Origin of the sequence: Clostridium ragsdalei P11, assembly GCF_001675165.1 — a bacterium.
Lineage (GTDB): Bacteria > Bacillota > Clostridia > Clostridiales > Clostridiaceae > Clostridium_B > Clostridium_B ragsdalei.
In genome coordinates this window covers 115,343-165,992 of record NZ_LROS01000075.1, presented here as the reverse complement: position 1 = coordinate 165,992, position 50,650 = coordinate 115,343, and the positions used below count along the sequence as shown (strand labels likewise).

The following is a 50,650-nucleotide window of genomic DNA, read 5'->3' as shown; positions in this document are numbered from 1 at the left end:
CCCTATAAAAAATTAGCAGGAGAATTACCCGAGATAATAGGAACTTTGCTACACGTGCTATCCACTTCTTAGTGGTGCAACAATCTGCTGTGCTCATGGGTAATACGTCTACGTTGAAAATCGGGGTGCAAATCCTCCAAAGAACATTCAGACTTAGCCCTGCCAATATGAAATTATGTCCACATATGTACATTGCAAACATTTGAATTGTAGGATGTTTCTATTTTCATTGGCGGCTGTGAAGTAAGTCATGATTCGTTGAAAATTTAATAATACGGTGTTGAATAATAGTATCTCTCTTAATATGCGATAGTGAAATCACTTGAATCATGTGGTATAATTACCATTATATCGGTAAAAGTATGCTATATTCCCATGAAATATTCAGGGATAGAACTTTAAGCTTAAATATGAGAAAAAACAATGAACGGAGGGATATAAAATGTTCTACTATCGTTTTAGACCATCCAGCGAACTTGCTATTAAGGAACTGATGTATAATGAGATTTACTTTGCCTCTAATAAGGAATGCAATGACCCATTTGATGGAAAGACATTCCTTGCTTTTGAAGCAGATAAGGGTAAATGGAGAAGGTTACTAGAGCTTGCATGGAAGAATTATAATAATCCAAACAAAACAAGATATGAAGAACAGCTCTCGGCATATCTTACTAAAATTTCACCATTAACCTATGATGAAGTTCTTCAACTTGATTATATCAAAGTATTATGTTCTCTTCAGTTTCCTCCTGATTTAATAACAGCTTTTATACTTGATAAACAAATTAAGCATTTTCTGGATTTGTATAAACCAAGAAACACGTATTTTGTTTCATTCTCAAGGGTATGCGATGAAATGCTAATGTGGGCTCATTATGCCTCAATGCATCAAGGATACTGCCTAATTTTTAAGGCTATTGATAATAGCCTTTATCAATGCCATAAACACAAGAGAAATTCAGTAGGAAGGAATACTCAAAATGGAATAGCCCCAAAGATGAGTCAGGCTATTCCAGATAGTTTCCCATTTGAAGATATATCATATAGCGTAGATTCTACAAGCAATAATGCATTCTATTGTTTTCCACAGTATGTTATCGGACCAGAAATTGATAAAAGGAAGCAGAAAGATTTTCTTACATGGAAAAGACAACAGCACTTGATAAAACACAACTGCTGGGATTATGAACAAGAGTCACGGTTAACACTCTCTTCTCCTATTCCATGGCTCTTTGGAGAGGTTGTCGAGTGTAGCCAGCAAGAACGACTGTTTCACTATCAGCCCAATCAGCTAGTGGGAATTATTTTGGGAGCTAGGATGGATGCGAAACAAAAAATGCGAATTCGTGAAATAATCAAGGAACATATGGATCTTATTGCTCTCAATCCAGGTAACAATTCTGCTGTTTTTAATTTTCTTCTATGTCAAGCTACACTTCCTCACAATCAGCGTAAGGTTGTTATTAAGGAAGAAGAAATTTTTACCCTTACAAGTACTATTAGTAGGGATGATAGCGACTTTGAAAGGTACTTACAGGAGTGGAAAGAAGGATGGGCAATTGTGTTTAATGGATCCAGTGGATCACGAAAAAAATTTTTATAGACTGTAGACTGACACAGTAGAATCTAAAGGTTGACGAAGTTCTTCTGCAGAAATATAAGGTATACGTCATATGTAATATTTTTATCTAATATCACAATTAAAAACGAACAATTTGGAAAACATCGTATTATTCAAAAATGAACTGCACCCTGTCAAGTAGACAGTGGAAATAATAAAAGTTATTTAAACGGATAAAGCCCTAAATTCCATTGGGGTTAGGCCGTTTAATCTTTTTTGTAGTCTCTTAGTATTATAGAAATTGATATATTCATTGATTGCATTGGTTAGTTCTTCATATGTATGATATTTATGGAGATAGTACTTTTCACATTTAAGAGTTCCCCAAAAGGCCTCCATTGGGCCATTATCAATGCATTTGCCCACTCGTGACATGCTTTGTGTCATTTGAGCTTCATCAAGCTTTCGCTTAAAACCATAAGATGTATATTGAAAACCACGATCGCTATGAAGCATAGGGCTTGCACCTGGATTGGATGATAAGGCTAAGTCTAAGTTATTAAAAACAAGATCATTATTGTTAGAATGACCAAGAATATATGCGACAATAGAGTTGTCATATAGATCAAAAATGGCACTTAAATAAGCCTTTTGAGAGTTACCATATTTGAACTCAGTAACATCAGTAAGCCACTTCTGATTCAGCCTATCGGCTGAAAACGTACGATTTAGTAAATTTTCTGCTACCTGCTGCGGAGCAGATTTGACATAACGTTTTTTCTTTCTGCGAATTACAGACTGTAACGATGCCAGTTTCATAAGTCGATAGATGCGTTTATGGTTAAAATTTTTACCCAGCCTATGATTTAAGTTCAAAGTCATTCTTCGATAACCATAGATACCATCTACTTCATCATAGATTTTAACAATCTCTGCAATCAACATACTATTTTCAGTCTCTTGCATACTTTTTTCACGTTTTGTCCACTTATAGTACGAAGAACGTGGAATCATTGCTATTTTACATAATAGAGATATAGAGAAATTCTCTTTTTCATGAAGTATTGAAATTGCAATATATTTATTTTCTTGTTTTATACGGCTTAATACCGCCTCCTTTCTAGTTCCTCCAATTTTTTTAAGAATGCATTTTCCGCCCTTAATCTTTCATTTTCAGTTTCAAGTTTCTTCATTTCAAGTTTCATTTTCTCTTCAGGTGTAAGCTCCGATTCAATCTTATTTTTGCCACGTGTATCCTGAAGTGCATTTTCTCCACCGAATTTATATTTTTTAACCCATTGATATACTTGCTGATAGGAGACTTGATAAGCCTCAGCAACCTGCTGATAGTTATTATTATGCTCAATGCAATATTTTGCAATTTCAATTCTTTCTTCTAAAGACGTACTTCTTCCCTTTGTCATAGAGTTTCTCCTTCCTTTCGGTTTTGCCGTTACTTCTCTATGACTATTATAATTGTTTAACCACCTTTTCAACACTGTTTTATCTGTTATCTCATATTTTTTCACGAGTTCTCCCTGTGAGTATTTGCCTGAAAGGTATTCTAGAACAACTTGTTCCTTTAATTCTTTTGAGTATTTCTTGCAAGTTTTTGACTCTCTTAGTCCATCTACTCCATACTTTTCATAGTTGTATCTCCATTTATAAAAAGCATAAACACTAACCATATACTTAGTGTGGATTTCTTGTATTGATTTACTCCCATTTTTATATTCCATTAGAATCTTGTATTTTTCCTCTACCGTATATTTAGTTCTTCTAGACACAAAAATGCCCCCTTTCTAGTAACAGATTTTTTATTTTTTAATCTGTCTACTTTAAAGGGAGCATATCAAAAAAGAATTTTATGGTGTTTTTTCGTCGTAATTCAAAAATTTTATGAAAATATGGTCAAGTTTTTTATCTGAGTATGGAGTTATTCTCTAAGGTGTGAGAAATGATTACATTATAAAAAATATAGGTAAGTTAAAAAAATATTTCAGAGATGAAGCAGAAAAACTTATCCAATTATCTTATATGTAAGCCCATATAGTGGAATAAGTTATGTAACTATATTCCAGAAAATTATAGAGATTTATGCTCAAATCTGTAACACAACCGTAACACAACCGGGAGAAAAAAGTAATGTATTCAGATATATTTGAAGGACAAGCTATGTCTGAAGAGCGTTGATATATAAAGGCTTATAAACTTGTATAATTTTAACATAATGACCATTCTATTACACCGTAGGTTGTAGGTTCGAGACCTACTACCCCTGCCAGATATCAATGCTTTCACGATTTCGTGAAAGCATTTTTTATGCTTCTTCAACTCTTCCATTATATTTAGAGGTACAGGTATAGTCCTCTTACTGCTTTTAGTTTTAGCCCCTTGTTCTATTATTGCAGTTTTATTTTCCACTGAATTTCCTATATTAATTTTAGATACTCTTTTAAAATCTATGTCAGACCACTTAGGGGCTACTACTTCGCTTATCCTCAAACCTGTTCCGAGTACTAATATAAATAATGCCCATTTTTATGATTTTGTATATAAGAATGTTCATACAAATTATAATTTGGCGTTAAGGAGGTTAAAAGAAATGGCAAGAGGAATTTAGAATTTCCCGAATTAATAAGAGAGAATATGAAGCATATGGGGAGAGAATCATGGAAGGCGGCGATATGTATGAAGAACATTGCCGTTTTCTTGATAATTCAGCAAGATATGATACCGACGGTTCTCCATGTATGCGCACACATACACAATGGGCTAATTCGTTACCCTGTAAAGTACTTCGACTAAATGGAGATGAAGATTTAAATAAGAATACTGAAATAATAGTTTATGAATATTTGAAGCAGGATTTTCAAGGATAAGTTTATTGGGAATTTTGATGTGAAAATTCCAATTTAAGATTGAATATTGTAAATAGTACTTTAGAAAGGATAATCTATGATAAAGCAGGCAAAAGAACATGATACTTTAGTGATTGAGGAGATATTATTAGATGCAGTGATGTGGATGGAAAAAAATAAATTGCAGAATCAATGGAATGCCTGTGGGATGTATGGCTATAACTGATTTAGACACAAAGTATTGGCCTGAAATTTCAAAAGAAAAGTCACTTTATATACATAAGTTGGCTGTTAAGAGAGTGATTGCAGGTAAAGGTGTCTCAAAAGAACTTATCAATTTTGCCCAAAATTTATCATTAAAAAATGGTATTAATTCACTAAGATTAGATTGTAATTTACAAAGAAATAAATTGAGGATGTTATATGAAAATGAAGGTTTTATATATGCAGGTAAGAAGAAGTCAAAAAATAATTATGATATGGCACTATATGTATGGCATATATAAAATTTTGCTTAACTATAAATTCCAATTTAATGAGGTGAAATAAATGAGCATAGAAGCAATTTATAATAGGAGGAGTATACGAAAGTATAAATCTAAAGAAATATCAATAGATAAGAAATTATACCTTGGAAGATATAAATAAAGAATCATATGAAAGATATAGAAAAAGTTTTCAGAGAGACAGCGGGCTTGCAGTTGATGGCATTTTGTTGGAGTTAATACATGGAATAGGTTGTTTGGATAAGTAAAGAAGGTTGGTGATGCCAGCTTTTTTTATGATATCACATCAAAAAAGTAAGCTTTATTTATATTTTCCTATTTTTATCATATATAAGAAGATACAGAAGCATATATATCCCCTGCACTTCCAAGTAAGCTTAATAATAGCTCCCTTCGGATTAACCAGATTTTTTATTTTATCTGTCTACTCTAAAAGGAGCATGTCAAAGTGTATATCCTCCTAAAATGTATTTTTTATAATCTTTACCTACTTTATTGTATTATTTGGGTTTAATTGAAAATATCTATATTCTTCATAAGATTGGCCACAATTATCTTGTTCAATAAGATTTATAGCTTTACTATCTGTATTATAACTCCATGAGTAACCAGTTAAAATATTTTCCTCTAAAGAAATATTAAATTTTTGACCTTTAGTTACTTTATTAATAGCACCAGGCTTTAAGTTAACAATCGTATCGTTCTTATTCCCATCTGATACTTGTATTGTATATTCTACAGTTTTTGCAGGAGAAACATTTTTTCCCCAAGGCTGCGCATAGGAAAACCTCAGTTTATACGTGTCATTTTGATTTGCTTCAAATATCCAAGTCTTTTGGGAAGGTGCTCCAAGTATAGGCCCGTTACTTGTATTATTTATACTTTTTTCTTGGATAGAAATAGGTATAGGATTTACACCTATTTTTTCATTGTTTAATCCTGCAGCAAAAACAGAACTGCTTAAAAATAAAGAACCTGCTAAACAACATATACATGTAATGTGAGTAGTTTTCATAGTAATTCCTCCAATTATTAAATAAATTTATTTGAATTAAGTTTTAATTGAAATGTATCTTTCATATGTTAGACGAGTACTATTAAAAAATTGCTTCATAAATATCTTTATTTCATTCTATTCATATATTGTGAAATAAAAATTATACAGACAAATAAAAATTGTATTGATGATTTGAATGAAAGTGAATCAGAATTTGTGTTGCTTTTTTGTCTGAATATGGTATAATGAATTATCCTTATCAGAGGACTTGTAATCAAAAGATTATTTAAGTGGGATAAGATCCGAAAAGATCTTGTTCCACTTTTTTTCTAGTCCAATATACTATCTTAACAACATCGTTGATTGTATTTTGCCGTGCTTATTACGAAATTAGAATTAAAAAAACAGAATATAACTCAAGTAAAAATTAGAAGTTAAAGGAGATAATTATTAAATGCATTTGAAAACAGATAGATTGATAATTCGTGATTTTGATAAAAAAGATGCTGCGGGATTGTATGAAATCCTTGAGCACCCACCTGTACATTGTTTTCTGAGTGAAAAATTAGATTCACTTGATGAAGCAGAAAAAGAAGTGGAGCGAAGATGCAAAGAAGGTGAAGACTTCGCTGTTTGTTTGTCTGATACAGATTCAATTATCGGGGATCTTTTTGCCATAAAAGAGGAGCCTGATACATATAGTGTCGGATGGAATTTCAACTTAAAATATGGCAAGAGAGGTTATGCAACTGAAGCGGCAAAAGCGTTAATCGACTACTTCTTCAATAACGGTGCAAGGAGAATATATGCTTATGCTGAAGACGATAATATTCCGTCCCAAAAGCTTTGTGAGCGACTTGGAATGAGAAAAGAAGGACTCTTTATGGAATTTATATCTTTCGTGAACAACCCGGATGGGACTCCGCATTATGAAAACACCTACCAATATGCTATTCTGAAAAGAGAGTGGATAGAGCCATAAATTCCAATTTAAGGTTTGAAATAGTAAATTAGTAATTTGTAATACAGATTATAAAAAAATTACGATCTAATTTTTTTAATTGAAAATTGAGAGTTGAGAATGTATGACTTAATAAAAGTTTGGGATGATGGAACAAAAACTTCTAAAGAAATAACAGGAACTGTTTCTGGTGAAAGTTCGGTTTCAATTCTAGGGGAAGATCCAACGTATGATGGTGTACCTGCTAATGTAGGTAACCAAATACCACCTGTAAATATTAAAAGTTTTGTGGTAAAACCAGTAGTTGATTGTGATTGGAATTGGTCAGATTATAAATATAATTTGAGTTTTACTCTTATTAAGAATCTAAGTAATGGTCAAATTGAAGAAAATCAAGAATCTATATCAATAGATCCTTCAACAACCTATACTTATACTGCAAAGGATGGTAGGTCACCAGACTATTCACAAGACTTTACATTTACTGCACCAGCAGCACCAACTCCGGTTGTAACTAATGCTTTAGTAGAACCTAGCAGTATTAGTTCTAAATGGACTGGGAATAATGCTAACGGAGGAAATGTTCAGGAAAATTATACTTTAACTTATAAAATTAATGGTCAATCCTTCTCTAAATCTTTAAGCACCAACTTTATAAATGGTACAGGATACAGTGACCAAAATTTACTCTATACAGTAACATTTAATGGTGAAGATGTGAATGTAAGTTATACATTGCCATATATTCAGCCAGCTTCAACAGATATTAATACCTCTAATTCTGGTTCTGGTAGTAATGATAATAATGGCAAAGGATCACACTAATAAACAGTTTCAATTTAGAAATACATAAAGGATTTATTGATTTGCAGCAAATAATTTTATAAAACACTGTATTATTCAAATTTGAATTTTACAGTGTTTTTTATGTTTATATTCTCCAAAAAATAAAACAAATTGGAACAGGATAGAATAAAATAACAAAAATCTGTATGTAGTTATTTATGGTTAAAATTCATAAAAAAGTAGACTTACTAATGCATTACAATTTATTCCAAGCCTATATCAAAAGAAGAAAAATGCAAAGTATATCTAAAGACTCCATGTTTGGGAAAATTCTGAATAGATATATATTGACATTAGATACAAAAGCGGTATACTTATAGATAATATTAGATATAGTCTAATAAGAGATTTAATCTAATTAATAATTAAAAAATGTCCGTGTAAAGATAGCAATCTGGAATGGAACTAATTTCTGTCCAGCAAAGCGAATTTTTAAAATTAATGAAGACGATTGTAATTACTCAAAGTATGAGATATTAAATATCTAAAAAAATTGGAAGGATGGATAAAATGAAAAAAAATAAATTTATGGTTGTCAGTGGATTTTTGGGAGCTGGAAAAACAACAAGCATGATTGCATTTACCGAATATATAAATAAAAATATTGGAAAGGCTGCTATTATAGCTAATGATTTAGGTGCTAAAAATCTTGTTGATGCTGGTTATACATCAACAACAGGGTGTTCAGTAACAGAAATTGCTGGAGGTTGTATTTGCTACCAGACAGAAAACCTGGTAGATAAAATTAGAAGACTGCGAGATGTGGAAAATGCAGATATTGTGATGTCTGATATTCCAGGTTGTGGTGTAGGTGCATTAGACCATGTTTATCATAAATTAAATAGTGATTATGGTGAAGAATTTGAGTTAGCACCATTTATGGTTATTGTAGATCCTGAAAGACTGCGAATGATTATGCCGGAGAAAGCAGATATAAATTTACCTGAAGAAATGATATATTTACTAAGTTCTCAACTTGAAGAAGCAGATTGTATTGTATTAAATAAGATTGATCTTTTGACAGATGATGAAATTGAAAAATATTTGAGCTTTCTTAGAAAAGCTTGTCCTAATATCCCCGTATTTGCTATTTCAGCAAGAGAAAATAAAAATATTAAGGAAGTTGTGGAATACTTTATGTCACATGAATCAAAGCTTAAAGTTGTTGATATAGGTTATGGTGGGGATGAGTTTTTAGCAGCAGAAAGTAAACTTAGTTGGTATAACCGCCGATTTTTTCTCAAAGCAAAGGATGGTAAGGAATTTGACTGTAATGCGTTTATTGATGATTTTATTGAATCGATACGTATGAAACTTGTCAAAAACAAACGTAATGTTCCTCATCTTAAAATATTTGCTGTTGGCGGCGAAAATGATTTTGGAAAGGCATCCTTGCTTGGAATTGATTATAAAACAGAATATGATAAAAAAATACAGAAAAAATATAATAAACTGCGTGTTGTTATAAATATAAGAGCAGCTTGTGAGTCACAATTGTTAGCTGCATTAATTGATGAAGCTCTTAAAGAAGTGTCAGAAATGTATAAAGTTGATTATCAAGTATTTTTTACAGAATGTTTTGGGATGATGGATGAAGGAAAAGAATAAACAAAAATATTTATGTATTATGATTTGGAGGAACTATCATGAATGAAGCTGCGAATGTAATTCATATAACCGAAAGTTTATGTCCAGTATGTTTAAAAAAAATACCTGCAAGACATGTTTCAATAAATGGAGATATCTATATGCAGAAAAATTGTGATGAGCATGGAGATTTTTCTACGATTATCTGGAGAGGGCAAGATGAACCTTGTTATACTTCATGGAAAAAGGATAAATGGCCCATATACCCTCAAAAATGTTTGACTGAGGTAGAAAAGGGATGTCCCTATGATTGCGGTTTATGTGCTGAACATAGACAGCAAACCTGCTGCGCTTTGTTGGAGGTAACTCAGCGTTGTAATTTGAATTGTAATGTATGCTTTGCCAGCAGTGGAGGAAAAGCTCAAGATCCATCTTTTGATAAGATAAAGGAGTGGCTTAAAGTCCTTGTAGAAGCTGGAAGACCTTTTGTCCATATTTCAGGAGGAGAACCTACAGTGAGAAATGATTTACCTGAAATAATTAGAATGATAAAGGAGATGGGCTTTCCGTATATACAATTAAATACAAATGGACTTCGTTTATCACAAGAACCTGAATATGTAAAAATACTAAAAGAAGCTGGATTATCTTCAGTCTTTATGCAGTTTGATGGAACGAAAGATGATATATACAGGCAGCTTAGGGGACGAAACCTTCTTGCTGAAAAAGAAAATGCTATTAAAAACTGCGGCGATAATAATCTTGGAATTGTGCTGGTACCTACAATAGTTCCAGGAGTTAACGTGGACAATATTGGAGATATAGTAAGATTTGGACTGTCAAGAGCTCCTGATGTTAGAGGAATTCATTTTCAACCTGTAAGTTATTTTGGTAGATATCCAGCTTCTCCTTCCGACAATCAACGTATAACTTTGCCAGAGGTATTAAGGGAAATTGAAGGGCAGACAGGAGGTAATTTTAAGGTTGAATATTTTGCACCATCAGGTTGTGATCATGCACGCTGTGGTTTTCATGGAGATTTTGTAGTAATGCCTGATGGCAGTGTAAAACACTTAACAATTAGAAAAGAGGGATGCTGCTGTAATAGCAAAACCGATTCTTCTGGGGTTGAAAAAAACAGAAACTTTGTAATGCGAAGATGGGTAAGGCAGAGTTCTCAAAGCAATCAAAGTTTGAATAAATCTAATGTTAAAATGGATGAAATGGATATTTTTATTGCTCGGCTCAAATCTCATGGTTTTACTATTACTGGAATGGCTTTTCAGGATTGCTGGAATATTGATCTTGAAAGGCTGCATGAGTGCAGTTTACATGTAGTAAGTCCTGAGGGCAAGATTATTCCGTTTTGTGCATATAATGTCACGAGCATAGAGGGTAAATCACTTTATAGGGGAAATGTTCAATGGTTAAAAAGAAGTTAAATTGATGAATCTTCTTATTTAATGCAGCAATTAAAAAATGATATGCTCCCCTTAAAGCACACAGGTTAAAAATAAAAGTCTGTTAATGGAAATGGGGGATCATATCAAAAAACTGTACGGCTTTTTTATTTGAAATGACATATTAAAAAAATAAAATTATTTGCATTTTTGGAGAAACTGATTAAGGGTATGTTTCTCTTTTTCTCTATCGCTATTTAATCTTCCAATTCTATCGCATAAGCCTAGTAAAGCCACTTCATGGATATCTGTGTGCTCTTTCATACCCTGTATATCTGCAAAGGGCAAATTATTTACTACAAAGAGTATTTGCATGTGGTACCTGATAAGTTCGCAAACTCCTTCAATGAAGTCTTTATCTTCTGTAAAAAATAGCAAGAATTCTTTTGATAGAGTTGCTCCAACCTTATCATGGTCATAGGAGGTTATTTTACCCTTTCTGTCCTTGGTTGTAGAAGGTTTTCCAATATCATGAAGCAGTGCTGCCCACATAAATATTTTTTGATTTTTACTTTTTGATTTTACATTTGCTGCTTCGTCTACTACAAGTAGAGTATGATTCCAAACAGTACCTTCTGGGTGGTATTTTGGGGATTGTTTTGTAATATTCAATTTGTAGAGCATATCAAAGGGATACTGCTGAAATAATGGATCATTATAGAGTCCTTTCAAATAATCTGATGGTTTCGAATCATTCAGCAAGTGATACTCAATATTCAGGTACAATCTATTCAAGTTCATCATCTCTTAGTGTTTGAGCCTAATGCTTCTTTTTTTGTGTTATGATTTTGATTTTGGTTATCACTATGAGTAGAATTAACGGCATTGCTTAGTTTTTCTTGTACGTTTTTGGATTTTATGTTTTGATTTTTTTTACTTTTAGACATATCTTTCACCTCTCTAATCAGTATTCCAATATGAAAAATATTTATTCTACTAAAGCTTGTTTAAGATGTGGAAGGTGCTGGAACAATTCCTCTAAATAAATTAGTTGACTATCTTCAACATATTCCACAATATAGGAAAATATTAAATGTTTGACATATAGATTGGCAGAGTTTATACTTATATAGGATTTTTAACATAATGTAGACTAAATTTGATAATTATGAGAAAATGAAAAGAGACATAGTACTCTTTTTATTAACAAATAATTTATATGAGGATGTGACTTATGCCAAGATCAAGAAGAACAAAAAGAATTAAGAAAAATAAAAAATTTAAGGCTATAACTTTAACTTGTTTTATACTAATAATTATAGCTGCTTCTTTTTGCAGCTATAAATTTGACTTTCAAAAAAAATTGACTGCTTCTGTAGAAGTATCATCTTCTGCAAATTCTCATAAAAGTAAAAAAACTCAGGATGCTATACCTAAAAATGCATTAAATTCAATTCCTGAAACTACTGATTCCCAAAATAAAGATTTAAGGAAGTTTCCATATCCCTACAGTTCTATGCTTGCAATATGCTCTGATATTGATGATGGAACATTGGAAGAATTTAAAACGTATCATAAATTTTTAAATACCAAATCTGAAACATCATATGGACAAGGACTAGGATTAGATATTGGAGATTCATTTTGGATGTATATGGGTGATAACACCGACTCTGTAGTTGATGTTCATGGAAGACATAATGTGAAAAGCATAATGACATTTTTTAATGGGACAAGTCAAACTGAAAAACACAATGCTGATGAAATAACTCACTATATTAGGTCAGGATGGATAGATTGCATCCATACTTTTGGAGATTTTTCAACTGAAAATCAAAGAGGTACTCTTTTTAATAGAAATTTGGCTGAAAATGCATGGAACGTTTTAAATTTTGAAAATTTAAAACAAACGGTATGGATAAACCATGGTAATAAAGCTAATAAACAAAATTTTGGTGCATATGGTACCGGAAATTTTATGAATTATCAACAAGGAGACAACCCTAAATCACCTTATTATCATACAGATATAACTTTAAAAAGTGGTATTAAATATGTTTGGGATTCATGGTCAGATCACAAATTTGGACACGATTATCCACTCTATGAAATTTCATTGAGAGATGGGAAAAAAGTGTGGGGATTTCATAGGTATACAAATGATTTAGTAAATAATAAAATAGATTGGATCTGGACTCCTAAATATATTCATAGGCAGCTTACGAAAGCCAATCTTGACAGCATAGTAAATAATAAACAATATAGTATAGTGGCACAACACCTGGGTATTGACACAGAAGATTTATTTACACAAGATAATATAAGTTCACTGAAACTATTAAAAGAATATCAGGACAACAATAAAATAATTGTTGCGAAAACTTCCAGAGTTTTAAACTATGCCAATATTCATAAGTACTTAACCTATCAGAAATTAACTCAAAACGGCAAAACTTATGTTAATATAACTTCTATAAGTGATCCTATATTTGGAAGATACATTCCTACAATTGATGATATAAGAGGAATTACTTTTTATTGTGATAATCCTAAAAATACAGTGCTATTAATAAATAAATCTAAGATAGATAATGATAATTTAGAAGTAAACCCTAAGGATGAAACAGGTAAAGCAAGTATATCTATAAAGTGGTTTAAACCGGATTACAAAGATTACACACAGCAATGAAGCTTTAAAAAAATTTTTGTATATAAGTTAAATTTTATTTAAATTACACATAAAATAGTCCATATTTTAAGTTAAAGTATGGACTATTTTCTATTAACATAGATATTGAACATAATTGATTTAGTGTTATGTTTTTGATACAATCAACATAAGTAGACAAAAAGTAATAATAAGAATTAATTAAATTTAGTATTGATTAGTTTTGATTGATTTTATCATGAAATTACTTTAATGTTTACTTAAAACAAATAAAATAGTATGGGGGATGAAGTCTTTGAAAAAAAACAAAATGTTAATGTTGGTTTTAAGTTTATTACTAGTGTGCGGTATGTTTATAGGATGTGGACAGAAACAGCAAAGTACTAATACGAATGACACAGATAAAAAGACATTACTTATTTATTGCGCTGCAGGAGTAAATAAACCAATGGAGGGAATAGCTAAAGAGTTTGAAAAGAAATATGGAGTAAAAGTTCAGTATACCTATGCTAATTCTTCAGAACTTATAAGTCAGATGGAAGTTTCTAAAAAGGGAGATCTTTGTGTATTAGCATCTAAGGAAGATTATGAAACAGCAAATAAAAAAGGTTTGGTTTTAGATAGAAAAGATTTAGTATACCATGTGCCTGTAATTGCTGTACCGAAAGGAAATCCTGCAGGCATTAAAACTTTAAATGATTTTACAAAACCTGGAGTTAAGGTAATTTTAGGAGATTCTAAAACTTCTCCATTAGGTAAACTCGCATCTAAATTATTTCAAAAACAGGCTATAGAGAGTCAGGTAAAAAATAATGTAGTTTCTACAGTTACTACAGTAAATGAAATGGTAACGTTTGTTTCCATGAAAAAAGCAGATGCATCTATTATGTGGGAAGATAATGCTTTAAATGCGTCTAAAAGCATAGATTTAGTACAAATTCCTAAAGATCAAAATTTGATTAAGACAGTACCTATAGCTGCATTAAAGAGTTCTAAAGATAAAGAATTATGCAATAAATTTATAAGTTTTGCTTTATCAGATCAAGCAAAATCAATATTTATCAAGTATAATTTAAAGCCTATTAAATAGGAATTAGAGGTCTTAAGTATGTCAAAAAATAATTATAAAGACATTCTTTTTAAAATTTATATATTTCTTTTTATAAGTATATTTACGGTTTTTATAACTCTAACCATATTTGTGGTTTTTCAAAAAAGTTTTCCTAACTTAGCATCCATTATTATGGACAAAGAAATACAATTTGCAATTAAATTGACATTATATACATCTACAATATCTACTATAATTTGTTTGATATTTGCCGTACCTATAGCTTATGGACTTGCCAGATATGATTTCTTTGGCAAAATGATTATAAATTCTATAATACAAATATCAAATTCAATTCCTCCAATTGCAGCAGGAATTGCTTTGCTTATGTTATTTAGCACAAAACAGGTTGAAGATATAATAAATAAGTTGGGTTTAGACCCAGTGTTTTCGGTTAAAGGAATTATACTAGCCAACTTTTTTATCAATGTTCCGTATATGATACGAATTTTAAAGGGTACTTTTGAAGATGTGAATCCGAGACTTGAGTTTGTAGGTAGAACTCTTGGGTGCAGCGTCTGGGGAGTGTTTTTTAAAATAACAATTCCTTTAGCTAAAAACGGATTGATTTCAGCTATAATAATTACGTGGATAAATGCACTTGGGGAATTTGGAACCGCACTCATGCTAGCAGGTGCTATTAGAATGAAAACGGAAACCCTGCCAGTAGCTATATTTTTAAATTTGTCAGCAGGAAACCTGGATAAGGCTTTAGCTGCTGCCACTATACTTATAATTATATCTATAATTTGTTTATTTGCATTTGAATGTGTGCAAAAATGCAGTACAAAAAAAGTTAATTACTAGAATTTCATAAGGAGGCTAATATGCTTAGAGTAGAGCATATTTACAAAAAACTTGGTGATTTCGAACTTTGTGATATAAGTTTCGAAGTACTAGATGGAGAGTATTTTGTAATACTAGGGGCTACAGGAAGCGGAAAGACTGTTGTTTTAGAAACTATTGCAGGTGGGTGTGATATTGATAGGGGAAAAATATATATAAATGATGTTAACATAAATAATATTCCGCCGGAAAATAGAAATATTGGATTTGTATATCAGGATTATTTGTTATTTCCCCATTTGTCCGTTAGAGAAAATATATTATTTGGATTAAAGACAAAGAAAATGGATAAAAGTATTATGGATGAAATTTTACAGAAAATAAGTTCAATGCTAAATATAGAACATTTACTGGACAGAAGGCCATTTACATTAAGCGGTGGAGAACAGCAAAGGGTTGCTTTTGCAAGGGCTGTTGTGACTACACCAAAGATACTACTCCTTGATGAAATAAGCAGTGCTTTGGATCCAGGTACTAAGAAAAAATTTCAACATAACTTAAAAAAAATGCATAGAGAATTGAATACTACAACTATTCAGATAACCCATGATTTTAATGAAGCAGTATACCTGGCAGATAGAATAGCAATTATGGGGAATGGGCAAATTTATCAAATAGGCACTGCTGATGAAATATTTAATCATCCTAAATCAAAGTATGTGGAAGATTTTATAGGTCATGGTTTGTGATAAAAATGTTTTAACAGAGGGGAGACGTTACAAGTGTATATTTCAGATGAACTCATTGACAAATTTATTAAAGAAGATGTTCCTTATATTGACTTAACTACTTTAGTTTTAGAAATTGGTAATAAGAAAGGTAAGATACAATTTTTTTCAAGGGAAGATGGGGTACTATGTGGAACAGAAGAAGCGGCAAAAATATTTAGCAAATTAAATATACAATTGACAAAAATAAAATCTTCCGGCAGTTTAGTAAAGAAAAATGAGGTCTTTCTTGAAGGAAAGGGCAGCGCCGGTGATTTACATATGGCATGGAAAATCTGTCAAAATATTATTGACTACAGTTCTGGCATTGCTACTAAAACAAGGAAATTAGTTGATAAGGTAGCTAATATAAATCCAGATGTTTCTGTTATAACTACAAGGAAAAACATACCAGGCACTAAAGAATTAGCTATAAAAGCAGTTGTTTCAGGGAGAGGTTTTCCTCATAGATTAGGATTATCGGAGACTATACTTATTTTCAAACAGCATTTAAATTTTTTAGGCGGCATTCATGAATTAGCTAAGATGATTAAGAAAATTAAAGGTAAGGTTTGTGAAAAAAAAGTAATAGCTGAAGTTGATTCACTAGAGGATGCAGTTGAACTTTGTAAAAATGGAATTGATGGAATTCAATTTGATAAGGTTCCCTGCGATAAATTAAAGGAAAATGTAAGTATTCTGAAAGATATTAATCCATCTATGGTTATATTAGCTGCTGGTGGAATTAATGAAAGCAATATTGAGGATTATGTTGAAACAGGAATTGATGCTATTGTAACAACCTGTGTTTATTATGCAAAACCTATTGATATAGGATGCAAAATAGAACCTATAATATAGATATTTCTGTTTTAGATTAGTCTCATAATGATGCTATCATATCATTGTGAGACTAATTCTGTATCATTATAATAAAATCAGCTTTTCATTTTTATCTAACTTCAATTATAATCTGTTAGAAGAAAATTTAAAAAACTTGGTTTTAAGCAGTATTTTTGTCTTATGCCAAGAATTCTGCTTGTTATAATATATACATTTCTAATCTATATATCATATTTTGGCTTAAAAATTGCTTGTATAATTTAAATAATTGAAAGGGGAGATTATTGATGAATAAAGAATTATGGAATAAATGTATACAATTTCATGGACATGAGTGTCCGGGACTTGCCATAGGATTTAAGGCATGTGAGGCAGCAGTAGAAAAAATGAATTTGAAATTTTCATCTGATGAAGAAGTAGTATGCGTTACTGAAAATGACGCTTGTGGTGTTGATGCAGTACAAGTTATAACAGGATGTACTTTAGGAAAGGGCAATCTAATATATAGGGGTACTGGTAAAATGGCTTTTTCATTTTTTAACAGAGAAAATGGAGACAGCATAAGGGTAGTTTTAAAACAATTTAAGGACGAAATGAGTAGAGAAGAAAGAGAAAGGTATATTTTAGAATCACCGGTAGATGAAGTATTTGAAATAAAAAAACCTAAGTTTGAGGTTCCCAAAACTGCAAGATTGTTTAATACAGTTATTTGCGATAAATGTGGAGAAGGTGTTCCAGAGAATAAAATTAGAATGAGTGAAGGAAAGAAACTTTGCTTGGATTGTTTTGAAGAATATACACGAGGGTGGTAAAGAATGGACATAAACTTTTTTTCTAATTTGTGGAGTATTTCAAAGAAATCATATGATATGGAAGAAAAATTTTGGGATGAAAGGGCTGAAGAGTTTAATAGCAAAGATATAGAGGAAAAGGAGAGTAGAGATTTTATCTCTATACTAGAATTTATTGAAGCAAGTAAAAATAATAAATTTAAGAACGTATTGGATATAGGATGCGGTACAGGATTTTATTCTAGAAAGTTTTCGGAAATATCTGAATGTGTTACTGCAGTAGATATTTCTGAAAATATGCTTAAGTATGCCAAAAAAAATTCAAAGGAAAAGTGCAGAAATAATGTAAAATTTGTAAAAAAGGCATGGCCAGACTTAAGTTTAGGAGAATTTAAATGGAAAGAAAAATTTGATTTGGTTTTTGCATCTATGACACCAGCTGTAGATAGCTGTGAAGATCTTATAAAAATGATTGATTGCGGGACAAACTTGTATTTTTTAAGTGGATTTGTAGAGAGAAAAGACAGCTTAAAAAATGAAATTTCTGAAATAATTTTAGGATGTCATAATGATAAACCCTATGGAAACAAAATGTATAGTGCCCTTAATATATTATGGAATATGGGCTATTATCCAAAGATAAGTTATGTAGATTCAGATTGGAGTAAAAGTCAGCCTGTAGATCAATTTTATAAAAAATCTTTACTTAATTTTGGAAGAAAAAAGTCTTTAACAGAAGAAGATAAAGTTTTAATTAGAGATTACATAGAAAGCAAGGCAGTAAATGGGATTGTAGAAGAAAAGGTAACTTCTAAAGTGGCATGGTTTTGTTGGAAAAAGTAGCAGTGATGTATAAAATAAGCAAAGGAATTGATGAAATTGAAAGAAGAGATACATGAAAATTACGAAAGGTATACAGGAAGAAAAAAGATTGTAATTTTATTTGTACTATTGCTAATCATAATATTTTCCTTATTTTCTATATGTGCTGGTTCATCAAATATTAAACCGTACCAAATTTTAATGACTATTTTTCAAAATGGGGATGGGTTATCCAACGTTGTAATTTGGAATATACGTCTCCCAAGAGTTTTAGCTGCTATTATAGCAGGTGCAGGTCTATCTGTTGCGGGATGTGTAATGCAAAGTAATTTAAGAAACCCTCTTGCATCACCGTCAACTTTAGGAATATCCAGTGCTGCAGCTTTTGGTGCAAATATTGCTATTATAGTATTTGGAGCAGGAAGCGTTAAAAGTACCGGTAGTGATGCAGTGCTTATAAATAATCCATACATAGTTACTATTTGTGCATTTTCCTTTTCCATGCTAGCTACTGTTGTTATTTTAATGATTGCAAAACTCAGATCTCTTTCCTCAGAAGCAGTACTCCTTGCCGGAGTAGCTATAGGGTCACTTTTTTCTGCGGGTATTACACTTGTTCAGTATTTTGCCCAGGATGTTCAGGTAGCAGCTGTTGTATTTTGGACATTTGGTGATCTTGGACGTGCTTCTTGGAAAGAGGTAATTATAATGGCAATTCTTATTATAGCATCAGTGATTTATTTTGTTATAAGGCAATGGGATTATAATGCTATGGACAGTGGAGAAGAAGCTGCGAAGAGTCTTGGAGTGAGTGTAGAAAGAGTACGCTTTGGCGGAATGTTTGTTTCTTCTTTAATCACTGCAGCAGCAGTTTCTTTTCTAGGTATTATAGGATTTATAGGACTTATAGGACCTCAGATAATGAGAAGAATTATTGGAGGGGATCACCGTTTCTTGATTCCGGCATCTGCACTTATGGGATCACTTTTACTTCTTGTTTCTGATACCCTTGCAAGAACCATAATTTCACCTATAATACTACCTGTTGGTGCTATTACGTCTTTTATGGGAGCACCTATGTTTTTATATTTGCTTATGAGGGGGTATAAGAGAAAATGATTTTATCTGTAAAGGGGCTTACTTTTAAGTATCCAAGTAGATCTGTTCTTAAAGATATTAATTTTTCAGTAAAAAAAGGGGAATGTCTTGCGATCTTGGGGACAAATGGAGCAGGAAAATCCACCCTCCTTAAATGTATAAATCATATATTAAAGGCACAGTCCGGTACTGTATTAATCGAAGGTAATGAAATTTTTAAGCTTAGTCCCATAAAGCTTGCTCAAAGGATAGGCTATGTTTCCCAGCAGCAGGTAAGTGTTAGGACTACTGTTTTTGATTCGGTGCTTTTAGGGAGAAAACCATATATAAAATGGAATATTTCAAAAGAGGATATTGAAATAGTGAATAAGGCTGTTAAAGCGCTTGGACTTGAAGATTATTCTTTAAGATATTTGGATGAGTTAAGTGGCGGTGAATTACAAAAGGTTGTAATTGCAAGGGCACTTGCCCAGAAGCCAGAGGTGCTTCTTTTAGATGAACCTACAAGTAATTTGGATTTAAAAAATCAACTTGAAGTCATAAGAATTATTAGGGAAATAGTTAAGACTCAGCAAATTGCCGCCGTAATGATAGTACATGATCTAAATCTTGCTATAAGATTTGCAGATAAATTTGTTCTATTAAAAGATGGGAGTATTTTTGCTGCAGGTGGAAGGGAAGTAATGACGCCTGAAAACATTGAAAGCGTTTATTCTGTTTCAGTAGCTATTGAAAAATATAGAAATACTCCTGTAGTTGTACCACTATAAAGGGAGAGGTTATTATGTATAAAAAATTTTCATGCATGATGGTTGCCATGTTATTCTTAATTACATGTGTATTTAGTGGCTGTGGCAATAAGGGAATATCTAAATCATCTGAGAAACCAGAAAAAATAAATTTAACTGATATGGATGGAAGGAAAGTTACTATTCCTGCAAATATTAGGCGTGTAGTGGCTATTGGATCAGCAATGAGATTATATTGTTATGTTAATGGTATAAATGAACTTGTTGGTGTAGAAAAGGCACAGCAGACAAGTTCTGACGGACGACCTTACATGCTTGCAAATCCTGGACTTAAGAAATTACCTGTAATAGGACCTGGATTTCCGGCAGATCCTAATCCTGAATTAATCCTTAATGTAAAACCTGATGTAATTATTGCTGGAGATATTGTTGATAAATCAGGGGCTGAAGAACTGCAAAATAAGACAGGAATTCCTGTAGTAAATCTTACCTGTGGAAATAATGTAGTATTTGATCAAAAAATGTATACTGCATTGAAACTTATAGGTAAGGTTATAGGAAAAGAAAAAAGAGCTAATGATATAGTAGATTATATGGAAAATTGTAAGAATGATTTAAGCAAGCGAACTAAAGACATATCAAATGAGGAAAAACAGAGTGTGTATGTTGGTGCACTTTCTATGAAAGGAACTCATGGCATTGAAAGTACATCAGCTCATTATCCTCAACTTGAAATATTAAATGCTAAGAATGTGGCAGATGAAACTGGAAAAAGTGGATCAGTTATGATTGACAAAGAGAAACTTTTAACATGGAATCCCCAAAAAATAATTATTGACGAGGGTGGATATACTTTAGTACAGCAAGATTATAGAAAAAACGCCAATTTCTATAATTCCCTTTCTGCAGTAAAAAATGGAGAATTATATGGTCAACTGCCCTATGTTGCGTATTATAATAATATAGACACTGCATTAGCGGATACGTATTATCTTGGTAAAGTTCTTTATCCTGAAAAATTTAAGGATATTAATCCAGAGAAAAAGGCCGATGAAATTTATAAGTTCCTTCTTGGAAAAGAACTTTATTCTCAAATGTCAAAAGAGTATGGAGGATTTAAAAAAATAACGTTGAAATAATTGAATAGGTTGATAAATAAAAAATAAGCTTATATTGTAGATGTTCCTATAATCACAATATAAGCTTATTTTTTAGCTGAAATTAATTGATTTGTTAGAATTTTTTTGATATTGTTATATATAGGTAAACAAAATATATACTGTTCAAGATAATTTAGATAAGAAGTATCAAGTGATTCTTAGGTTCAGGTGGAGTTTGCTTATAGGGAATACATTTCTCCATCTGAACCTTAGAAGAACTTATCCAGGCGTGTACCAGTGCTTATCACCCACTTTGAATAAGATGGGGTGTTAGCAATGGTAGCGATCGGATAAAATTAAATACTATGTAAAACATATTAAATAAAAATTTAAATATGGAGGCAGAGTTTAATGGGAAAAGTAGTTTCTTTAAATATTAGTAAAAAAAGAGGAACTGAAAAAATTCAAGTTCCCTCAGTTAATGTCATTGAAAAATATGGTATTGAGGGGGATGCACATGCAGGAAATTGGGATAGGCAGATAAGTATATTACCTATAGAGGCTTTGGAAAAGGTTCCTTCTGATAAAGTTGCGGAAGTTAATAAAGGTGGATTTACTGAAAATATTACTATATCAGGTATTCCACTTAACAATCTTGGTGTTAATAGTTTAATTCAAATTGGAGAAGTTGTAATTAAAATACTTTATATAGGAAAAGATGAATACAAAGAACATGGCAGGCCTTATATAGTTAGTAGAGAAGGCAGATTTGGCATAGTAGTTAAAGGTGGAAAAATAAATGTTGGTGATCCTGTAGAAGTTATTTAGTTTTATAATGATAAAACGTTCTCAAAATGAAATATATATTTTATCAAAATGATATTGTTTTAATAAGAACAATATCATTTTTTATATACATTTTTATTACAAGCTTATCCTATCCAATGGCTACCGGCTCCAATACTTCAGCGTACTCTATTTATAGTATATTAATTTAAAAATTGGTATAAAAAATGCTGATTTATTTAACTAATATATTAAATTAGGGAAGGGGATAAATTATGCATAGGAAAATTTCAAGCTTATTGCTTGTAACCGTATTTATAATAACGTTTTTATTTGCAGGATGTTCTTCTAAATCAGCTGAAACTTCAGGTTCAAAATCTGAAAAGATAACTGTAACAGATTTAGTTGGAAGAAAGGTTACATTAAATGCCAAGGCAAACAAAGTTGTAGCTATTGGACCAGGGGCATTGAGACTTTACTGTTATATAAATGGTTCAAAAAAGTTAGTAGGTGTGGAACAGATGGAAAAGGGTGAGGCTGTAGGAAAACCATATATGATGGTAAATCCTGAAATTAAAAAACTTACAGCTATAGGTCAAGGTGGACCTAATAATTCACCAGATGCTGAAAAAATACTCTCTGTTAAACCAGATGTAATTTTTTCTACTTATTCTTCAGACAAATCGTCTGCTGATGAGTTACAATCTAAAACCAATATACCTGTTGTAGTTGTAAGTTATGGGAAACAATCTACTTTTGATTCTGATGTGTATAATTCTTTACAAATTATTGGCAAAGTTACTAACAATGAAAATAGAGCACAGCAAGTAGTTAACTATATGAAAAATTGTAAAAATGACTTATATAAAAGAACTAAAGATGTTCCTGAAAATAAAAGGCCAAGTACATATATTGGAGCTGTAAGTATGAAAGGTTCTCATGGTATTGAAAGTACTCAGGGAAATTACTCACTGCTTAAGGCTGTAAACGGAAAAAATGTAGTGGATGAAACAGGAAAAACAGGCACAGTCATGATAGATAAAGAAAAACTTCTTAAATGGAATCCAGAAAAAGTTTTTATAGATGAGGGAGGACTTCAGGTAGTACAGGAAGATTATAAAAAGAATCCTGATTATTATAATAATCTTTCTGCAGTCAAAAATGGTGAAGTATACTCACAGATGCCTTATAATTTTTATGATACAAATATTGAAACTGCCATGGCAGATGCCTATTATTTAGGCAAAGTTCTGTACCCTGAAAAATTTAAGGATGTTGATCCAGTAAAGAAAGCTGATGAAATTTATAAGTTTATTCTTGGAAAAGAAGTTTATTCACAAATGGCAAATAACTTTGGTGGATTTAAAAAAATAACTTTAAAATAATAGGGTTTGTTGTAAGTTAAAAGTAAACTTTTGCACATATAAAATTTTGACTTAATATAAAAACTTTGCAAAACATTTTTTAGAGGACAATTGACAGAGGACATAGGACATTGAAGGTAAGTTTTCTTCCTTATGTCAGAAAACTAATTCATTTTTTTAGGCTTGTTTTGCTAATGCAAAACAAGCTTCAAATTTATATAAGTTAGCAATATTTTTAAGTTGGAATTGATATATAATTAGCATATGCTATAATTATATATAGGGTACAAAAATTAATGAAGAAAGCTTGAGGTGGGAATATGTATACTTGTGCTATGTGCAGTGAACATTATTGTAAAAAAGGAGAACTTGATAAATTGCCTCTTAATTGTCCATGCAATGAGAAAGAGGAACAGGATAAAATAAAAAAATTATATTCTGAAGATGAAAATTATAAATTGTCACATAATTCGGCATTAGTTGAAGCAGAAGGATATTGCAAAAAAACAAGACTTGAAGAGATAATGGATTTTGCAAATAAATGTAATTTTAAAAAATTAGGAGTGGCTTTTTGTGTAGGGTTAAGTAAAGAAGCAAAAATGTTATGTAAAATATTAAAACATAATGGATTTGAAGTTGATTCGGTGATTTGTAAAAATGGAAGTATACCTAAAGAATTTTTAAACATAAAAGATAGTCAAAAGGTAAGACCAGGTACTTATGAAGCAATGTGCAATCCTATAGGACAAGCTATTTTACTAAATAATGCTAAAACGGATTTGAATATTATTTTAGGATTATGTGTAGGACATGATTCATTGTTTATAAAACATTCTAATGCACCCATAACCGTTTTTGCAGTTAAGGATAGAGTACTTGCACACAATCCTTTAGGGGCTTTATATCTTTCAGATGGATACTATAAAAATAAGTTGTATAAATAATTAATAAAAGTTAATGATATATAGTAAAATTTTAAATGGGGTTTATTTTCACAATTTATAGTATAGTAGCTTATTGAGTTTGAGAATTAGATTAATATTTTGGGGGAATTTAAATGAATAAAAATGAATTTTATACTGATTTATTTCATAATTTTAGAAAACTTGTAGAAGATAATGGACTTTTAAATGATGAAGTAAAAATAACAGGAAGAGCGTTAACTGCAGAAGAAGCCATAGGAAATACTGAAAGAAAAGATTTTCCTATTATAAAAGGAAAAGAAAAGTTACTTCAAGCAGATTTTAAAGGTGCTAAAGGTCAGGCTTTTACAGATATGCCTAATAATTTTCGCGGAAATTTAAAACAAATAATTGAAATGCCTTTACAGACAAATTTTGATACAGCTGTATATATTGCTACTTTAAATGCTGTATGTAGATATTTAGGAATAACGGATAAGACAGTGCATTGTAAAGATGGGGAACCAGAAAAATGTGCTTTAGAGTTAGTGGAATATATAAAAAATAAATATGGGAATCCCAAAATTGCGTTGATAGGATTTCAGCCAGCTATGTTAGAAAATTTAAGCAAAAATTATAAAGTTAGGATTGTAGATTTGGATGCCAATAATATAGGAAAAGTTAAATATGGTGTAACGGTTGAGGATGGAAGTAAAACAATTGATGATTTATTGAATTGGTGTGATATTGTAGTTGCTACAGGTAGTACTGTAGTTAATAAAACAATAACTAATGTTTTATTAAATAAACCAACTATATTTTTTGGAACTACCCTTGCAGGCACAGCAGCTTTGATGAAACTTGAAAGATTTTGTGCTTGTTCAAAGTAATGAAGAACAATAATTAGTGAAATTTTATATTCATTTTTAGATTAAATATATATAAAGTGAGGGAAAAGGATGAATATTGCAGTGGCAGCGGAGGGTGAAGATTTAAATAGTATAGTATCTGATAAGTTTGAAAAATGTTTATATTTGTTGATTGTTAATATGAATGATTTAAGTATTAAGGCTATAAAAAATGAGGAACGATGTAAAGGTTTATCTCAGAAAAACCTTGCTGATGAGATATTAAAGTATGATTGTGAGGCGTTGATTACAGGTGATATACAATTGATGGCATTTGATATTTTAGCAGATGCCGGAGTAACAAGGTTTTTTGGAGCAGGTTATTCAGTTGAAAAAGCTCTTGAGCTAATGGATAAAAGATCATTAACATTAATTAGAAACTGTAATGGGACAGACAGCTGTAGTGGAAATCACCACTAGCTATATTCATATCAAGAATACCATTTAAATGGGATATTTTTATATGAGATGAAGATTTTATATCAAGTGAATAAAAGCACTCTTTCTTAACAATAATTTTAGATAATGAATTTACAATTATTTGTGCTGAGGAGTGTTTTTTTGCAGACATCAATGAACCTTAACGCATCCATCAGATAAATATTGGCTATTTTACAAACAGCATTATACCAATGTTAAAATTACTATCTAAAAATTTGATAAAATAGATGATATAATGATTGCTAAGGATGATACAATATATTTGTTAGGAAGAAATTTAAAGATTATAGAGGGAGGATTAGATAGATGTTAGAATTAAAAAATTTATGTCTTGAAATAGAAAATGATAATGGAAAAATCAATATTTTAAAAGATATAAACTTAAAGTTTAAGAAGAATAAAATATATGTAATTACTGGTCCAAATGGTGGTGGTAAATCATCTTTAGCCAAAACAATAATGGGAATATATAAAGCTTCTTCTGGAAATATACTATTAGATGAAGAAAATATCTCAGATTTAGATATCACCGAAAGAGCTAAAAAGGGTATAGGCTTTGCATTTCAACAGCCGGCAAGATTTAAAGGTATAAAAGTAAATGAGTTGCTAAATCTAGCTGCAGGAGATAATAAGGTAAATACGTGTAAATTACTTCAGGATGTGGGACTTTGTGCTCAAGATTATATAAATAGGGATGTTGATTCAAGCCTTTCCGGTGGTGAACTTAAGAGAATAGAAATAGCAACTATACTTGCTAGAAACCTCAAAGTTGCATTGTTTGATGAGCCTGAAGCAGGAATAGATTTGTGGAGTTTTAAAAAGTTAGTTGAGACTTTTGAAAATATGAATAAAAATAAAGAAACAACTATAATTATAATATCTCACCAAGAGAGAATTTTAAATTTAGCAGATGAGGTTATCATACTTGCAGATGGTCAAATTAAGGAAATAACTTCAAAAGAGAATATACTTGATAAAATAAAAAAGAATGATAATTGTAAATGCGGCGAGATTTGTCAAAAAGGAGGTACTTTTTAGATGTTGGATGAATTGGATAAAAGTATGTTGAGTCAAATGTCAGGACTTCATGAATTGCCAATTGGTGCTTATAATATAAGAAAGAATGGAGAAAAGGCTGCAAGAAATACTACAGCCAATATAGATATAGTTACAAAAAAAGATAAGCCTGGTATAGACATAATAGTAAAACCTGGTACTAAAGGTGAGAGTGTACATATACCTGTAATTTTAACACAAGAAGGGTTAAATGATGTTGTGTATAATACATTTGAAATTGGTGAGGGGTCAGATGTACTTATAGTGGCAGGCTGCGGTATACATAATCCAGGTGAGAAAAAATCCCAGCATGATGGAGTCCATGAATTCTTTGTCAGGAAAGGTGCTCGCATAAAATATGTAGAGAGACATTTTGGAGAAGGCAGTGGGAATGGTGAGAGAATATTGAATCCTAAAACAATAATAGAAGTTGAAGAAGGAGGATTTGCTGAATTAGAGCTAGTCCAAATAAAAGGAGTAAGCAGTACTAAAAGGGATACAGAAATAAAACTTCATAAAAATGCTAGAGCTGTAGTATCAGAGAGACTTCTTACATATAAAAATCAAGATGCAGAGTCGAAGATAAATGTGGAAATGGTAGGAAGAGATTCTTCTGCACGAATAATTTCTCGTTCTGTAGCACGAGATGAGTCAAAACAACTATTTCATTTAAATATGTCTGGATATGAGAGATGCAGAGGTCATATTCAATGTGATTCCATAATAATGGATAAAGCAACGGTACAATCTATACCTAAAATATCAGCATTTCATTCAGATTCACAACTTATACATGAAGCTGCTATAGGAAAAATTGCCAGTGATCAGCTTATAAAACTTATGTCACTAGGACTTTCTGAAAAAGAAGCTGAAGATACTATATTAAAAGGATTTCTTAAATAGCTGAAAGATGTAAAAATAGCATGTTAAAAATATCCTTTTTTTAAGATATTCTTGACATGCTTTATAATTTCACTGGTTATTATGTAGAATAATTAATCAATTTTTTTTAATACATCAGCTATAAATTTTTCTTTTCCAATCCTATCCATAACTCCTGAAATTCTTTCACCTTTATTGCCGATTTGTTTATAATACTCCATAATGGTATCGACAACTGATACTATTTCTTCTTCTTTAAATATCTTTCCAAGTGAGTCTCCAATTCTCATTCCTCTTCCAAATCTTCCACCAACAAATATTTCTGCACCTTTTTCTTTAGCAGTAGCAGCATTACTGTTGCATACTCGTACACATTCACCACATTCTACACATAAATTTTTATTATGAACTATTTTTTTGTCTACTAACTGTAATGCTTTTTGTCGGCAATTTGTTACGCAAAGTCCGCAGCCAACACAATTATCTGAATCAAATTTAGGTACACATCTTCCCATAACTCCGATATCATTTATATTAGCTTTTCCACAGTTATTAGCACACCCAACTATTCCTATTTTACATTTATGTGGAGTATCAGTTCCAAAGTATTTACGGTCTAATTCTCTGCAGATTGCTTGGGTGTCAATATTGCCATGGAGGCATACAGTTCCTTTACAGGAAACTAAAGGTCTTACTTTTTGGCCTGTACCGCCGTGGCGTAGTCCTAAAGCTTTAGCTTCTTGAATTACTTTTTCTGCGTCTTCATCCTTGATCCATGGAACTTCAATTTGAAGTCTTGTTGTAAGTCCTGAATACCCTCGTCCATATTTTTCAGCAATTTTATTAATGTTGTTTAATTCTTCTACTGTAAAATTGCCGGCTTTACTTAAAAATCTGACAGAATAATGTTCTTTGTCATTTTGTAATAAAAATCCTAATGATTTCATTTCTTTTTGTCTTTTTGCACTAACCATAGTAATTATACATCTCCTTTAAAGTTATCATTCATTTTTAATAAGTTTGCTATAATAAGAAAATCCATATTCTAAATAAGAAATGCCTTATCTTTGTGTTTTATTTATCAATATTACTTGCTTTCATGATATCACTTGTGACTAAATAAGGAAATATATATTATGTTATAATAATGATAGGTAAAACCTATTAAGAATTTTTAATAGTATAAATGCAATAGGGCGGAATAATAAAAAGGGGTTACTAATATGACAATTCGACATTTAAAAATTTTTATTGCTGTAGTAGAAACAGGCAAAATGAGTACTGCTGCAGCTCGATGTTATATCTCGGAACCAACTGTCAGCCAGGCAATTAAAGAATTAGAGGGGCATTATGGTGTATTGCTATTTGAACGAATTGGTAAAAAATTATGTATTACAGAAGCAGGAAAGAACTTATTTGCCTATGCTAGAATGGTAGTAAATCAGTTTGATGAATTAGAGGATAATATGCTGAAGGGATTTTCAGAAAAACTTCGGATTGGCGGTACCATAACTGTGGGTTCCTGTATTATGCCTCAACTTATAAATCAATACTGCAAAATAAAGCCTCAGGTTGAGACCTTCGTTTATATTAATAATACTAAGTCTATAGAAGAAAAGTTGCTAAAATCTGAATTAGATATTGGTATTGTGGAAGGTAAAATTAAAAGCCGAGATTTAGTTGCTATTCCAATGATAAATGATTATCTTGTAATAATATGCAGTAAAAACCATAGATTTTCAGGATGCAGTAGTATTTCTGTTAAGGATTTGGAAAAAGAATATTTTGTAATGCGTGAAGAAGGAAGCGGTACGAGGGAACTTTTTGAGAACTATATTTCCAGGTGTGGAGCAAATATAAATATTAAGTGGGAAGTAACTTGTCCAGATATGATGAAGAAAGTAGTAATTATGAATAATTGTCTTGCAGCTATATCTGCAAGGTTAGTTGAAGAAGAAGCAAAAAAAGGTCTGCTGTATGTGATAAAAGACAGTGGGCAAGCTTTGAATAGATATTTTAGTTTGGTATATTATAAGAACAAATTTGTTAATGATAATATGAAGAGCTTGATGTATCTATTGGAGGAATATAAGGACAAAGATATCTTAAGTGGAATTTCTACTGGAACCTTAATGGACATATAATGTTTTTAATTAAATTTAATCAGTGCTATTAATGTAAATATATTTGGAAGTAGGAGGGTCTACTTTTTTAATACTTTGAATTTTTATTAGGGGAATTAAAGAAGGTTGTTTTGAATTATTATCAATGTAATTTGTAGTATCAAGAATTCCTGTTACTTGTACCCATGTGTTTTTGTCTAAATTTTGTCCGTTGTAATTACATAAGAATCCAACAGTCTGTGTATCAGCTGCACAGCATACCATAAGCAATCTTGCAATAACAAATTGATTGGCTTTTATGTTATCGTTTTTGTAAACAAAACCTGTTAATGTTATCTTACAATTTCTAAATTTATTTGGATCATCGCTGATTCCATTAAGAAAAGCAAAAAAATTTTTTTCAGTCATAACAATTTCCGTATTTTTAGTCACACTAGAGTTTTTTCTTAGTGCTTTTGTGTTTGCTTGAGTAGAATTTTGCACTACATTGATTCCCTTTGTATCTGCTATTTGTTGATTTAATCCACCTGGATTCACTAAAATACCAATTATTATTGGAATCCCAAATATTAAGTAGCCAAACTTTGGTTTGTCATTTGGAGTACTTATTATTTTAGGTATTTGAAAAATTCCCAAAACCAGCAAAGCTATGGAAGCGAACATAACATACTTACTCATATTAGGGGTTATAAACATATTAATCTTTTTTGAAGAAACTAATTTATAAAAATAGAATGAAATTGCAAGAAGAAGTATACACCATGTAAATTCTCCTATATTAAAATTAAATTTTTTACTATTCATGTTTAGATACCCCCAATAATTTTTAAGCTAAGAGGAATTATATAATTTGCAGATGCAGCCATAATGAAACATATAGAAAGTATAAGAAAAATAAGTTTTATGACAAATTTTTTATTAAATGTGCCCATGAGCATTAATGTGTTTTTTATATCAAGCATTGGGCCAAATATTAAGAATCCAATTACAGAACCAACAGTAAATTGTCCAAGAAAAGTTCTAGCAATGAAAGCATCTGTTTGAGAACAAATACATAATATATAAGCTAATACAAGCATAATTAATATAGAGTATATTTCACCCTGTCCAATAGAGAGTATATACTTTTTTGGTATATAGGTTTGAACAAAGGCTGATATAAGTGCACCTATAATAAATAACTTACCTGTATTATAGGTTTCAGAACTAGTATGGTAAATTATATCAGAAAAAAGATGAAGCTTATGGATAGTATTATTGTGATTATGACTGTGATTGTGATGTCCATTGCAATTGCAGGTGCATTTGTTTACTTGAATATCATATCTCAGCACATTTCCTGAATGTATTAAATCTACGAAATATCCTATTAAAACAGCACTTATAAATCCAAATATGAATCTTGAAATTAGTATGTATAGTTTACCAGTAAATGCATAGTAAGTGGAAAACAAAACTATAGGATTGATTATGGGTACAGAAAGCATAAAAGTAATAGCTATGCCTGTAGGAACTCCTTTCTTTATAAGCCTTCTGGTAACAGGTATTATTGCACAATCACATACTGGAAAAACTAAGCCTATTGATGCTGCACAAAATAAACCTATAATTTTATTTTTAGGTATAATTTTTAATATAGTTTCTTCTGAAATAAAGATTTGGATAAATGATGAAATCAGAGATCCAATTATAATAAATGGCAGTCCTTCTAGTATCATGCTTATGAATACTGTGCAAAAATTATTTAATGTATTAGTATCAATCTTTATTATAAAAATATTTCTTAAGATATTCATTAAAAAAAGTAATAATACCATTGAGATTATAATTATAGCCAGTTTTTTGTCGTTTGTATAAAACTTAGCCTTCTTTTCCATTTTAACTCCTTTGCTGATTATTAAATGATATTTAATGTGGAAGCTGTTGACAATTTAGGTATATATGTATATTATATATGTAAATGCAAGTGATTTGCAACAACTTTATTTAAGGAGTGAAAAAATGTATAGAAAAATAATCTCAATTTTAATGTTAATGTGTAGTCTTGTAACTTTTTCGGCATGTGGTAATAATGTGAGCAGCAATAATAAGGCTGCTGATAAAAAGGAATCTCATGGAAAAATTCAAGTTGTAGTTTCTTTTAATGCTATGAGAGAATTTGCTGAAGCAGTAGGTAAGGATAAGGTAGAAGTTAAGACAGTAATTCCAAATGGGGTTGAGCCTCATGAATATGAGCCTAAAGCGAAGGATCTTGAAGATTTAAACAAAGCTAAAGTATTTGTTTATAATGGGCTTGGAATGGAGTCATGGGTGGACAAGTCTCTAAAAGTTGTAAATAACAAACAATTAGTTGTTGTTGAAGCATCAAAGGGTTTTGAGTCAATAAAAAATACTGATGAAGGTGAAATTAAGGAACATGGACAAAATGATCCTCACGCTTGGGTAAGTTTAAAGGGTGCGGAATTTGAAGCAAAAAACATAAAAGAAGCTTTAGTAAAGGCTGATCCATCTAATAAAGATTATTATGAGAAAAATTATAAAGATTTTTCAACTCAACTTAACAGTTTATATAATGATTATAAGAAAAAGTTTGATACAGTAACTAATAAAAATTTTGTTACAGGTCATGCAGCCTTTGCTTATCTTTGTAGAGATTTTGGACTAAAACAAAATAGTGTAGAAGATGTATTTGCAGAAGGTGAGCCAACAACTAAAAAGATGGGAGAGTTAATTAATTACTGTAAGCAAAATAAAATAAAAACCATATTTGTAGAAGACATGGTAAGTCCTAAGGTTTCAGATACTCTTGCTAAAGAAGTTGGAGCGAAAGTGAAAAAGATATATACAATTGAAAGCAAGGAAGATAATAAAGATTATATTCAAAGCATGAAGAGTAATTTAGAATTAATATATAATAGTTTAAAATAGGTTAAGGCATTTTCAAAGAAATTAAAAATAGGAGTTATGCACTAAGAAATTAGTGTCTAACTCTTATTTTTGTTCTATTATGTATTTAATATAAATATTATAATTTAGTATAAACGTAATAGAGGGAGGTAAAGTACAATTGATAACTCAAAATGATAAATTGGGAAAAAACTTTCTTATAATGATTATTTTTATGCTTATTTTTCCTATTTTGTTTTCAAGCATTTCAGTATTAATGCCATCATTTCATTTTTCACTGCCTAATATTCAATTTAAATCTTTAACAGATAATAAAATGTTACAAGGATTTTCAACAATTTTTTTAAGTATAATTTTGGAGGCATTTCCTTTTATAATGGTTGGAACAATATTGGCATCTATAATTCAAATATTTGTTACAGAAGAAACTTTAGCTAAGATAATACCTAAAAACAAGTTTTTGGGATTATTAAGTGCTGCTTTAATAGGATTAGTATTTCCTATTTGTGATTGTGCAATTGTTCCTGTTGTAAGAAAATTAATAAAAAAAGGTATGCCGTTACATATAGGTATTACTTTTATGCTTTCCGTACCTATAATAAATCCAGTAGTACTTGCTTCAACTTACTATGCATTTTCAAATAATATTTACATAGTTATTATGCGTGGTGGGTTAGGTATTATTGGGGCAATGATTATTGGTAATGTGATTAGCATTATATGTGATAATAGTTCTGTATTAAAAAAAGTAGACATGGATCTCCAATATCATCACAGGCATTATCATCAACATGATAGTGATTGCCAATGCGGATGTGGACATTCTCATTATAATTCAGGTAAAAAACATAATATAGGATTAACAATTATGGAGGTAGTGGACCATACTACTATAGAATTAAATGATGTTGGAAAGTTTGTAATTATTGGTGCATTTCTATCTTCACTAATGCAAACAGTTGTACCAAGAAAGTATATTTTATTAGTTGGACATGACAAAATATATTCCATACTTGTTATGATAGGTTTAGCATTTTTATTAGCAGTATGCTCTGAAACTGATGCATTTATTGCAAGAACATTTGTTGGCCAATTTACTACAGGGTCTATAATAGCTTTTCTTATATTTGGACCAATGATTGATATAAAAAATACACTTATGTTAAGTGAGACTTTTAAAAGTAGATTTATAATAAAACTGATTTTTGTAATTTTTACAGTTTGTTTTATTATAGGAGCAGTAGTTAACTACTTGCCTTTTAAGGGGGGATTGATATTGTGAAATTGAACAAAAGTGAATTTAAATGGTTTGTAATACTTATATGTTTTACTTATTATGTTTACAACTTACTTTCATCCGGGAAAATTTATCTTTATCTTAATCCTAAAATGATAAAATATGTTCGTTTTTCTTTTATTATTTTTCTTATACTTACTATTTTTCAACTAAGAAGACTTTTTATACCTACACAAATCAATAAAAGAAAAGTTTATTTTTGTGTGTTTTTAGTTCCATTGTTTTTAGGTATTTACATAAATCCGCAGGGATTAAATGATGAACTTATTTCAAAAAAGGGTGAAGTAGTAATGAAAAATAGCATAAGTAAAAAAATCTCAACTTCTCAAACTCAATCGAAAAGTATTCAGAAAGATACTCCAAAAGATAATATTTTAGTTGTTGATGGAAAAAATTTTACTCATATAGCAGATGATATTTGTTATAATAATCCAAGCAAATATAAAGGTAAAGATATAGTTATAACAGGTTTTGTATTTAGGGATGGTACAAATTCTAAAGATAAATTTCTAATTGCAAGATTAATGATGGTTTGCTGTGCTGCTGATACAGAGGTTACAGGATTAGTATGTGATTGGAATAAAGCTTCTACATTAAAAAATAACAAATGGATTAAAATCACAGGAAAAATTGATGTAGAAACTGAAAATATTAACGGTGAAAAGTCCAGTACTCCTGTTATAAGAGTTGAAGGTGTAGATCCAGCTCAAAAGCCACAAAATCAATATATATATCCAGAATAACTTTAATACAAGGAAGAGAAGTAATAAAAAAGCCTACGCATTTTATAATGCATGGGCTTTTTTACTATAATAAATTGTAAAATATATGTTTTCACATTGGCATTTGACAATAATTATGCATAGATGTATCATGAAAATGGCAAATGCCAATATATATACAATGGAGGAATATTATTATGGAAAAAATTCAAGGAAATATGAATTCATGTCTTCAACCAATGCCTAAAATATTAGTTTCTTGTAGGGATGCAAATGGTAAGAATAATGCACTAGCAGTAGCATACTGTTGTAACTGCAGTTATGACCCACCAATGATTATGGTAGGTATTGTTCCATCTAGATATTCTTATAAAATGATAAAAGAAACAGGTGTTTTTGTAGTAAATATTGTTACAAAAGAAGAAAAAGAAATGTTTGAATATTTAGGTAGTCATAGCGGCAGAAATGAAGATAAATTTTCAAAACTTAATATTAAAGTTGACGAAGGAATAAAGGTAAATGCTCCTTTATTAGCAGATTGCCCTATAAACATAGAGTGTAAGGTAGAGGATTCTATAATTACTGGTTCACATGAAATGTTTGCAGGAAAAATTGAATATGTTCATGCTGATAAAGAAATGATTAAAGATAACGGAGATATTGATTTTTCTAAAATTCAACTTCTTTAATAAACTTAACTTTCGTTCTTTAAAAAAATTACGAAACAATTTTTTTAAAGAACAAAGTGCAAAGTTCAAATATCAAATAAGGATAAATTTCTTCCTAACGTCAGAAAATATTAAAATTATAGATTTCCTGAGGTACGAGGGAAATCATCTTTATCTGTTCTTTGTTATTTGAACTTTGTTATTTTCAAAAGCTTTGCTTGGCACTATTTTTATATTAAGTTTAAATTTTATATGAGTGAGAGTTGAGTTATAAATATTTATTAACGTATGCTTAAAAAATACCCATTATAAAATGTTGAACGCCAAGTGAAGTAAGTGCTAAAACTACCCAGCATGTAAAGCCTAATAGGATTGGACTTAAACCATTTTTTACAAGTTTTATAATATTAGTATTTAGTCCCACAGATACCATTGCCATTACAATAATAAATTTTCCTGCCTGTGATAAAAATGTAGTAAATACAGCTGGTAATGGAATAAATGTGCTAATTACTGATGCGGCTACAAAACCAAGTACGAACCAGGGAAATATTTTACTTAGACTATAAGATTCTTCTTTATTTTTAGCTTCCTTCTTAGAAGTGTAAATAGCCAGCACCAACGTAATTGGAACAATAGCTAAGGTTCTTGTAAGTTTTACTATCACTGCAAGATTGCCTGCTGCATTGCTGTAAGAATAACCAGCGGCTACTACAGATGAAGTATCATTAACAGCTGTTCCGGCCCAAAGCCCAAAACATTGATTACTCATGCCAAATAAATGCCCGAGAAATGGAAATAAAAAGGCTGCAATGGCATTAAAAAGAAATATGGTTGATATAGAATGGGCAACTTCTTGTTCATTTGCGTTAATAACAGGAGCTGTTGCTGCAATAGCTGAACCACCACATATGGAAGAACCAACGCCAATTAAGGTTGCCGTTTTCCCATTTATCTTTAATAATTTACCTACAATATAAGCAGTAATAAATGCTGCTGTTAGTGTGAAAGTCATTAAAAGAATTGTTTGTTTTCCTACTTTAAAAACATTAAAAAGATTCATGCCAAAACCCATAAGGATAATGGAGTATTGTAGTAATTTTTTTGCAGTATAGGTTATACCTTCATTAAAACAGCTTGGTCTTTTCCAAAATGCTAAAACCATTCCAAATAAAATTCCAAGCACAGGGCTTCCTATAATAGGAAAAGTATTTCCAAGTAGCCATGCTGGAATAGCTATAATTAGTGCAAGTATAATTCCTGATACTTTATTAGTTATTGTTTTCATAAGATCTCCCCCTATCTGCAATTCATAATACACCTTGACATTATATAAGTAAAATATTATTATTTAATGAATGTAATAAGTATATACTAATGTGTAAGGAGAATATTATGACTTTAAGACATTTTAAAATATTTGTTGCTGTATGTGACAAAATGAATATGACTAAGGCTTCTGAAACACTTTTTATGTCTCAGTCAGCAGTTAGTCAGGCAATTTCTGAACTTGAAAGTCACTATGGCATACGACTTTTTGAACGGCTTTCAAGAAAACTTTATCTGACTCAGGCAGGAGAAAAACTGATGAGTTATGCTAGGTATATTATCAAATTAAATACAGAATTAGAAAATGACATGAAAACTTTGTATAAAAATGGTGCTATCCGCATTGGTGCAAGTGTTACTGTTGGAGCTTATGTTTTACCTAAATTTGTTTCACATTTTCAAAAAGTATATCCAGAAACTGATATACAAGTGTATGAAGAAAATACTACAGAAATTGAAAAAATGCTTCTTCACGATGAAATTGACATAGGTCTTGTAGAAGGAGAAACGACAAATTCAGACATTTTAAACAAACCATTTATGGATGATGAATTGATACTTATTTGTGGAGCTTGCCACAGATTTGCAAAACTTCCTTATGTGGAACCTTGCGAACTTCAAAAAGAAAAATTTATTATTCGTGAAAAAGGAAGTGGAACTCGTAAGACATTTGAAGATAAAATGATAGAAAATGAATTAACATGGAAGGCTTCCTGGATATGTAACAATACTGATACTATAAAAATTGCAGTTGCAGAAGGATTAGGAGTGTCAGTTATTTCTAGAAATTCAGTGACAAATGAATTATCCTCTGGTACCCTTTGCGAAATACCTGTTAAAGGTATTAAATTTAAAAGAAAGTTTAAAATCATATATCACAAGAACAAATACTTAACAGAGACAATGAAACGTTTTATAGATTTATGTACAATAAAGTAGTAAAGGTATCAATGAATTTTACTTAGTGGGAAAAGCAGTAATCGTGAATTAATGATTGTGATATTGTGGATGATACTAATAATAAACTCAACTTTCGCAGTTTAAGGATATTGCGAAGCAACTTTTTCAAGAGGACAATTGACAGAGGACAAAGGACAATGAAGGTGAGTTTTCCTCCTTACGTCAGAAAACTAATTTATTTTTAAGCTTGTTTTGCTAATGCAAAACATCGCTTAAGCAGGCTCTAAAATCTGTGATTTTCAGATAATTGCTTGCTCAGAAAGTACTTCTTAGAAACAAAAAAACGTGAGTTTCTTTTAAATTTAAAATTTTTCGTAGTGTAACGGAGAAAAATCTTCCTTCACTGTCATCTGTCAATTGTCCTCTGTCCTCTCAAAAATATTGCTTCGCAATATTTTTATATTAAGTCAAAATTTTATATATTCGAAAGTTGAGTAATAAAAAGAAATGGAGTGTAGATTATAATGTATGATTTTGAAAAAATGAGTATTCCTGAATTAGAAAAAAAACTTGCAGAATTTAAAGACTCTCTTGAAGATATAGAAGAAGAAAGATCACTTGTACTAGGACAGAGAGGCATTCATTTATCTAGTGCTGCAGTAGGAAAATATGAAGCTGAGATAGAACAAATAAATAAACGCATTAATGAGTTAGAAGAATTATTGCGGAAAAAACGCTGTGATTGATATTTTGTTTTAAATAGAAAAATGATTATTATAATTGGCATTTGATAATAATTATAAATGGAGTTATTATATAAGTAGCAAATGCTAATTATAAATTTAGGAGATGATTTCATGTCAGAATGTAATTCATGCCCATCTAATGGGGGATGTGATAAGGATAAGCAGAAATGTATGATTGAAAATAATCCTTTAAACAAAGTAAAAAAAATTATTGGCGTTATGAGTGGAAAAGGTGGAGTAGGAAAATCTTCAATTTCAGTTCTTATTGCAAAACGTTTAAAGGAACTGGGATATAGTACAGGTATCTTAGATGCAGATATAACAGGTCCAAGTGTACCAAGGCTTGTTGGACTAAAAGATAAAAAAGTTATTTCAGATGGAGAACTAATGCATCCTGTAGATACAGATGATGGCATAAAGGTTATGTCTTTAAACTTATTAGTGGATAATGAAAATGATCCTGTCATTTGGAGAGGACCGATGATTGGGGGCGTAGTTAAACAATTTTGGACAGATGTACTGTGGGGAGAACTTGATTATTTAGTTATTGATATGCCTCCAGGAACAAGTGATGTTGCACTGACAGTTATGCAGTCTATTCCTATAAATGGAATAGTTATGGTATCTGTTCCCCAGGATCTAGTTTCAATGATAGTTTCAAAAGCTGTAAATATGGCAAGGGCAATTAATATTGATGTATTAGGTGTTATTGAAAATATGAGCTATATAACTTGTCCGGATTGTGGAAAAAAAATAAAACCATTTAATGGAGAAAGCACAACTAAGTTTTTAGAAGAAATGAATTTGAAGCTTTTAGGAGAAATTCCTGTTTTAAATAGCGTAGGTAATTTATCAGATCCTACATATAAAAATGAAGATGAAGACCTTGAAAAGGTTTTTTATCCTATCGTTGATAACGTAATGAAGAGTTTAGACAAATAAAGACAAATACTTATAAATGAATTATAAATTACCCGTAACCGTTTTGTAGTTACGGGTAGATTTTTTAAGTATATTCTGATGGGGGTAATTTAAAACAAAATAGTTTAAAGGGAGTTATGGGTATTTGAGAATAAATCTATTTTAGTAAAAGGCATTAGAGAATATGCCCATTATTAGGACCAGGGGTTAGAATGAATGTTTCTTTTACATTTACAATGACAGCACCTTTGGTTGTTAGGTTCATTTTAGATGTTATTGAATTTCCTTCTTCTAAAAGCTTTGAATCAGTTGAATATGTTGCTGTACCTTTCAATTGATATCCTTCCAATGTTTCGTCATTGTATATAGTAATTGCAATTTGTGAATTCTTTTTAATATTTTCAATGGACTTTTTCATAAAAACATCGAAAAGGATAAGGTTGTCTTCATTATCCATCTTTTTAAAAAGAATAGGTACTGCATTAGGGGTTGTGTCCATTGTAGACATAATCCATGCTTTTGATTCGTTTAATAATTTTTTTACCTTTTCATCAAGTTTGTTCATAATATACACCTCACATCTAAAAATTGTAATTAATTTATATTCTTATTCCAGCAATTTAAATACTTACTAAAAATTTATATAAATTATTCAACTAATATGTTACAACAATTATTATATTTATCAAGTATGCACTTTTTTGTAACAATACTAACATAAAAGTAACTATTGAAGGGAGGTTTTTACATGAAATATAGATGCCCTATTGAGACTACATTATCATTAATAAGTGGAAAGTGGAAAATACTCATATTAAAAGAATTAATAAAAGGACCTGTACGTTATGGATTGTTAAATAGAAAAATATCAGGTATAAGTGCTAAAGTTTTAACTCAGGAATTGAGGGAAATGGAGAAAGATGGTCTTATAGTACGTAAAGTATATGCGGAAATTCCATCCCGTGTTGAATATAGTTTAAGTGAAATGGGTACAAGCATGTTGGATATATTGAAGGCAATGAGAGATTGGTCACTTAATAACGATGTTGTTCATCCTATTAAATGTTTTAAATGTAAACAATGTGAATCTTTAGACAATAAAAATGATATGAAATAATCAATTTATAAAAATATAAGTTATTGGCATTTGACAATAATAAATATTAGTGATACTATGAAAATAGCAAATGCCAATAACATAACTGAGATATGAGTTTATTTTGGAATATAATTCATATCTATAGCAAAAATATAATTGAAGATTTGGAGGGATAGTGATGAAAATAGCAATTTCATCAGCAGGAAAAAATGCTGAAGATTTACTTGATAGTAGGTTTGGAAGGTGCAAGTACTTTCAAATTCATGACACTGAAAGTGGAGAAATTAAAGTCATAGAAAACAAAGGTCAAAGTTCAAGTGGAGGAGCAGGTATTGCTGCATCTAATCAATTAATAGATGAAAAAGTAAATGCTATTATTACAGGTAATCTTGGACCTAATGCATTTGAGCTTGTTGAAAAATCAGGAATCAAAGCTTATAAGTGCAGTAGTATAGATATAAACTCAGTTCTTCAGAAGTATAAAAATAACGAACTTGAAGAAATAAAAATTTCTGGTCCAGCACACCATTGAAGAATTTATTAAGTTGGAGATGAGTGTATAGTGAATATAGCAGTACTTAGTGGAAAAGGAGGAACAGGAAAAACTACAGTATCTACTAATCTTGCTCTTGCTTTAAAGGCAGACTATGTAGATTGTGATGTAGAAGAACCAAATGGTTTTCTGTTCCTAAAACCTAAAGTAGATGTAGTAGAATCGGTGAAAGTAGAATATCCAATAATAGATGCTCGTAAATGTACTGCCTGTGGTGCTTGTGCAAATGCATGTCAATTTAATGCCCTTGCAAAAGTGAAGGATGATCTTTTCCTTTTTCAAAAGTTGTGTCATGGCTGTGGTGCTTGTGAAATTGTATGTAAATACAATGCTGTAACTTATGGTAAAAGAGAAATAGGGAAAATTGAAAAAGGAACATCAAGAGATATAAAATGCAGTAGAGGAATTTTAAATATAAGTGAACCTATGGCAGTACCTGTTATTAAAGAATTACTTGAGAATTTGTCAGGAGAAGTTAATTTAATTGATTGTCCACCTGGAACTTCCTGTAATGTAATAAATACTTTAAAATATGCTGATGCTGCAGTGCTCGTTACAGAACCTTCAGAGTTTGGACTTCATGATTTAAAAATGGCTGTAGAACTTGTAAAGATGTATAACATACCTTTTGGTATAGTTATAAATAAAGATGATAAAAAGGACAATATAATAAAAAAATATTGTAAAGAAGAAAAGATTATGTTGTTAGGTACTATTGACTATAGTAAGAATACAGCAATACTTTATTCTAAGGGCCAAATATTATATGATGATTTATGCCACAAAGCAATATTTGATAAACTCTCACAGAAGATAAGGGAGGTGTTAGCTTGGAATTAGTAGTTGTAAGTGGAAAAGGTGGAACAGGAAAAACTACTATTGCAACAGCATTAGCTGAAATTGCAAAAGATGTAATAAGGATAGATTGCGATGTAGATGCCCCAAATCTTTACATGTTTTATAAAGGAAAAGATATAGAAAAAAAAGGTTTTATAGGTGGTAAAAAGGCTTCTATAAATGAATCTATGTGTAAAAAATGTGGGAAATGTGAAACCGTATGTAAATTTCAAGCTATAACAGACTTTAAAGTAGATTTATTTGAGTGTGAAGGTTGTGGTGCATGTACATTAGTATGTCCTCATAATGCTATAGAATTAAAAGATCAAGATGTAGCAAGTACTTTCATTACTGAGTTAGATAAAGGAATAATTTCAAGAGCAGAAATGAAAATAGGGGGTGATGGGTCAGGGAAATTAGTAAGTTATTTAAGAAAAAATGGGAAAAAGTTTAATTATGATAATAAGTTGACTATAATAGATGGATCACCTGGTATTGGATGTCCTGTAATATCGTCTGTAACAGGTAGTGATGCTGTGTTGGTTGTTACTGAACCTACAAAATCAGGTCTTGAAGATTTAATGAGAGTAGTAAATTTGTGTAAACATTTTGAAATTTTTATTATGGTATGTATAAATAAATATGATATAAATGAAGAAATGAGTAAAAGAATAGAAAAATTTATCTTCTTGGAAAATTTAGAGTTAGTAGGCAAAATTCCTTATGATGATACTGTTATGAAGTCCATAAATGAATTAAAACCTATAACTTTTTATAAGGAAAGTATGGCAGAAAAAGCTATTGAAGATATGTGGAATACTATAAAGAGCTTTTTCTAAATTTTTAGCGTTAAGTATAAAATTATAAATTATCAATTAAAATATAAGGAGGAAATTTAAATGAAAATAGCAATTGCAAGTGATGGAAAGTATGTAAGTGGACATTTTGGACATTGTGAAGGTTTCACAATATATGATGTAGAGAATGGAAAGGCATCTCAGGGACAATTTACTGCAAATCCAGGACATAGACCAGGATATCTTCCAGTGTTTTTAAAAGGTTTAAATGTAAATGTAATTATTGCAGGAGGTATGGGAGAAACAGCACAACAGTTATTTAATGAAAATGGAATTGAGGTAATAGTTGGTGCGCAAGGCTTATGTGATGATATGGTACAAAAATATATTAAAGGTGAATTAAAATCAACAGGAAGTGTTTGTGAGGAACATAAATACGAAGGACATTGTAACGAATAATTTTAAAGGATGATTTCATGAATAATGATTTAATGTCTTTAAAAAAAATTATGGAGAAGAGTGGATATAAATTTACCACAGGCAGAAGAACAATATTGGAAGCTATCTTAGATAGTAAGACACATTTAAATGTAAAAGAAATATATGAAAAAGTAAAAGAAAAGCATGTAGGATCTGCTACAGTGTACAGAGCTTTAAGAGTATTTAATGAATTAGGGATAGTAAAAGAAATAAATATCAATGGAATAAGTTACTATGAAATGAAAATATTTAGTAGAAAACCCCTGCATATGCATTTTAAATGTTCTAATTGTAATAGTATAATTGATATAGATAGTCAAAGTTTAAACTTTGACTATCTGAGACTAAATAAAAAAGTAGAAGCAGAAAATGACTTAGAAATATATGATTTAAATATTATGTTTATAGGATTATGTAGTAAATGCAGGGAGGAGTTAAAATGCCAAGGCCAACAAAGTTTAGAAGAGTAGAGTTTTTCCCGGAAAATACTTATTTTGTACCCTGGGGAAAACATAAGTGTGAAATTGAGGAAATTGTTTTAAAGGTAGAAGAACTTGAGGCAATGAGGTTAAAGGATATTGAAGAATTAAATCAAGAAGAATGTGCTCAAAAAATGCAGGTATCCAGGCAAACCTTTCAAAACATCATAGATAGTGCCAGAAAAAAAGTAGCTGTTGCCTTAACAGAAGGAAATGCCATAAGAATAAATGGAGGTAACTATACTACAACCTACTGTAAATTTAAGTGTTTACATTGCGGTAATGTATATGAAATAAAATATGAGCAAGATAGATATACTTGTCCTATTTGTGGTTCAGAAGAAGTTATATGCAATAAAAAGGCGAAATTTTGTAGAAAATGGTGTAGAAATATAAAAAGTGATAATAACGTCTAATTGTGGAAAAACTATTTGAGAGTATTGCAAATAAGATTAAAAATGATATAATGAAAGTAGCATATGACAAAAATTGGAGGGAAAGTTTATGAAAATAGCATTACCTAATAACGGAAATATGGTTAACCAACATTTTGGTATGAGTCAGAGTTTTGTAATTGTAACTGTTGAGGACAACAAAATTGGAAATGTTGAAGAAGTATCTACAGTTCAATTAGCTCATCAACATGAGGGACTTGCAAATTTATTAGTAAAACATAATGTCGATTTAGTAATAACTGGAGGTATTGGTGGAGGAGCTTTGATGGGATTGCAGCAGTGCGGTCTCAAAGTAATAAAAGGGGCATCTGGTGAATACAGAGATGTTGTTCAAAGTTATATTGACGGAAAATTAGAAGATAAAAATGAGCTTTGCAATCACCATTGTGAGCACTAAGCAAAAATAGAGTTTCTAAACGAAAGATCAACTTATACGTAAAAATATCCGGAGTATAAGTTGATTTTTTTGTTTAGAGACTTTTTAAGAAAAAATTAATGTTACCATATTAAACTTATCTAAGGAAGAGATATAAATAATAAAATTTCTAGGAGGTCTTAAAATGAGTATTTCATCAATTTCTTCTATATCAAAAGCTTCAATTTCAGTTTCAAGTTCAGTTTCAAGCAGCAGCAGTGATGTAAGCGAGCTTGAAAAAGAGAAACAGTCTATCCAGCAGCAGATCCAGCAGGAAAATTCAAGTAAAGATGATGAAAAGACAAAACAAGCAAAGATCAAAGAACTTGAAGCACAGCTTCAGCAGATTCAGTCGCAGATTCAACAAAATCAATCACAAAAAACGACACAAATCGATAACCAGCAAGTAAAATCACTGAAAAATGATACCGTTAATTCTAGTGGTACAAGTAGTAAAAACACTTCCAGTAATAATATACTTGATGCGTTTGCCTAATTTAAAAATTTTCATAACTCAACTTTCATAGTTTAAAAACTTTGCGAAGCAAAGCTTTTTGAGATGAGAGTTGAAAATTGAGAGTTGAGAGTGAATGTTGATTTTTAGCTATTGCAAAAAATCTTTAAACTTATATGAACCATCAATGTTTCGCTTTAGCGAAACGAGGCTTCAAAATTTAATTAAAGATTTTTTGTAGTGCAACGAAAAAAATCCACATTAACTCTCCACTTTCCACTCTCAATTCTCAACTAAGCAAATTGCTTCGCACTATTTTTATATTAAGTCAAAATTTTATATGTGCGAAAGTTGAGTCATAATCAATAGATTCAAATAAAATTTTATAAAAGCAGGAAAGATGAGTTCTAATATAGAATAACATAAGTATAAATATTTACTAAAGGTGTGAAAGAGGTGTTTGGTATGGCAAAAACTAAAATATTAATACCATTAGATGGAACTGACAGGAGCATGCATTCTCTTGACTTATTAAAAAAAATGTTTAAAAGAGATGAAGTAGAAGTTACAGTTATGAATATTTCAGAAATAGTTATAGTAAATGATATGGTGATTACGGATAAAGTTGATAGAGCACGTGAAACAGGGGAGATTGTTTTAGACAGGGCAGAAAAAGAACTTCAGGGATATACTGTAAATAAGTTTTTTGATTTTGGATATGCTGGAGATGAAATATTAAAAAAGGCTTCGCAGGATAATTTCGACATTATAATAATGACTAAGTCTACTAAAAAAGGGTTAGCTAGGATGGTTGGTTCTGTTACTAGTAAAGTTGTTAAAAATTCACCAAAGATAGTCATAATAGTTCCAGAATAGTTTAATTTTGAAATTGGAGTAAACTTCCAAATGTTTGTTAAATATATACCAAACTAGTATAGATATTTTTTAAATACTAGACTTAAACAGTAGAAATTTGCCTAAAAAATTTTTTAGTTTTTTTAAAAAAATCCTTTTCAAGTTGTACGTTATTATGGTAATATGTAATTGAAGAAGTTATGTAATAATATTGTAAACGTTTCTTAATTTTTTTACATCCATGTAATGCTTAAAAGACCAAAATATGTCACATGTAATTGTATATTTCACATAATAATATTTATTTTCTTATTAAATTCACAAATAATTTATTAATAATATCAATAACCAAGATTATACTTAAATGGATGTTTATTTTTTAACATTTTTTATGGTAAATATATTTATTTTATGTAGTAAAAAGGTTATAATTATAATTGTATTTATTACAATTAATTAAAATAAAAAAATAGGGTTTTAGGTAAAATTAAGTTATTTTAAGAAGTAATTACAACAAAAATTGAAGTTATTTCTTTAAGGAGGGAATTATTAAAATGGAAGAAAAGGCAAAGTCAATTGATCAAGCTACTTTACAATTATTGGACAAGGCAAAAAAAGATGGGGTTGAAACTGCTTTAGATAGGAAAGCAGACATGAAGGTACAGTGTGGATTTGGGTCAGCAGGAGTTTGCTGTAGAAATTGCAGCATGGGTCCTTGTAGAGTAAGTCCAGTGCCAGGAAAAGGCGTTGAAAGAGGTATATGTGGTGCTACAGCAGATGTAATTGTATCTAGAAATTTTGCAAGAATGGTTGTAGGCGGAGCTGCTGCACATTCAGATCATGGTAGAAGTATAGCACTTAGCTTATACCACTCCAGCAAAGATGGAGATATAAAAGTTAAAGATGAAAATAAATTGAAAGAAGTTGCAAAAATATATGATGTAGAAACTGAAGGAAGAGACATATATGATATAGCTCATGATGTAGCTAAAAGAGGATTAGATGATTATGGTAGACAAATGGGAGAAGTTAAACTTCCACCGTCCCTTCCACCAAAGAGAAAGGAAATATGGGATAAACTTGACATAGTTCCAAGGGCAATTGATAGAGAAATAGCTGCAGTTATGCACTCAACACATATAGGATGTAATGCAGATGCAGAAGCTATGATTAAAATGGCTATGAGATGTTCGCTAGGTGATGGATGGCTAGGATCATATATGGCTACAGAATTTAGAGATATAATGTTTGGAACACCTAAGTCAATTGAGACAGAAGCAAATCTTGGAGTACTTGAAAAGAATTCTGTAAATGTAGTTTTACACGGACATGAACCTCTTCTTTCAGATATGATAGTAGAAGCAGCATCAGATCCAGAACTAGTTGAACTTGCTAAATCAGTAGGTGCTGATGGAATAAACTTATGCGGAATGTGCTGTACTGGAAATGAAGTTTCCATGATACATGGCATCAAAATAGCAGGAAACTTTATGCAGCAGGAATTGGCTGTAGTTACAGGAGCAGTAGATGGACTTATAGTTGATGTACAGTGTATAATGCCAGCATTAGCAAAATTGACTAAGTCATATCATACTAAGTTTATAACGACTTCACCAAAGGCACATATCACAGATTCAACTTATATTGAATTTGATGAAGAACATCCACTTGATTCTGCTAAACAGATTTTAAAGGAAGCAATATTAAATTTTAAAAATAGAGATAACAGTAAAGTAATGATTCCTGAATTGAAATCAAAGGGAATTGTAGGATATAGTGTTGAAGAAGTAATAAACAAATTGGACAAAGTTGTTAATACACAAATAGGACCAATGCAAACTGTAAAGCCTTTAGCAGATGTTTTAGTATCAGGAGTATTAAGAGGTGCCGCAGGTGTAGTTGGTTGTAACAATCCTAAAGTTACTCATAATTCTGCACATATTGAAACTATAAAGGGATTAATAAAGAATGATGTAATAGTTGTTGCTACAGGTTGTGCAGCTCAAGCAGCAGCAGAATATGGATTAATGCAATTAGAAGCAGCAGAAAAATATGCAGGACCAGGACTAGCTACTGTATGTAAGCTTGTTGGTATACCACCAGTACTTCATATGGGTTCTTGTGTTGATATAAGCCGTATATTAGACTTAGTTGGTAGAGTAGCTAATTTCTTAGGTACAGATATGAGTGATCTTCCAGTTGTAGGTGTAGCACCTGGATGGATGTCAGAAAAAGCTGTTTCTATAGGTACTTATGTAGTAACTTCAGGTATAGATACTTGGCTTGGAGTAACACCTCCAGTAACAGGCGGTCCAGAAGTTGTAGATATTCTTACTAATAAGATGGAAGACTGGGTAGGAGCTAAATTCTTTATAGAAACAGATCCTCATAAAGCAGTTGAACAAATGGTTAATAGGATGAATGAAAAACGTAAAAAATTAGGTATCTAATAATAAAGACAAGCAATTGCCATGCCAAAGTTAAAATGGCTTAAAAGCTAATTTTAATTTTGCATGGCTCAATATGATATAAAAATATGTTCTCAAAGTGATATGAAGTCAAGATTACATATCATTTTGAGAAGAATTTTAATTTATAGATGGTATAATGTAGAATAAAATTTATAATTTATCTACAAATACATAAATTATAAGGGAATATATTTGTAGATAAAAGTATATATTAAGTTTGTATTTTAAATAAATTATATAAAATGGTTGTTCAAAATGGGAGGGACTACATATGAAAATGAAAATGGCTATAACAGGTAAAGGTGGTGTAGGTAAAACTACATTTTCAGCGATAATGAGTAGAATATATGCAGAAGAAGGATATAATGTTTTAGCTGTGGATGCAGATCCTGATCCCAATTTGGCATTAGCATTAGGATTTCCAAAAGAGATAGCAGATGAGATTGTTCCAATTTCAGAAATGAAAAAGTTAGTAGCAGAGAGAACAAATTCTACTCCAGGATCCTTTGGAAAAATGTTTAAAATAAATCCTAAAGTTGATGATATACCAGAAAGATATTGCAAGGAATACAAAGGTGTAAGACTTTTAACTATGGGAACAGTTGATACAGGCGGAACAGGTTGTTTCTGCCCGGAAAATGTTTTGCTTAAAAAACTCACGTCACATTTAATGCTCCAAAACAAAGATATCGTCATAATGGATATGGAAGCAGGTATTGAACATTTGGGAAGGGGAACAGCGCAAGGTGTAGATGTATTTATTGTTGTTGTAGAACCTGGAATAAGAAGTATACAGACGTTCAAGCATGTTAAAAAATTAGCTAAGGATATAGGAATAGAAAAGATATTTGTGGTAGCAAATAAAATTAGAAATAAGAAGGACGAAGAATTTGTATTGGAAAATGTAGATGAAAAAGAATGTCTTGGATTTATACATTATAGTGACACAGTTGGAAGTTCTGATAGAGTCAATCAATCTCCTTACGATTCCAATGAGGAAACTGTTAAGGAGGTAAAAAATATAAAACAAAAATTAGAAATGGGGGTTTTTTAAATGACTTATAAATCAGACATCGAAATAGCTCAAGAATGCACAATGAAGGACATTAAGGAAATTGCAAAGAAATTAAATATTTCCGAAGATGATATTGAATTGTATGGTAAATACAAAGCAAAGGTAAATTACAACTTGTTAAAGACTACACCTGGAAAGAATGGAAAACTTATATTATGTACAGCTATAAACCCAACACCTGCTGGAGAAGGAAAAACTACTACAGCAATAGGTGTAGCAGATGCATTAAATAGAATGGGAAAATCTGTTGTTGTTGCACTTAGAGAACCATCTATGGGACCTGTATTTGGTATAAAAGGTGGAGCTGCCGGTGGTGGATATGCTCAAGTAGTACCTATGGAAGACATAAACCTACACTTTACAGGTGATATACATGCACTCACTGCTGCTAACAATTTACTTGCAGCAATGATAGATAATCATATATATCAAGGCAATAAGCTTAACATAGACCCAAGAAGAATTGCTTGGAGAAGATGCGTAGACATGAACGACAGACAGCTCAGGTTTGTAGTTGATGGATTAGGTGGAAAAGCCAATGGTACACCTAGAGAAGATGGATTTGATATAACAGTTGCTTCAGAAATAATGGCTATATTCTGTTTATCAAGTGACATAATTGATTTGAAGAAGAGAATTGCTAAAATAGTTGTAGGATACACTAGAGATGGCCAGCCTGTAACAGCTCATGATTTGAAAGCTGAAGGAGCTATGGCAGCACTTCTTAAAGATGCATTAAAACCAAATCTAGTTCAAACTCTTGAAGGAACACCAGCATTTGTACACGGCGGACCATTTGCAAATATAGCTCATGGTTGTAACTCAATAATGGCTACTAGAATGGCTCTTCACTTTGGTGATTATGTAGTTACGGAGGCAGGTTTCGGTGCTGACCTAGGTGCTGAAAAATTCTTAGATATCAAGTGCAGAATGGCAGGATTAAAACCAGATGCAGTAATAATAGTTGCTACAGTTAGAGCATTGAAATACAATGGCGGAGTTCCAAAGGCTGACTTAAATAATGAAAACTTAGAAGCTCTTGAAAAAGGACTTCCAAATCTATTAAAACATGTAGAGAATATAACTAAGGTATATAAATTACCAGCAGTAGTTGCATTAAATGCATTCCCTACAGATACACAGGCAGAATTAAAATTAGTAGAAGATAAATGTAAAGAATTAGGTGTAAATGTAAGATTATCAGAAGTTTGGGCTAAAGGCGGCGAAGGTGGACTAGAAGTTGCCAAAGAAGTGCTTAGACTTATAAAAGAAGA

Annotated in this window: 56 protein-coding genes (1 of these 56 only partly in view); 47 read left to right on the top strand and 9 right to left on the bottom strand. The window is 30.9% G+C overall.

The features are described from left to right. The first annotated feature begins 442 nt into the window (after positions 1-442). Positions 443-1,603: a DUF2971 domain-containing protein gene (locus CLRAG_RS18730; protein ID WP_065079783.1), complete on the top strand. Its 1,161-nt coding sequence runs from the start codon at positions 443-445 to the stop codon at positions 1,601-1,603. A 183-nt stretch (positions 1,604-1,786) separates the two neighbouring features. Here the strand turns inward: CLRAG_RS18730 and CLRAG_RS20305 are convergent. Further along, positions 1,787-3,300 (bottom strand): IS3 family transposase gene (locus CLRAG_RS20305; protein WP_153042957.1). Its coding sequence is split into 2 segments (ribosomal slippage): positions 1,787-2,691 and positions 2,691-3,300, totalling 1,515 coding nucleotides; the frame shifts between segments, so codons are not numbered across the junction. A gap of 933 nt (positions 3,301-4,233) precedes the next feature. Here CLRAG_RS20305 and CLRAG_RS18715 point away from each other — a divergent pair. The 4 genes from CLRAG_RS18715 (at position 4,234) to CLRAG_RS21260 (ending at position 5,176) form a co-directional block, all read left to right on the top strand. Next, the gene (locus tag CLRAG_RS18715) at positions 4,234-4,443 is read left to right on the top strand and encodes a P-loop NTPase family protein (RefSeq protein WP_242872178.1); all 210 of its coding nucleotides are present in this window, start codon (positions 4,234-4,236) and stop codon (positions 4,441-4,443) included. Between the two features lie 76 nt (positions 4,444-4,519). Continuing rightward, positions 4,520-4,648: a hypothetical protein gene (locus CLRAG_RS21265; protein ID WP_275507591.1), complete on the top strand. Its 129-nt coding sequence runs from the start codon at positions 4,520-4,522 to the stop codon at positions 4,646-4,648. Next, positions 4,635-4,928 (top strand): GNAT family N-acetyltransferase, encoded by a 294-nt coding sequence (locus CLRAG_RS18710; RefSeq protein WP_242872177.1) that lies wholly within the window; start codon positions 4,635-4,637, stop codon positions 4,926-4,928. Before CLRAG_RS21265 ends, CLRAG_RS18710 begins: the two co-directional genes overlap by 14 nt. A gap of 125 nt (positions 4,929-5,053) precedes the next feature. Beyond that, positions 5,054-5,176 (top strand): hypothetical protein, encoded by a 123-nt coding sequence (locus CLRAG_RS21260; protein ID WP_275507590.1) that lies wholly within the window; start codon positions 5,054-5,056, stop codon positions 5,174-5,176. A 239-nt stretch (positions 5,177-5,415) separates the two neighbouring features. Here CLRAG_RS21260 and CLRAG_RS18705 read toward each other — a convergent pair whose 3' ends face one another. Then, complete coding sequence (locus CLRAG_RS18705; protein WP_065079782.1) at positions 5,416-5,943, bottom strand: protease inhibitor I42 family protein; 528 nt, start codon at positions 5,941-5,943, stop codon at positions 5,416-5,418. 436 nt (positions 5,944-6,379) lie between these two features. Here CLRAG_RS18705 and CLRAG_RS18700 point away from each other — a divergent pair, with 436 nt between their 5' ends. The 4 genes from CLRAG_RS18700 (at position 6,380) to trsS (ending at position 10,761) form a co-directional block, all read left to right on the top strand. Then, on the top strand, positions 6,380-6,907 hold the full coding sequence (locus tag CLRAG_RS18700; protein WP_065079781.1) for a GNAT family N-acetyltransferase: 528 nt from the start codon (positions 6,380-6,382) through the stop codon (positions 6,905-6,907). A gap of 99 nt (positions 6,908-7,006) precedes the next feature. After that, the gene (locus tag CLRAG_RS18695) at positions 7,007-7,711 is read left to right on the top strand and encodes a hypothetical protein (protein WP_065079780.1); all 705 of its coding nucleotides are present in this window, start codon (positions 7,007-7,009) and stop codon (positions 7,709-7,711) included. Between the two features lie 531 nt (positions 7,712-8,242). Continuing rightward, on the top strand, positions 8,243-9,340 hold the full coding sequence (locus tag CLRAG_RS18690; RefSeq protein WP_065079779.1) for a GTP-binding protein: 1,098 nt from the start codon (positions 8,243-8,245) through the stop codon (positions 9,338-9,340). A 38-nt stretch (positions 9,341-9,378) separates the two neighbouring features. Further along, entirely contained in the window at positions 9,379-10,761 is a 1,383-nt protein-coding gene (gene trsS, locus CLRAG_RS18685) for a radical SAM (seleno)protein TrsS (protein ID WP_065079778.1), read from the top strand. A gap of 156 nt (positions 10,762-10,917) precedes the next feature. On the opposite strand, the gene CLRAG_RS18680 is transcribed toward trsS, so the two are convergent. Both CLRAG_RS18680 and CLRAG_RS20725 read right to left on the bottom strand, forming a co-directional pair. Continuing rightward, entirely contained in the window at positions 10,918-11,523 is a 606-nt protein-coding gene (locus CLRAG_RS18680) for an HDIG domain-containing metalloprotein (protein WP_065079777.1), read from the bottom strand. After that, positions 11,520-11,666: a hypothetical protein gene (locus CLRAG_RS20725; RefSeq protein ID WP_154105030.1), complete on the bottom strand. Its 147-nt coding sequence runs from the start codon at positions 11,664-11,666 to the stop codon at positions 11,520-11,522. Before CLRAG_RS20725 ends, CLRAG_RS18680 begins: the two co-directional genes overlap by 4 nt. A gap of 287 nt (positions 11,667-11,953) precedes the next feature. On the opposite strand from CLRAG_RS20725, the gene CLRAG_RS18675 reads away from it, so the two are divergent. The 17 genes from CLRAG_RS18675 to CLRAG_RS18595 all read left to right on the top strand — a co-directional run bounded on the left by CLRAG_RS18675 (position 11,954) and on the right by CLRAG_RS18595 (position 27,814). Continuing rightward, a complete protein-coding gene (locus tag CLRAG_RS18675; RefSeq protein WP_065079776.1) occupies positions 11,954-13,408 on the top strand; it encodes a hypothetical protein in 1,455 nt (484 codons plus the stop codon). A gap of 274 nt (positions 13,409-13,682) precedes the next feature. Continuing rightward, positions 13,683-14,477 carry a molybdate ABC transporter substrate-binding protein gene (modA, locus tag CLRAG_RS18670; RefSeq protein ID WP_065079775.1) on the top strand — a complete coding sequence of 265 codons (795 nt, stop codon included), beginning with the start codon at positions 13,683-13,685 and terminating at the stop codon, positions 14,475-14,477. 18 nt (positions 14,478-14,495) lie between these two features. Beyond that, complete coding sequence (locus CLRAG_RS18665; protein ID WP_065079774.1) at positions 14,496-15,305, top strand: ABC transporter permease; 810 nt, start codon at positions 14,496-14,498, stop codon at positions 15,303-15,305. Positions 15,306-15,325: 20 nt separating this feature from the next. Next, on the top strand, positions 15,326-16,033 hold the full coding sequence (locus tag CLRAG_RS18660) for an ABC transporter ATP-binding protein (protein ID WP_065079773.1): 708 nt from the start codon (positions 15,326-15,328) through the stop codon (positions 16,031-16,033). 33 nt (positions 16,034-16,066) lie between these two features. Continuing rightward, complete coding sequence (modD, locus tag CLRAG_RS18655; RefSeq protein WP_065079772.1) at positions 16,067-16,912, top strand: ModD protein; 846 nt, start codon at positions 16,067-16,069, stop codon at positions 16,910-16,912. Positions 16,913-17,181: 269 nt separating this feature from the next. Next, complete coding sequence (locus tag CLRAG_RS18650; protein WP_065079771.1) at positions 17,182-17,706, top strand: FmdE family protein; 525 nt, start codon at positions 17,182-17,184, stop codon at positions 17,704-17,706. A gap of 3 nt (positions 17,707-17,709) precedes the next feature. After that, positions 17,710-18,528: a class I SAM-dependent methyltransferase gene (locus CLRAG_RS18645; RefSeq protein ID WP_065079770.1), complete on the top strand. Its 819-nt coding sequence runs from the start codon at positions 17,710-17,712 to the stop codon at positions 18,526-18,528. 30 nt (positions 18,529-18,558) lie between these two features. Next, positions 18,559-19,626, top strand: a complete 1,068-nt coding sequence (locus CLRAG_RS18640) for a FecCD family ABC transporter permease (protein ID WP_065079769.1) — start codon at positions 18,559-18,561, stop codon at positions 19,624-19,626. Next, positions 19,623-20,375: an ABC transporter ATP-binding protein gene (locus tag CLRAG_RS18635; RefSeq protein WP_065079768.1), complete on the top strand. Its 753-nt coding sequence runs from the start codon at positions 19,623-19,625 to the stop codon at positions 20,373-20,375. Before CLRAG_RS18640 ends, CLRAG_RS18635 begins: the two co-directional genes overlap by 4 nt. A 14-nt stretch (positions 20,376-20,389) precedes the next feature. After that, a complete protein-coding gene (locus tag CLRAG_RS18630; RefSeq protein ID WP_065079767.1) occupies positions 20,390-21,493 on the top strand; it encodes an iron ABC transporter substrate-binding protein in 1,104 nt (367 codons plus the stop codon). Between the two features lie 372 nt (positions 21,494-21,865). Continuing rightward, positions 21,866-22,282 carry an MOSC domain-containing protein gene (locus CLRAG_RS18625; RefSeq protein ID WP_065079766.1) on the top strand — a complete coding sequence of 139 codons (417 nt, stop codon included), beginning with the start codon at positions 21,866-21,868 and terminating at the stop codon, positions 22,280-22,282. A gap of 233 nt (positions 22,283-22,515) precedes the next feature. Continuing rightward, positions 22,516-23,625 (top strand): iron ABC transporter substrate-binding protein, encoded by a 1,110-nt coding sequence (locus tag CLRAG_RS18620; RefSeq protein WP_065079765.1) that lies wholly within the window; start codon positions 22,516-22,518, stop codon positions 23,623-23,625. Between the two features lie 299 nt (positions 23,626-23,924). Continuing rightward, positions 23,925-24,548 carry a DUF1847 domain-containing protein gene (locus tag CLRAG_RS18615; RefSeq protein ID WP_065079764.1) on the top strand — a complete coding sequence of 208 codons (624 nt, stop codon included), beginning with the start codon at positions 23,925-23,927 and terminating at the stop codon, positions 24,546-24,548. Positions 24,549-24,661: 113 nt separating this feature from the next. Continuing rightward, entirely contained in the window at positions 24,662-25,396 is a 735-nt protein-coding gene (locus CLRAG_RS18610) for a Rossmann-like domain-containing protein (RefSeq protein ID WP_065079763.1), read from the top strand. A gap of 69 nt (positions 25,397-25,465) precedes the next feature. Next, positions 25,466-25,834: a NifB/NifX family molybdenum-iron cluster-binding protein gene (locus CLRAG_RS18605; protein ID WP_065079762.1), complete on the top strand. Its 369-nt coding sequence runs from the start codon at positions 25,466-25,468 to the stop codon at positions 25,832-25,834. Positions 25,835-26,161: 327 nt separating this feature from the next. After that, positions 26,162-26,893: an ABC transporter ATP-binding protein gene (locus tag CLRAG_RS18600; protein ID WP_065079761.1), complete on the top strand. Its 732-nt coding sequence runs from the start codon at positions 26,162-26,164 to the stop codon at positions 26,891-26,893. Beyond that, positions 26,894-27,814 carry a SufB/SufD family protein gene (locus tag CLRAG_RS18595; protein WP_065079760.1) on the top strand — a complete coding sequence of 307 codons (921 nt, stop codon included), beginning with the start codon at positions 26,894-26,896 and terminating at the stop codon, positions 27,812-27,814. 92 nt (positions 27,815-27,906) lie between these two features. Here the strand turns inward: CLRAG_RS18595 and CLRAG_RS18590 are convergent, their stop codons facing one another. Then, on the bottom strand, positions 27,907-28,767 hold the full coding sequence (locus CLRAG_RS18590) for a 4Fe-4S binding protein (RefSeq protein WP_065079759.1): 861 nt from the start codon (positions 28,765-28,767) through the stop codon (positions 27,907-27,909). A gap of 249 nt (positions 28,768-29,016) precedes the next feature. On the opposite strand from CLRAG_RS18590, the gene CLRAG_RS18585 reads away from it, so the two are divergent. Then, complete coding sequence (locus tag CLRAG_RS18585; RefSeq protein ID WP_065079758.1) at positions 29,017-29,937, top strand: LysR family transcriptional regulator; 921 nt, start codon at positions 29,017-29,019, stop codon at positions 29,935-29,937. 15 nt (positions 29,938-29,952) lie between these two features. Here CLRAG_RS18585 and CLRAG_RS18580 read toward each other — a convergent pair whose 3' ends face one another. Next, positions 29,953-30,720, bottom strand: coding sequence for a TIGR03943 family putative permease subunit (locus tag CLRAG_RS18580; protein WP_065079757.1), 768 nt, complete (start codon positions 30,718-30,720; stop codon positions 29,953-29,955). Between the two features lie 2 nt (positions 30,721-30,722). Further along, on the bottom strand, positions 30,723-31,793 hold the full coding sequence (locus tag CLRAG_RS18575; protein WP_065079756.1) for a permease: 1,071 nt from the start codon (positions 31,791-31,793) through the stop codon (positions 30,723-30,725). 124 nt (positions 31,794-31,917) lie between these two features. Between CLRAG_RS18575 and CLRAG_RS18570 the strand changes: the two genes are divergently transcribed. The 4 genes from CLRAG_RS18570 to CLRAG_RS18555 all read left to right on the top strand — a co-directional run bounded on the left by CLRAG_RS18570 (position 31,918) and on the right by CLRAG_RS18555 (position 35,531). Further along, positions 31,918-32,844 (top strand): metal ABC transporter substrate-binding protein, encoded by a 927-nt coding sequence (locus tag CLRAG_RS18570; RefSeq protein ID WP_065079755.1) that lies wholly within the window; start codon positions 31,918-31,920, stop codon positions 32,842-32,844. A 139-nt stretch (positions 32,845-32,983) separates the two neighbouring features. Continuing rightward, entirely contained in the window at positions 32,984-34,105 is a 1,122-nt protein-coding gene (locus CLRAG_RS18565) for a permease (RefSeq protein ID WP_154105029.1), read from the top strand. Continuing rightward, positions 34,102-34,863: a TIGR03943 family putative permease subunit gene (locus tag CLRAG_RS18560; protein ID WP_167351589.1), complete on the top strand. Its 762-nt coding sequence runs from the start codon at positions 34,102-34,104 to the stop codon at positions 34,861-34,863. Before CLRAG_RS18565 ends, CLRAG_RS18560 begins: the two co-directional genes overlap by 4 nt. A 176-nt stretch (positions 34,864-35,039) precedes the next feature. Continuing rightward, positions 35,040-35,531 carry a flavin reductase family protein gene (locus tag CLRAG_RS18555; protein WP_065079754.1) on the top strand — a complete coding sequence of 164 codons (492 nt, stop codon included), beginning with the start codon at positions 35,040-35,042 and terminating at the stop codon, positions 35,529-35,531. 271 nt (positions 35,532-35,802) lie between these two features. Here CLRAG_RS18555 and CLRAG_RS18550 read toward each other — a convergent pair whose 3' ends face one another. Continuing rightward, positions 35,803-36,798 (bottom strand): YeiH family protein, encoded by a 996-nt coding sequence (locus CLRAG_RS18550; RefSeq protein ID WP_065079753.1) that lies wholly within the window; start codon positions 36,796-36,798, stop codon positions 35,803-35,805. Between the two features lie 107 nt (positions 36,799-36,905). Between CLRAG_RS18550 and CLRAG_RS18545 the strand changes: the two genes are divergently transcribed. From CLRAG_RS18545 to CLRAG_RS18535, 3 genes are all read left to right on the top strand, one after another. Then, complete coding sequence (locus CLRAG_RS18545; protein WP_065079752.1) at positions 36,906-37,778, top strand: LysR family transcriptional regulator; 873 nt, start codon at positions 36,906-36,908, stop codon at positions 37,776-37,778. A gap of 485 nt (positions 37,779-38,263) precedes the next feature. Continuing rightward, entirely contained in the window at positions 38,264-38,485 is a 222-nt protein-coding gene (locus tag CLRAG_RS18540) for a hypothetical protein (RefSeq protein ID WP_065079751.1), read from the top strand. Between the two features lie 111 nt (positions 38,486-38,596). Further along, positions 38,597-39,427 carry an Mrp/NBP35 family ATP-binding protein gene (locus CLRAG_RS18535; RefSeq protein ID WP_065079750.1) on the top strand — a complete coding sequence of 277 codons (831 nt, stop codon included), beginning with the start codon at positions 38,597-38,599 and terminating at the stop codon, positions 39,425-39,427. Between the two features lie 154 nt (positions 39,428-39,581). On the opposite strand, the gene CLRAG_RS18530 is transcribed toward CLRAG_RS18535, so the two are convergent. Then, complete coding sequence (locus tag CLRAG_RS18530; protein ID WP_065079749.1) at positions 39,582-39,971, bottom strand: pyridoxamine 5'-phosphate oxidase family protein; 390 nt, start codon at positions 39,969-39,971, stop codon at positions 39,582-39,584. A gap of 183 nt (positions 39,972-40,154) precedes the next feature. Here CLRAG_RS18530 and CLRAG_RS18525 point away from each other — a divergent pair, with 183 nt between their 5' ends. From CLRAG_RS18525 to CLRAG_RS18465, 13 genes are all read left to right on the top strand, one after another. Beyond that, positions 40,155-40,523 carry a winged helix-turn-helix transcriptional regulator gene (locus CLRAG_RS18525; protein ID WP_065079748.1) on the top strand — a complete coding sequence of 123 codons (369 nt, stop codon included), beginning with the start codon at positions 40,155-40,157 and terminating at the stop codon, positions 40,521-40,523. A 160-nt stretch (positions 40,524-40,683) separates the two neighbouring features. Then, positions 40,684-41,037 carry a NifB/NifX family molybdenum-iron cluster-binding protein gene (locus CLRAG_RS18520; RefSeq protein ID WP_065079747.1) on the top strand — a complete coding sequence of 118 codons (354 nt, stop codon included), beginning with the start codon at positions 40,684-40,686 and terminating at the stop codon, positions 41,035-41,037. Positions 41,038-41,067: 30 nt separating this feature from the next. Next, on the top strand, positions 41,068-41,898 hold the full coding sequence (locus tag CLRAG_RS18515; protein ID WP_065079746.1) for a P-loop NTPase: 831 nt from the start codon (positions 41,068-41,070) through the stop codon (positions 41,896-41,898). Then, entirely contained in the window at positions 41,889-42,734 is an 846-nt protein-coding gene (locus tag CLRAG_RS18510) for an ATP-binding protein (protein WP_065079745.1), read from the top strand. The genes CLRAG_RS18515 and CLRAG_RS18510 overlap by 10 nt, the downstream gene beginning before the upstream one ends. A gap of 60 nt (positions 42,735-42,794) precedes the next feature. After that, complete coding sequence (locus CLRAG_RS18505) at positions 42,795-43,151, top strand: NifB/NifX family molybdenum-iron cluster-binding protein (RefSeq protein WP_065079744.1); 357 nt, start codon at positions 42,795-42,797, stop codon at positions 43,149-43,151. 17 nt (positions 43,152-43,168) lie between these two features. Continuing rightward, a complete protein-coding gene (locus CLRAG_RS18500) occupies positions 43,169-43,642 on the top strand; it encodes a Fur family transcriptional regulator (RefSeq protein WP_065079743.1) in 474 nt (157 codons plus the stop codon). Next, positions 43,612-44,067 carry a DUF134 domain-containing protein gene (locus tag CLRAG_RS18495; protein ID WP_065079742.1) on the top strand — a complete coding sequence of 152 codons (456 nt, stop codon included), beginning with the start codon at positions 43,612-43,614 and terminating at the stop codon, positions 44,065-44,067. The genes CLRAG_RS18500 and CLRAG_RS18495 overlap by 31 nt, the downstream gene beginning before the upstream one ends. 88 nt (positions 44,068-44,155) lie before the next feature. Beyond that, positions 44,156-44,503 (top strand): NifB/NifX family molybdenum-iron cluster-binding protein, encoded by a 348-nt coding sequence (locus CLRAG_RS18490; RefSeq protein ID WP_065079741.1) that lies wholly within the window; start codon positions 44,156-44,158, stop codon positions 44,501-44,503. 163 nt (positions 44,504-44,666) lie between these two features. Then, positions 44,667-45,017, top strand: coding sequence for a FlxA-like family protein (locus CLRAG_RS18485; RefSeq protein WP_065079740.1), 351 nt, complete (start codon positions 44,667-44,669; stop codon positions 45,015-45,017). Between the two features lie 423 nt (positions 45,018-45,440). Further along, positions 45,441-45,851: a universal stress protein gene (locus CLRAG_RS18480; RefSeq protein ID WP_065079739.1), complete on the top strand. Its 411-nt coding sequence runs from the start codon at positions 45,441-45,443 to the stop codon at positions 45,849-45,851. 533 nt (positions 45,852-46,384) lie between these two features. Next, positions 46,385-48,280 (top strand): anaerobic carbon-monoxide dehydrogenase catalytic subunit, encoded by a 1,896-nt coding sequence (cooS, locus tag CLRAG_RS18475; protein ID WP_065079738.1) that lies wholly within the window; start codon positions 46,385-46,387, stop codon positions 48,278-48,280. A gap of 298 nt (positions 48,281-48,578) precedes the next feature. After that, complete coding sequence (locus CLRAG_RS18470) at positions 48,579-49,355, top strand: ATP-binding protein (protein WP_029170176.1); 777 nt, start codon at positions 48,579-48,581, stop codon at positions 49,353-49,355. Further along, positions 49,356-50,650: the 5' portion of a formate--tetrahydrofolate ligase gene (locus CLRAG_RS18465; RefSeq protein ID WP_065079737.1), read on the top strand. Its footprint extends 382 nt past the window's final position; 1,295 of the gene's 1,677 nt are visible here — the first part of the coding sequence; it begins with the start codon at positions 49,356-49,358; its stop codon lies beyond the right edge, outside the window.

Coding starts and splice junctions, on each gene's coding strand:
- CLRAG_RS18730 (WP_065079783.1), top strand. CDS start 443: ATGTTCTACTATCGTTTTAGACCATCCAGCGAACTTGCTATTAAGGAA.
- CLRAG_RS18715 (WP_242872178.1), top strand. CDS start 4,234: ATGGAAGGCGGCGATATGTATGAAGAACATTGCCGTTTTCTTGATAAT.
- CLRAG_RS21265 (WP_275507591.1), top strand. CDS start 4,520: ATGATAAAGCAGGCAAAAGAACATGATACTTTAGTGATTGAGGAGATA.
- CLRAG_RS18710 (WP_242872177.1), top strand. CDS start 4,635: ATGGCTATAACTGATTTAGACACAAAGTATTGGCCTGAAATTTCAAAA.
- CLRAG_RS18705 (WP_065079782.1), bottom strand. CDS start 5,943: ATGAAAACTACTCACATTACATGTATATGTTGTTTAGCAGGTTCTTTA.
- CLRAG_RS18700 (WP_065079781.1), top strand. CDS start 6,380: ATGCATTTGAAAACAGATAGATTGATAATTCGTGATTTTGATAAAAAA.
- CLRAG_RS18695 (WP_065079780.1), top strand. CDS start 7,007: ATGTATGACTTAATAAAAGTTTGGGATGATGGAACAAAAACTTCTAAA.
- CLRAG_RS18690 (WP_065079779.1), top strand. CDS start 8,243: ATGAAAAAAAATAAATTTATGGTTGTCAGTGGATTTTTGGGAGCTGGA.
- trsS (WP_065079778.1), top strand. CDS start 9,379: ATGAATGAAGCTGCGAATGTAATTCATATAACCGAAAGTTTATGTCCA.
- CLRAG_RS18680 (WP_065079777.1), bottom strand. CDS start 11,523: ATGATGAACTTGAATAGATTGTACCTGAATATTGAGTATCACTTGCTG.
- CLRAG_RS20725 (WP_154105030.1), bottom strand. CDS start 11,666: ATGTCTAAAAGTAAAAAAAATCAAAACATAAAATCCAAAAACGTACAA.
- CLRAG_RS18675 (WP_065079776.1), top strand. CDS start 11,954: ATGCCAAGATCAAGAAGAACAAAAAGAATTAAGAAAAATAAAAAATTT.
- CLRAG_RS18665 (WP_065079774.1), top strand. CDS start 14,496: ATGTCAAAAAATAATTATAAAGACATTCTTTTTAAAATTTATATATTT.
- CLRAG_RS18660 (WP_065079773.1), top strand. CDS start 15,326: ATGCTTAGAGTAGAGCATATTTACAAAAAACTTGGTGATTTCGAACTT.
- CLRAG_RS18650 (WP_065079771.1), top strand. CDS start 17,182: ATGAATAAAGAATTATGGAATAAATGTATACAATTTCATGGACATGAG.
- CLRAG_RS18645 (WP_065079770.1), top strand. CDS start 17,710: ATGGACATAAACTTTTTTTCTAATTTGTGGAGTATTTCAAAGAAATCA.
- CLRAG_RS18640 (WP_065079769.1), top strand. CDS start 18,559: ATGAAATTGAAAGAAGAGATACATGAAAATTACGAAAGGTATACAGGA.
- CLRAG_RS18635 (WP_065079768.1), top strand. CDS start 19,623: ATGATTTTATCTGTAAAGGGGCTTACTTTTAAGTATCCAAGTAGATCT.
- CLRAG_RS18630 (WP_065079767.1), top strand. CDS start 20,390: ATGTATAAAAAATTTTCATGCATGATGGTTGCCATGTTATTCTTAATT.
- CLRAG_RS18625 (WP_065079766.1), top strand. CDS start 21,866: ATGGGAAAAGTAGTTTCTTTAAATATTAGTAAAAAAAGAGGAACTGAA.
- CLRAG_RS18620 (WP_065079765.1), top strand. CDS start 22,516: ATGCATAGGAAAATTTCAAGCTTATTGCTTGTAACCGTATTTATAATA.
- CLRAG_RS18615 (WP_065079764.1), top strand. CDS start 23,925: ATGTATACTTGTGCTATGTGCAGTGAACATTATTGTAAAAAAGGAGAA.
- CLRAG_RS18610 (WP_065079763.1), top strand. CDS start 24,662: ATGAATAAAAATGAATTTTATACTGATTTATTTCATAATTTTAGAAAA.
- CLRAG_RS18605 (WP_065079762.1), top strand. CDS start 25,466: ATGAATATTGCAGTGGCAGCGGAGGGTGAAGATTTAAATAGTATAGTA.
- CLRAG_RS18600 (WP_065079761.1), top strand. CDS start 26,162: ATGTTAGAATTAAAAAATTTATGTCTTGAAATAGAAAATGATAATGGA.
- CLRAG_RS18595 (WP_065079760.1), top strand. CDS start 26,894: ATGTTGGATGAATTGGATAAAAGTATGTTGAGTCAAATGTCAGGACTT.
- CLRAG_RS18590 (WP_065079759.1), bottom strand. CDS start 28,767: ATGGTTAGTGCAAAAAGACAAAAAGAAATGAAATCATTAGGATTTTTA.
- CLRAG_RS18585 (WP_065079758.1), top strand. CDS start 29,017: ATGACAATTCGACATTTAAAAATTTTTATTGCTGTAGTAGAAACAGGC.
- CLRAG_RS18580 (WP_065079757.1), bottom strand. CDS start 30,720: ATGAATAGTAAAAAATTTAATTTTAATATAGGAGAATTTACATGGTGT.
- CLRAG_RS18575 (WP_065079756.1), bottom strand. CDS start 31,793: ATGGAAAAGAAGGCTAAGTTTTATACAAACGACAAAAAACTGGCTATA.
- CLRAG_RS18570 (WP_065079755.1), top strand. CDS start 31,918: ATGTATAGAAAAATAATCTCAATTTTAATGTTAATGTGTAGTCTTGTA.
- CLRAG_RS18555 (WP_065079754.1), top strand. CDS start 35,040: ATGGAAAAAATTCAAGGAAATATGAATTCATGTCTTCAACCAATGCCT.
- CLRAG_RS18550 (WP_065079753.1), bottom strand. CDS start 36,798: ATGAAAACAATAACTAATAAAGTATCAGGAATTATACTTGCACTAATT.
- CLRAG_RS18545 (WP_065079752.1), top strand. CDS start 36,906: ATGACTTTAAGACATTTTAAAATATTTGTTGCTGTATGTGACAAAATG.
- CLRAG_RS18540 (WP_065079751.1), top strand. CDS start 38,264: ATGTATGATTTTGAAAAAATGAGTATTCCTGAATTAGAAAAAAAACTT.
- CLRAG_RS18535 (WP_065079750.1), top strand. CDS start 38,597: ATGTCAGAATGTAATTCATGCCCATCTAATGGGGGATGTGATAAGGAT.
- CLRAG_RS18530 (WP_065079749.1), bottom strand. CDS start 39,971: ATGAACAAACTTGATGAAAAGGTAAAAAAATTATTAAACGAATCAAAA.
- CLRAG_RS18525 (WP_065079748.1), top strand. CDS start 40,155: ATGAAATATAGATGCCCTATTGAGACTACATTATCATTAATAAGTGGA.
- CLRAG_RS18520 (WP_065079747.1), top strand. CDS start 40,684: ATGAAAATAGCAATTTCATCAGCAGGAAAAAATGCTGAAGATTTACTT.
- CLRAG_RS18505 (WP_065079744.1), top strand. CDS start 42,795: ATGAAAATAGCAATTGCAAGTGATGGAAAGTATGTAAGTGGACATTTT.
- CLRAG_RS18500 (WP_065079743.1), top strand. CDS start 43,169: ATGAATAATGATTTAATGTCTTTAAAAAAAATTATGGAGAAGAGTGGA.
- CLRAG_RS18495 (WP_065079742.1), top strand. CDS start 43,612: ATGCCAAGGCCAACAAAGTTTAGAAGAGTAGAGTTTTTCCCGGAAAAT.
- CLRAG_RS18490 (WP_065079741.1), top strand. CDS start 44,156: ATGAAAATAGCATTACCTAATAACGGAAATATGGTTAACCAACATTTT.
- CLRAG_RS18485 (WP_065079740.1), top strand. CDS start 44,667: ATGAGTATTTCATCAATTTCTTCTATATCAAAAGCTTCAATTTCAGTT.
- CLRAG_RS18480 (WP_065079739.1), top strand. CDS start 45,441: ATGGCAAAAACTAAAATATTAATACCATTAGATGGAACTGACAGGAGC.
- cooS (WP_065079738.1), top strand. CDS start 46,385: ATGGAAGAAAAGGCAAAGTCAATTGATCAAGCTACTTTACAATTATTG.
- CLRAG_RS18470 (WP_029170176.1), top strand. CDS start 48,579: ATGAAAATGGCTATAACAGGTAAAGGTGGTGTAGGTAAAACTACATTT.